The following is a 56,679-nucleotide window of genomic DNA, read 5'->3' as shown; positions in this document are numbered from 1 at the left end:
GGCTTGCGCCTCGAGTGCGCGGATCGCTCGCGTTGCCTCATGGCCGTTCATCACCGGCATCGACACGTCCATGAGGATTACGCCCGGATCCAGCCGCTTGTAGGATTCGACCGCCGCCGCGCCATTGGCGACGATGACGAATTCGATCCCCATGCCATGCAGGATCTGGGTGAAGACGATCTGGTTGACCTCGTTGTCCTCGGCGACCAGCACGGCCGGATGCGACTTGAGCACGGCGGACGCCGTTGTCGCCTGCGGTTCGCGCATGGTTATCTCGGGCAGTTCTGAGGCTGGCTCCACGTGCCTTGTCCCGCTGCCGCGCCTGATACGCCCTGCCCGCACCACATCGACGATCGCAGCACGCAGCATATAGGCGCGCGCCGGCTTCATCAGATGGGCCTGCACGTTGAGTTCGCGGAAGATGTGTTCGTCGCCGACCATGTCCATGGAGGTCAGGAAGATGATGGCGATATCGTCGAACCGCCGGTCCCCGCGGATCAAGCGCGCCACATCCATGCCGTTCATGCCGGGCATCTGGTAATCGATCACCAGAGCGTCGATGGCGATGCCCGTGCGCGCCGCCTCGTCCAGGATCGCCAGCGCATAACGGCCATTCTCGACGGCCACGCCGTCAAAGCCCCAATTCGCCAGTTGCTCGGTCAGGATACGCCGGTTGATGGCATTGTCGTCGATGACCAGGATGCGCGCGTCCTGAACGTTGAACGGCACCGGGTTCAGCCTCTGGCGGTCCTTGGCGATGACGAAAGGCAGATAGACGGTGAAAACCGATCCCCTGCCCACTTCGCTCTCCACCTCGATCCGCCCGCCGAACAGGTCCACCAGCCCCGCCGTGATCGCGAGACCAAGACCGGTTCCTTCATGACGGCGGGTCGAGGAGGCATCCACCTGGGAGAACTTGTCGAAGATCGCATCGCGCTTGGATGGCGGAATGCCGATGCCGGTATCCTCGATGCGGATCGCCGTCATCACATGGCCCGGCTCCGCCGGCTCGGACGAAAGCTCGATCAGCACATGGCCCTTTTCCGTGAATTTCACGGCATTGCCGACGAGATTGGTGACAATCTGACGGAAGCGCCCGGCATCGCCGACCACCATATGGCGCATGGTTGCGTCGCCACGCACGATGAGTTCGATGTCCTTTTCCGCGGCGGATGTCGATAAGAGCGTTGCGACATCCTCGATCGCTTCCACAGGATCGAAAGGCGCCTTGCGCAGGCTGAGCTGCCCGGCATCGATCTTGGAGAAGTCCAGGATATCGTTGATGATCGTCAGCAGCGCATTTCCTGACTTGACGATGATATCGACAAAGGTCTTCTGCCGGGTGTCCATCGCCGACTTGGACAGAAGCTCCGCCATGCCGAGCACACCGTTCATCGGCGTGCGGATTTCATGGCTCATATTGGCCAGGAATTCGGACTTGGCGCGGTCGGCGGTCTCGGCCCGCAGCAGCAGTTCCGTCAGCTCTTGTTCGCGCTGCTTGATCTCGGTGACATCGGTGCAGGCGATGGTCCAGCGCCCACGGCCGCTCACCGTCACTTCCATCTGCACCCAGGTCTTCCGGTCGGCCAGGAAGACAACCGAGAAGGGCTTGATGTCTTCCCCGTCGGCCGTCCAGGCCTGGAAAAACTCGTCCGGATTGTCGCCGAAATCGCCACGCGCGGCGCAGTGGTCGAAGCAGGCGCGCCATGGCTGTCCCTGCGCCACAAGGTGTGGCGGCAGATCGAGGATTTCTGGCAGCGCGTCATTGGCCAGCTTGATCTCTTCGCCCTCGATCACCAGCAGGCCCTGTGACATCACGCGCGTGGCGTCGCGCATCACCTGGCCAAGTTCGGCCAGCCGCGCCCGCGCCTCGCTGATCTCCTGCTCGCGCTGGCGCACGTCGGTGATGTCGGAATAGGTGATGAGCACGCGGCCATCGATGATCGCCTGGCAGGTGACCACCACCATCTTGCCGTCGGATGCCTTAAGCTCCTGGTGGGGTGTTTCTTCGACAACCCGCAATTCCTCAAGCCGCTGGCCCGCTTCGGCCGAAAAGTCCAGGTCGCTCCACCAGGTCCAGCCCTGCTCGTGCCGGATCTGCTCGAATTCCAGGAAACTGTGGCCCTCAAGGGTTTCGGTGACCGGCCATTCCCAGATCTCGGCGACTTTCGCATTGGCGAATTCGATCGTGCGGTCCTTGCCCAGGATCAGCACCCCAACCGGCATGCTGCGCAGGATACCATTGAGATAAGCCGAGAAGCGCTCCGCCTGTCCCTGCGCTTCGATCAATTGCTGCTCGCGGGTCTTCAGCGCGGACACGTCGGTGATCGAGCCGACCAGATATCGCCGCTGGTCCGTGGTTTCGATGCGCTCCACCCGCGTGATGACTGGCATCTGCCGGCCATCTTCGAAGGTAAGCACCTCGTGTTTTTCAACCGTTGCATTGTCCCGAAGCACGGCCTCGTTCTGCTCTCGCAGCTCCTCCCCCGTCTGAGGGAACATCTCGCTTTCCGTCTTGCCCAGGAATCGCTCGCGTGGACCGCCGAGGATCTGTTCATAGGCGGCGTTCATGAACACCAGACGGCCGGCGCTATCGCGCAGGAAGACCGGCACCTGCATCTGCTCAAGCGCAGACCGATAAAGGCTGGTTTCCAGCTCCCGCTGCCGGAGCGCCGTGATGTTGGAATAGGCGATCAGATACTTGCCGGTTTCCAGCCGCTTGCTGTGGACGGCGAAGACATCGCCATGGGGGCTTATCAACTCCCAGGCCGAGCGCGAATCATTTGCCCGCAACTGCTCCACGCGGCGCCGATAGAGCGCATCGACCGTATCGCATTCCAGATTTTGCGCACCAACCTGCAGGCCATATTCCAGGAACTGCCGATAGGTCCAGCCGGTGATGTCGAAGTCATGTTCGACCTTCCACACATCGTAGAATGCGTCATTGGCATATTCGATCACGAAGTCCGGATCGACGATCAGAATACCGACCGGCAGCGCCCGCAACAGGGTCTCCAGATGCAGGTGCAGGCCCTCGGCCTCCTGCCTGGCGGCGTCAAGTTCGGCCTCGCGCGCCATCTGCTGGGAGATGTCGTTGACCGATCCGACGATGTAGCGCTCGCCGTCGCTTGTCTCCACCCGCATCGTCCGGGAAACGATCGGCACGGCGGTGCCGTCTTCATGAAGAACGGTATCGAAGGCCTGAACCGACTCGCCCGTATCGAGAAGCTTCTGATTGTTGTCGTAATACTGCTCGCCAAGCTCGCCAAAGGTCTCGACCTCGACCTTCCCAAGCACATCCTCGGCCTTCAGGCCGCGCAGCGCCAAATAGCTGCGGTTCACGAAGATCGTCTGGTGGGATGCATCCCGCACATAGACGCCGCTGGGCGCATTTTCCAGGATCGTGCGGCACAGTTCTTCCGACAAACCATGCTGGTCGGACGAGGTTCGGGTGAAGCTGGACTGGCCACCGGATGCGCGCTGCACCTCGGTCTCGTCAAACATCCCGAAAACATAGACGGAGCCGTCATCGGTTTCGAATTTTTCCAGGCGCACGCGATAGCGCGCCGGGGAGAACGGATCGAAACACAAGGCGCTTTCTTCCTCTCCGAAGACCAGCGTGCGGCGCTCGCGCTCCTCGCAGGCCTCGTCCTCGGGGCGGTCCGAAAGGTCGGCAAAGGTCTGGCCGATGAAATCCTCGACCGTCAGGCCGAAGAAGCGCGCATAGGCGTCGTTGACCGCGACATAGCGCAGCTCGCTGTCCTTGACATAGGCCGGCACCTTGAGCGCACGGATCCTGGTGCAGGCAAGTGCCAGCAGGCCATTATCTTCCGTCGTCAATATGCACCTCCCGCCTGCGACTGTCGCATTATGGTAAACGAAGAATCACTAACACAGCTTTTACGCGTCGACTCTTAACGGCAACAGTATTCTGTTTTCAGAGACGAAGCCGCGCGGACTTTTCGCGGATGTTCTGGGAAAGTCAGCCTGTGGTCGCAAACAGCCACGCCATCGCGCCGCAAATTCTGTCAGAAATCGATGTCGAGGATAACACAGCGGATATACCATGAGCGACATCGGCAACGCAGGCACGACTGATCTCGAGACAATGCCATCCCCGACAGAACGCCGCCGTCGCGGGGGCGGACGCGGCGCCGAGCGCAGCCGCGCCAACAGCGGCTCCAACTACCGCAATCTCGTCAACCGGATGGCGAAAACCGAACTGCTCGACCCCGAGGCGCTCAACGATATCCACGAGGCATCGCTGACCATCCTTGAGGAAATAGGCATGGATATCATCCTGCCGGAGGCGCGCGCGATCATGCGCCGCGCCGGAGCCTCGGTGACGGAAGGGTCGGAGCGGGTGCGGTTCGACCGCGGACTGATCCTTGAGATGATTTCCTCCGCCCCGTCGCAATTCACCATGCATGCCCGCAATCCCGCCCGCAATGTCGAGATCGGCGGCAACAACCTCGTCTTTGCCCAGATCGCCAGCGCGCCTTTCGTGGCCGACCGCGAAGGTGGCCGCCGCGCCGGCAACCAGGAGGACTACCGCAAGCTGGTCAAGCTCGCGCAATCCTATGACGTGATCCACACCACAGGCGGCTATCCGGTCGAGCCGATCGATATCCACGCATCGGTGCGCCATCTCGATTGCCTCTCGGACATGGTCAAGCTCACCGACAAGGTGTTCCATGCCTATTCGCTCGGCCGGCAGCGCAACCTCGATGCGTTGGAAATCACCCGTATCGGCCGCGGTATTTCCATGGAGCAGATGGAACGTGAACCCTCACTCTTCACCATCATCAACTCGTCGTCGCCGCTCCGCCTCGATGGCCCGATGCTCCAGGGCATCATCGAAATGTCATCTCGCAACCAGGTGGTCGTCGTCACCCCCTTCACGCTGGCGGGAGCGATGGCACCGGTCACCATTGCCGGGGCGCTGGTCCAGCAGAATGCCGAAGCCTTGTGCGGCATTGCGTTCACCCAGATGGTCCGCAAGGGCGCCCCGGTGATGTATGGCGGCTTCACCTCCAATGTCGACATGAAGACCGGCGCGCCGGCCTTCGGCACGCCCGAATACATGAAGGCGGTGATCGCAGGCGGACAGCTGGCGCGCCGCTACGGCATCCCCTATCGCACCTCCAACACCAATGCCTCCAATACCCTGGATGCGCAGTCGGCCTATGAATCCGCCCTCTCCCTTTGGGCGCTGACCCAGGGCGGCGGCAACTTCATTATGCATGCTGCCGGCTGGACCGAGGGCGGCCTGACCGCCTCCTTCGAGAAATTCATCCTCGACGTCGACATGCTGCAGATGGTGGCGGAGTTCCTCAAACCCCTCGACGTCAGCAAGGATGCGCTGGCGCTCGACGCTGTGCGCGAGGTCGGCCCCGGCGGCCATTTCTTCGGCACGGCCCACACGCTGGCGCGCTATGAAACCGCCTTCTACTCGCCGATCCTTTCCGACTGGCGCAATTTCGAAACCTGGACCGATGCGGGTCGGCCGACCACCTATGATCACGCCAATCGCGTGTTCAAGGAAACCCTGGCGCGCTATGAGAAGCCGCCGCTCGATCCAGCGATCGAAGAAGAACTCGATGCCTTCGTCACCCGGCGCAAGGCCGAGGGCGGCGTGGCGACCGATTTCTGATCAACTCGCTTCCAGACCGGCCAGATAGACCTCGTAGGTCTGGTGCGGCCCGGCCTGGAAGCGCTCGCCGAGCACCTTCCAATCCTCGACACGGTCGAGGCGAAAGTCGCGGAACGCATCGCGGGTCTCGCACCACGCCGTCATCACCCAGATCGGGCCGAAATTGACCAGCGCCAGCGGCCAGACCACCCGCTGGCTGCGCTCGCCGGCGAGCGAGTGATAGGCGATCCAAACCTTGCGATTGGCCGACAGCGCCGCCCTGACATCGCCAAGGCATTCCGGCGGCATCGGCTGGGCGTGTCCGCGAAAGGCATGAATGGGGGCCGCCTTCAACCGGGCCGCATGCTCCGGCGGCAGGATGCCCATCATCTTGTCCCGCGCCTCGCGCGCCGCCTGCCCAAGTCGAGGATCGCCCAGCATTTCCACCGCCCGGATGCCGAAGGCCAGGGCCTCCAACTGCTCGAAGGTGAAGGTCAGCGGCGGCGCGTCGAAGGCTTCGCGCAGCAGATAGCCCACACCACGCTCGCCATCGATCGGCGCGCCGGAGGCCATCAGATGCTCCATGTCGCGATAGATGGTGCGCGGCGCCACCTCCATCTTCTCAGCGATCTCCGCTGCCGTCATCGCGCGGCCGGTCGAGCGCATGAGCTGGATGATACGAAACAATCGGTCGGCGGGGCGCATGCTCACTCCCTTAAGAAGGCAATGGCCACAAGGCTGGCAAGAGCAGCGTGATAGGTCAAGCCATCATCCAAGCCATCATCAAAGTCAGGAGATCGTCATGACCACCACCATCCTCGAAATCGCCATCTGCACCATCGCCGACGCCTCTGCTGCCGACAAGGCCCGCCACGCCGCCATGGAGGCCATCCGCGGCTATCCCGGCTTCATCAGCTGGCGCGCGCTGAGCGCCGCGGAGGACAGCAACACGATTGCCGACCTCGTGGAATGGTCCGACAAAGCGAGCGCCGATGCGGCGGCGGCCAAAGTGCAGTCGGACCCCGTTTTCGCGCCTTACATAGCAGCCATATCAGCTGTTACGCTGATGCAGCACTTCCACACCAAGGCGGAGATCTGAGCTGACATGGCCGAGGCCCTGAAACACCTGATCAGTCCGGCCACCGCCCGCGCCACCGCGGATGCCGTGGCCCAAGCCTGGCCGCCATTCGACCATGCCGGCTTTCTCGGCGATGTCCTTGCTCGGCTCGACGGCCTGGAACTGATGCAGCGCGGTCAATGCATCGCCGACGCCCTGCACCAGCGGCTACCCCGGGATTTTGCCGAAAGTGCGCCCATCCTCAAGGATTGCCTGCCAGGCAAGAATGATCGAGGGCTCAGCGGCTGGGCCCTTCTCTCCTTCAACCAATACATCGCCGCCCAGGGGCGCGGCCATTTGATCACAGCGCTCGATCTTCTGAAGGCCCTGACCCCACACTTCACCGCGGAATTCGGCATCCGGCCCTTCATTGCCGAAGAGCAAGACACGGCACTCGCGATCATCGGCGAATGGGTACAGGACCCGAACCACCATGTGCGCAGGCTGGCGAGTGAGGGCACCCGTCCCCGCCTGCCCTGGGCGATGCGCCTGCCGGCGCTGGTGCGCGACCCGCTGCCACTGCTGCCGATCCTCGAATCACTCATCGATGACGACGAGGACTATGTCCGCCGTTCCGTCGCCAACAGCCTGAACGACATTGCCAAGGATCACCCTGATCTCGTCGCCGATTTCGTCGAGCGTCACGCAGAAGGTGCCTCCAAGAACCGCCTATGGCTGCTGAAGCACGCCTCGCGGACGCTGGTGAAGAAGGGGCACGCGAAGGCGCTCGCCAATTTCGGCTTTGCCGCAATCGACGGCATTGGCGCCCACCTGACGGTCGCTGCAACCCATATCGACTTTCCCGGCATGCTGGATTTTCAGGTCGCCTTGAAAAACGAAACCGATGGGCGACAATCCCTCCTGATCGACTATGCCATCCACCATCGCAAGAAGGACGGCAGCCTGTCTCCGAAGGTGTTCAAGGGCAAGGCGATCACTCTTGGTCCAGGTGAAACGGTCCATGTTGTGAAACACCATGCGTTCCGGGCCATCACCACCCGCGTCTACTATCCCGGCGCCCACCGCCTCGAAGTCTTCGTCAATGGCCAGAGCGTGGCAGCTGCGGATTTTACCCTTGCGGCACCGACCGCAGGGCCTGAGGCACCATAGTCGATAGGCAAATCTGCAGGAGGGCGACTGAACCGTCGCCCGCTGGTATTGCTTGAGCAAAGGGCCGCTCTACTCGGCCCTCTTCCGGCCCGTGATCATGGCGCGAACCAGATTTTCGCGATGCTCCAGGCTGGCCAGGATGACGCCGGCGATGTGCAGCACGATCAGCCCCAGCGTGGCATACACCATAGCCTCATGCGCCTCTTCCACCCACTCGATGCCCCAATAGGCGTCAGTGGTCATCATATAGCCCGTCGTTACGATGCCGGAGATTGCCAGCAGCAGCGCCAGCACCATGGCGCCGCCCGCAGGGTTGTGGCCGACATAGCGCTTTGCCCGCAGGAAGGCCGTATCCACCAGGAAGCGAGTGACCGTGAGCGGCGAATAGATGAAATTGGCGAACCGCGCATGCTGGGAGCCGAAAAGGCCCCAGAGCACACGGGCGGCCACAAGCCCGCCGATCGCATAGCCCGAGAGGATGTGGGCCGTTTCCCATTCGTCGCCGGTCAGGAAGGAGAAAGCGAAGAATGCAACCAGGGACCAGTGAAATACCCGCACGAAGGGGTCCCAGACCTTGACCATGGCCGGCCGCGAAGCGCGGTCGGCCTGGGTGCCGGGCATTGTCTGCTCGGCCATGGACATCACTCGGCTCCGACCTGTTCACCGGTGGCCGGGTTGAAGATCGCCTCGACCTTCTTGCCGTCCTTGATGCCATAGACCTCGTAGCAGCCGTCTTCAACCTTGACCTGGCGGACCTCGAAGCCGAGTTCGGTCGCCTTGGCCTTCATGGCCTCTTCCGTCATCCACTTGTCCTTGGGAGCGTCACACTTGGTGCTCTCATCCTCGGCCTGGGCGAAGCCCGCGAAGGAGGCGAAGGAGGCGAAGGAGGCGAAGGTGATGAGCGAGAGGGCGATGAGCTTGTTCATGACAGGTTATCCTCGTTGGGACGGCAGAGCGGGATTGCCCTCGCCGTTGAAATGCACACTAGCCCCCTGCGGCTGAGCGATAGCTGACGAGGAATGTCAGCGAATTGTAAGTTTCGCGGTGCTAAACCCAAGGGATGAAACGCGCACGACACCCCAACCTCAACTCTATCTCCAGGCAAGCGGCCCCCCTGCTGCTGGCGCTTGGCCTTGCCGCAGCGATAATCCCGAAGGCATGGGCTGACGGAGACCACGACTGGGACGACGCTACCCGCGACAGCCTGCATCGCCGGGTCGAGCGCGGCGAAATCAAATCGCTGGCGGCGCTTCGCGCCATCGTGCAGGACAAGGTGCCGGGTTCCATCGTCAGCACCAAGCTCTCCACGGATGATGGCCGCATCACCTATGAATTCCGGGTCTTGCGTCCCGACAATCGCATGGTCGAAATTGAACTCGATGCGGCAAGCGGTGCCATCCTTGAGATGGAGAACGAAGAATGAGAATTCTGCTCGTGGAAGACGATCCGCTGATCGCCCGCGACGTGATCGCCAATCTCGAGCGCGCCGGTTTCGTCGTTGTGCATGAACGGGACGGAGAGGCCGGATGGTTTGCCGGCAGCGAGGAGGAGTTCGCCGCAGCCGTCCTCGATCTGGGCCTGCCGCGCATGGACGGTCTCTCGGTGCTACGCAAGTGGCGCACCGCCGGCAACACCTTGCCGGTCCTGATCCTGACCGCCCGTGGCAACTGGCAGGAACGCGTGGAAGGCATCGACGCGGGCGCGGACGACTATCTCACCAAGCCGTTCCAGATGGCGGAACTGCTGGCGCGCCTGCGGGCGATCATCCGTCGCAGTGCCGGCCAGGCAAACCCGGTCATCTCGATCGGGGACCTGACCATCGACGTCAGGACCAAGTCCGTCACCCAAGGCGGAAGACCGGTCGACCTGACGCCGCTCGAATATCGCTGCCTCGCCTTCCTCGCCCATAATCGCGAGCGCAATATCTCGCAGATGGAACTGACGGAGCAGCTTTACGCCCAGGATTTCGAGCGGGAGAGCAATTCGGTCGAAGTGCTGGTCGGTCGGCTGAGGCGCAAGCTCGGACGCGACGTCATCGTCACCCGCAGAGGATATGGCTACCGCCTGGCGGACGAAGCATGATGACGCGCTCGATCCGCGGTCGCTTCCTCCTGGTGTCGGTGACCAGTGTGCTGGTGGCGCTGCTCCTGGCGAGCCTGGTGCTGATCTCGCTGTTTACCCGCAGCCTGGAAGCCCGCATCGACCAGGAACTGACCAGCCACGTCAATAACCTCGCTGGCTCGCTTCGCTTTGCCGCCGATGGCACGCTGGAACTGCCGGACCGACCCATAGACCGCCGTTTCGAAGAGGCCTATGGCGGCCTCTATTGGCAGGTCGAAGACGATGGCAAAGCCCAAAGGCTGCGCTCCGCATCGCTCTGGGACTATGCCCTGCCTCTGCCGGGTGACGAGCAGGAAACCGGAGCGGTGCATCGCTATCGCCTTCCCGGTCCCGAAGGACATGATCTCATCGTCCAGGAGCGCAAGATCACCTTTGCCGCACCCGGCGGCGCCCGCGCCATCCGCATCGCCGCGGCCATGGACGCCTCCGTCGTCGACCAGGCCAGCCGCGGCTTCGCCATGGACCTGATCCCCTATATGTCGGCGCTGGCCGCCTTCCTGATTGCCGCATCCCTTGCGCAGCTGACCTTCGGCTTGAAGCCAATCGCGTCGGTCAGCCAGGCACTGGACCGCATTCGCGAGCGCAAGGCCGAGCGCATGACCGGCCCCTTTCCGGCGGAATTGCAGGGCGTGGTCAACGCTGTCAATCAGTTGCTCGACGCGCAGACGAAGCTGTTCGAGAAAGCCAGGAGCCGCGCGGCGGACCTGGCCCATGGTCTGAAGACCCCGCTGACTGTACTCTCCAACGATGCCGCGACCCTGCGCGAACGCGGAGAGACTGACATTGCCGACGAACTTGCCCATCTCGCCAGCGTGATGCAGGCCCATGTCAACCACGAACTGGCCCGCAGCCGCATCGTCGGCAATGCCGCCATGCGCCAATCCGATGCGGATCTCGGGGTATCGATCGCACGGCTGGTGCGGACGCTGAAACGTACCCCGCAGGGGGAAGCCCTGCATTGGGACATCGCCATACCCGAGGGCACCACCGTCGCGCTGGATCCGCAGGACCTCAGCGAACTCCTGGGCAACCTCATGGAAAACGCCTCGAAATGGAGCCGCACCACCGTGTCCGTTCGGGCGACCCAGGATGCGGGCACCACGAGGCTTGTCATCGAAGACGACGGCCCTGGTGTTGACCCCGCAGACCTCAAGACCATGCGCGAGCGCGGCAAACGGCTTGATCTGACCACCCAGGGCACAGGCATAGGCCTTGCCATCGTCTCCGACATCGCGGAGGTTTATGGGCTTGGCCTCACCATAGAAAATGTCGATACCGGAGGCCTGCGGGTATCGCTGACCTTCTGACCTTCTTCGCTGCGTTGCAAAACATTCCCTTGACTTTGACGGTGAAACGCCCCAAATGCGCCTCAGGCTTTCACCTTCCGGCCGCCGCGTGAGCGCGCCCCGCGACAAAAGACGAAACGCGAAGAAGGACAGAAGCGCCAACATATAGGGCCAATAACGGCCCGCGCGCTGGAAAGCTTTTTTCCAACTTACAAGTTCCCACTTCACGCGGGGTTCTTGACGCCAGAAGCAGGCAGGATCGCAAGGAGCGATCGTGTCCGTTATGCTTTTGGCGCCCCGAAAGGTATTAGAATTGACCGACTTCCATTCGCTTGGACTGTCCAAGCAGATCGTGGCTACGCTTTCCGCTCTTGGCTATGAACAGGCCACTCCCATTCAGGAAAACGGCATCCCGGTCGTCATGCAGGGCAAGGACCTCATTGGTCTCGCCCAGACCGGCACCGGCAAGACGGCCGCCTTCGGCCTGCCGCTGATCGAAATGCTGCTGGCCGACCCCAAGCGGCCCGACAATCGCACCACCCGTGCGCTCATTCTCGCTCCGACCCGCGAGCTGGTGAATCAGATCGGCGAGAACCTGCGCAACTACGTCAAGAAGACCCCGCTCAGGATCAACCAGGTCGTCGGCGGCGCTTCGATCAACAAGCAGCAGCTGCAGCTGGAAAAGGGCACCGACATCCTCGTTGCCACGCCGGGCCGCCTGCTCGACCTGATCGCCCGCAATGCGATCTCGCTGCGCGCCGTCACCTATCTGGTGCTCGACGAAGCCGACCAGATGCTGGATCTCGGCTTCATCCATGATCTGCGCAAGATCGCCAAGATGGTGCCGGCCAAGCGCCAGACGCTGCTGTTCTCGGCCACCATGCCGAAGAGCATTGCCGATCTCGCCGCCGGCTTCCTGAAGGATCCCGTGACGGTCGAAGTCTCGCCCCCGGGCAAGGCTGCCGACAAGGTTGAGCAATACGTGCATTTCGTCAACGGCCAGAACCACAAGACGGAAATGCTGAAGAAGATCCTCACCGAAAACCCGGATGGCCGCTCCATCGTCTTCCTGCGCACCAAGCATGGCGCGGAAAAGCTGATGAAGCATCTGGACATCGTCGGCTTCTCGGTCGCCTCCATCCACGGCAACAAGAGCCAGGGCCAGCGCGAGCGGGCCTTGAAGGGCTTCCGTGACGGTGAAGTGAAGACGCTGATCGCGACCGACGTCGCCGCCCGCGGCATCGATATCCCGGCCGTCAGCCATGTCTTCAACTATGACCTGCCAGAAGTTCCGGACGCCTATGTCCACCGCATTGGCCGTACCGCCCGTGCCGGCCGTGACGGCATCGCGATTGCCTTCTGCGCACCCGATGAAGCCCGCCTGCTGAGCGACATCGAGCGGCTGATGGGCATCGAAATCGCGGTAGCCAGCGGCGAAGCCCCGATGGACCGTGGCCGTCCGGCCCGCCCCGCCCGTCGTGGCGGCGGCGGTGGTGGCGGCAACAACCGCAACCATCAGGCCCAGGGCCGTGGCAAGCATGAGGGCGGCGAAGGCCGTGCCGCGCATGGCGAAGGTCGCCCGGCCGGCAAGCCCGGCCACCGCAAGGGTGGCAATGGCGGCGGTGCCGGTCGTCCCGGCGGCGCTCGCCCCGGCCAGGCCAAGTCAGACCAGGGCAAGCCCGGCCAGCCCCGCTCGGCCAATGCCGGCGGCTATCGCGGCCCTCGCCGCAGCGAAGGCTGATTGGTCAGGTCAGAGAATTGAAAATGGCGCGGCTTCGGTCGCGCCTTTTTTGTTGGGGTGGCAATGAGATGGTGCGACTGCGCTTGTTCCGGCGAGCGAGATGGGGCTCCGCACCCCCTCATCCGGCGCGACGCGCCACCTTCTCCCCGCTGGGGAGAAGAGTAGCAATCAGCCTCGGCACTTATTCGGACACAAAAGTCACAGGCCAATGGACCGTCGTACCGCGCGGCAAGACCAATCCATTTGCAATCACGCCAATCTTAGGCACGAAAGTTAGCCGCTCCTCTTCTCCCCAGCGGGGAGAAGGTGGCGCGTAGCGCCGGATGAGGGGGTCGCAGACTCCAGACGGCAGTCAGCGCGCGTATCCCCTACCCCGCAGCCTTCCGGTTCGTCAGATACACCCCCACCACGGCAATGACGGTGCCGATCAGCATCAGCAGCGTGATCGGCTCACCGAACAGCGCGGCGGCCTCAAGCGCTGCCAGCGGCGGCACCAAATAGATGAGCGAAGCCGCCTTGGACACTGCGCCGCGGCGGATCAGATAGAGCAGCAGCAAGACCGCACCCATGGAAATGCCGAGGACCGACCAGGCGAGCGTGGCGAAGAGCGGCAGGCCCCATTGCAGATGCATGTCTTCCAGCAGGAAGGCGAAAGGCAGCGTGATCAGCAAGGCGCCGACATATTGCAGCGTCGCGACTGCGCGGATGTCTCCATCAGGCAGATAGCGCTTCTGGTAGATCGTGCCATAGGTAACCGACACCATGCCTAGCACGTTGATCGCCACAGCAAAGGCCGGGATGGCGCCCGCATCGACCGTCAGCACCTTTGGCAGCACGGCAAGCGCGATGCCGACAAAGCCCAGAAGCAGACCGAGCCGTTGCAGGTTCGACAGACGCTCACCGATCAGGAAGGGCGCGGCGATTGCCGTCATCAGCGGCTGCAGGCCGGCAATGATCCCGGAAATGCCCGCCGGCACCCCATGGCCGACGGCCCACCAGATCATGCCGAGATAGATCCCGTGCAGGAAGACGCCTGACACGATCGCATGCAGCCAACCGGCCGAGGTCCGAGGCCAACTGACCCCGGTCGCCCGACAGAGCGCATAGAACAACACGCTTGCCGTGGCATATCGCAGCGCCAGGAAAGTGAGCGGCCCACCCAGGATGGCGGCATATTTGGCAGTCACCCAGCCTGTCGACCAGAGCAGGACAAAGATGGCAGGTGCAAGGCGATCAAGCGTCATGGAAACACCGTTGTCGGACAAGACTACCGGAATGACCATGCCGACCGGCGACAAACCCGGTAGGCCTGATGCAGGCCGAGGTCAAAGCAATTCGTTTGATGGCAGTCGTGAATTTCCTTGAGCATCGCCCATCGAGCTTCGCCTCATGGCGTTTGATTAAATTGTGAGCAATTTCGGTTTTAGCTTCTCGACACAGAACAATAATCGGTCAGGCGAGATGCTGCGATCTTAGGCAGGCTCCGTCCCATCCCTCAGAATCTGCCGCATACCTGGGCTTTTGATGCATTTTTGCCCGCAACCCCCGATCTCAAAAAACTTCATCGCGAACTGTGCATGGTTCTTGCATTGCGAGATTGCTTGTATTCAAATATCGAAAAAATGGGGACGGCACCGTTGGCATTTGATGAAATGATGGATCCGGACAGCAGTCCGAGAGCGCCCTACAAGAACTACCACGATTGGTACGCAAGCCAGGACCCAGCCCACCTCATCGCGAAGTCCCGAGACGCTGAGAATATCTTCCGCAAGACCGGCATCACCTTTGCCGTCTATGGCCATGAGGACTCCTCGGAAAAGCTGATTCCGTTCGACATCATCCCGCGCATCATATCGGGACGCGAATGGCGCCGGCTGGCGCAAGGCATCGAGCAGCGCGTCCTGGCGCTCAACGCCTTTCTCGACGACATCTACCATAAGCAGGAAATTATCCGCGCCGGCCGCATTCCGCGCGAACTGATCGAGAACAATGTCGCCTTCCTGCCCGAGATGATCGGCTTCCGGCCGCCGGGTGGCGTCTACACCCATATCGTCGGCACCGACATCGTGCGCACGGGCGAAGACCAGTTCTACGTGCTTGAAGACAATGCCCGCACGCCATCCGGTGTCAGCTACATGCTGGAAAACCGGGAAACCATGATGCAGATGTTCCCGGAGCTGTTCCAGCTCAACAAGGTGCAGCGCGTCGAGGACTATCCATATCTGCTGCGGCAATCGCTGGCGACGCTCGCCCCGCCCGGTTGCAAGGGCAAGCCGCGGGTGGCGGTGCTGACCCCCGGCATCTACAACTCCGCCTATTACGAACACTCCTTCCTCGCCGACATGATGGGCGTGGAACTGGTCGAGGGCTCCGACCTGCGCGTCATAGACGGCAAGGTCAAGATGCGCACCACACGCGGCTACGAGGCGATCGACGTGCTCTATCGCCGCGTGGACGATGATTTTCTCGATCCCCTCACCTTCCGCCCTGATTCGGCGCTGGGTATCCCCGGCATCATGGATGTCTACCGCGCCGGCAACATCACCATCGCCAATGCCCCTGGCACCGGCATATCCGACGACAAGGCCATCTATTCCTACATGCCGGAGATCGTCGAATTCTACACCGGCCAGAAGGCGCTGCTCGAGAACGTGCCGACCTGGCGCTGTTCCGAACCCGACAGCCTGAAATACGTGCTGGAGCATATCGACGAACTTGTGGTGAAGGAGGTGCATGGTTCGGGCGGCTACGGCATGCTGGTAGGCCCGACCGCCTCGAAGAAGGAACGCATAGCCTTTGCCGAGAAGCTGAAGGCTCGGCCGAACAACTATATCGCCCAGCCGACACTATCGCTATCGACAGTGCCGATCCTGGTGAACAAGGGCATCGCCCCGCGCCATGTCGACCTGCGTCCCTATGTGCTGGTGTCCGACAAGGTCCGCATCATCCCCGGCGGCTTGACCCGCGTGGCCCTGAAGCAGGGCTCGCTGGTGGTCAATTCCAGCCAGGGTGGCGGGACCAAGGATACCTGGGTGCTGGAGGATTGAGACCGATGCTGGGAAGAACTGCAAACGGCCTCTTCTGGATGTTCCGCTACATCGAGCGGGCCGAAAACATTGCCCGTCTCGTTGACGCGGGCCTTCGCATGTCGCTGACGCGCAGCGGCGCGACCGACGAGGACTGGGATGGCGTGCTGCGCAGCGCCGATGTGCGCGACACCTTCGGCGAAAAATATGCCAAGGTGACCGCCGCCGACGCCATTGACTACCTGATGCGCGACCTGAGCAACCCCTCGAGCGTGATGTCCTGCATTGATTCGGGCCGCAACAATGCCCGCATGGTGCGCACGGCGCTGACCCGGGAGACCTGGGAGGCCACCAACGAATGCTGGATCGAAATCAAGCAGGTCATGGCCAAGCGGCTGAAATCCGCCGACCTGCCTGAGGTGATCGACATCATCAAGCGTCGGGCCGGCCTCATCCGTGGCGCCTTCCACGGCTCGATGCTGCGCAACGAGATCTACAACTTCGCCCGCATCGGCACCTTCATCGAGCGTGCTGACAATACCAGCCGCATTCTCGACGTGAAATATTATGTGCTGCTGCCGGCGATCAGCCAGGTTGGCGGTTCGCTTGACAATATGCAGTGGGAATCGATCCTGCGCTCGGTCTCTGCCCATCGCTCCTATCGCTGGGTCTATGACGGCGAGTATCGTGCGGCCAATATTGCCGACTTTCTGATCCTGAATGGTCAGATGCCGCGCTCGCTGGCCTATAGCTACGAGAAGATCGTCAGCAATCTCGGCTATATCGCCAAAGGCTATGGCGAGCGCCACGCGGCCCACGACACGGCGGAATCGATCCGCGCGACTCTGGCGGGCATGAGCATAGACCGCATCATGGACCAGGGCCTGCACGAATTCCTCGACAATTTCATCTCCCGCAACAACCAGCTGGGGGTAGAGATCACCGAGGGCTACCGCTTCTACAAATGAGCTCACAAGGAGCGCCGCTGCCGGCGCTCCATTTGCCCCATGACGACGGCCGGACACGGCGACGGGAAGACCACGATGCGGCTGAAGATTACCCACACCACCGAATACACCTATGACGAGCCGGTGCACTATTCCCTGCAGCGGCTTAGGCTGACGCCTGTGGCCTGCAGCGGCCAGACCGTGCTGTCTTGGAATATCGCCGTCGATGGCGCGACCGTCGAAGCCGGCTTCAACGACCAATTCGGCAACCATACCCATCTGGTGTCTACCGAAGGCGACAGCCATACGGTCCACATCGTTGCCTCGGGTGAGATCGAGACCGTGGATCGCGCCGGGGTCTTCGGACCCCATACCGGCTTCGTGCCGCTCTGGCTCTATCTGCGCGATACGACACGCACCAAACCGGGCAAGCTCACCCGCGAACTGGCGCGCGCGCTGCCCGGCGATACCGATCTCGCCCGCATGCATGCGCTGATGGCGGCAATCCATACGTCGGTCGCCTATGTCCCGGGCTCGACCACGACAGAGACAACGGCGGAACAGGCGCTGGAAGCCAAGCGTGGCGTCTGCCAGGACCACGCCCATATCTTCATAGCCGCCGCCCGCATGCTGAAATTGCCGGCCCGCTATGTCTCGGGCTATCTGATGATGGAAGGCCTGAACGAGCAGACCGCGACCCATGCCTGGGCCGAGGTGCATCTCGGTGGCCTGGGCTGGGTCGGCTTTGACCCCGCCAACGACCTCTGCCCGGACCATCGCTATGTGCGACTGGCAACGGGCCTCAGCTACGCCGACGCCGCCCCGATCTCCGGCATGCGCATCGGGCTTGCCGGCGAGGACCTCGAAGTTACCGTCAAGGTCGAGCCGCAAGGGCAGAGCCAGTCGCAAAGCCAGTCGTGACGGGAACGGCGATCCTCTCCTGATTGAGGCAGCGCCCGACACCAAGCGGACAAGGGCGTTCTTGTCCCGCAAGCTCGGCTCAAACTTGTCACGGTTTATTCCCCCCGCGAAAGGGGACGCTGATGCTGTTTGGACAATCCTTGTTCCAGTCCGTGCTGGAGCGGCTGCAGGCCGAGGCAATCGATGAGGACGAAGATAGCGCCACCAAGGCCTATCGCGTGCGCGGCCTCGGCGCGAGCTTCATTGCCGAACCGGTGAACCCCGCCGCCGCTGACCTCGAACGCGGACAAGCCCTCTATCGCGAGATGATGGAGGACATGCCCCCGACAGAGCCGGAGGTTCCCCCGGCCCCGCCGGAACCGCCGGCCCATCTTCTACGGCTGACACCGGAAGAAATCGCCGCCGACCTCGACCTCAGGACGACCGATAGCGTGGCGGTGCTGGCGGAAAAACGCCGCGCCTTCGCCCGCCTCAATCACCCCGACGGCGTGGTCGCCGATTTCCGCGAGATGGCGACGGTGCGCATGAAGATCGCCAACCTCCTGGTCGACGAGGCGATCCGGCTCCAGACGGTGTGACGGCGACCGTCAGTCGTAGAGCCGACCGAGCAACTGCACCAGTTGATCGCGCGCCTGAGGCCCGCCCAGCCGCGCCACCACCCGGTCCTCGTGGCTCTTCCAGATCGGCTTCAACTCGTCCAAATAGGCAAGACCGGCCTTTGTGATGAACAGGCACTGCACCCGCCGGTCCGTCTCGGACTTGCGCCGCTCGGCAAGCTTGCGGCCCTCAAGCCCATCGATGATGGCGACGAAATTGGCCCGCTGAATGCCAAGCGCCTCGGCCACTTCGCTTTGCTTGAGGCCTGGGTTGCGCGACAGCACCATCAGCACTGCGAAGTCAGGCGGCCGGATGCCCTCAGCTGCAAAGGTTTCGATGAAATCCTGGTAGACATAGAGCTGCGCGCGCCGCAAGGCATAGCCAACCGCATCCGCCATCACCGAAAAATCGATCTCGGATCCGACGGTCTCGCATATCTCGTCCTTGAGCATTCGCCTTGCCAATCCATCTCTCCCACGCAAAGACCCTGTCGGGCGCCGCCACCTGGATTTTAATCAGAACTGAATAAGACCTATAGCAGGGCCTCCGTTAGGCAAGCCAACAATCAGCAGTTTCGACAACTTTTATGGTACAAAACAAATACGGCGGTGAAGAGTCGGAGGTCCATGACGCGCGACAGTCCCGGGAAAACCGCCCCGGTTGCGCCGACATCGAGCCATCGCCCGCCTGTAAACATGCACCGCGCCACGCAGCAACAAGAGCACCAACGCAAGGACCGCCAAACAGCCATTCGGCCTTTATCGCCCCACGTGGAAAATGATGCATTTTCCGCATTGATGCCCGCCCCGGTCTGCGCTATGAACCACCTCACCGGCGCCACAATGTTGCGTCGATTGAGAGCACCCGTAGCTCAGCTGGATAGAGTGTTGGATTCCGATTCCAAAGGTCGCAGGTTCGAATCCTGCCGGGTGCGCCAATTAATGTAACGCTTGGCAACAGCGTACACCGGCTTGGCAACAACGTGCACTGAGCATGGCATCAGCGTACACCGAGTTCAAAATAACCCAATCAAATCAATAACCGTACTCCGATAAGGCATTTTGTGGCCAGTCGTCGGGTGGTTCGCATTGATCTGCTGCAGCCGCTGCGTGGCTCGAGAGAAGTGCATCGAAAACGAGAGCGGCAGCTCCACTGTGGCGCGGCGCGACCTTCTGGACACTCGTGCACGACCTTCTGGACAGAAAATTTTGCGGACTGTGGCGACGCGCTGCCTTTGGCACAGGCGTGCATGAGCTTTGGCAGATAGTTTTGCAGCGGAAGCTTGGGTCGGCATGCAACGGCTTCTAGGCAGAGATGTTCCGCCTTCCCAAAGCGACCTCAAACAACAGACATCGGTCCGATCGAGAACAGTCCCTCGATGTTCTAACGGCAGCTTTGCGCCAATAGGAGACATGGACTACTTCGAGGGTGCAGGCTGGAAGGGGCCGTGTGCGGACTGTCCTATGATGGAGTGCCGAACGACGAAAGGGGACGTCCAACATGGGGCGCTGCTGTCCGAGTTCGGCCCGAAGGCGACATCGCACTCGTCCTCTCGTCCGAACGGGACTTAGACGGTGGATGACTTATGCAAATGCAAATGTGACCCTCCAGGATTGATATGCGGGGTATGACACAGTCGAAGTATTCGTATTCGAAGACGGATCCCAAATGTCTGGCTCCTTAATCGGTTGAGAACGCTCCGCGCAAGGCAACCACAGGATTATTTGGTTGCTTTGCGACCATCAGGATCATCAGCATGACTATTCCGACCGCGATTACGAATCTTATTGACCGGGAGCTATACGCGAACGTTCAATGGAAAAAACTTCCGTCCGGCCTAGCCAAACCGTTAACGGACGAGATGAAGGCGGAACTAAATAGCCGCAAGACAAACGCCGCGCGGGTAGCCGCAGAACTGCAGGCAGAAAGGGCCCAACGGCCTGAGGCTGGTGAAGTCACCCAGGCCAATAGTTGGACGCTCACAAACGTTGCCCAGCTGCAGGACGACCAGATCCCCGGAAGGATCAGCTATATCACTGATCTCATTCAGAGCGGAGAAGCGGAGAAGTACAGCTTCTTTTCGGGCAATGGCGACGAGCAGACGACATCGATCCACCAATACCTCTATTGGCTGCAGCTTCGCTCCAAAGAGATCGAAAGCGACGGCACCTACACACCGGACATGTTCAAATAATCGATGCGATCGGCAACCAACGGATTCGCGCCTGATGGCAGGTTTTCGGGGCAAGCATAAACCCGAATTCGTCCTTGTATCAGCGCGAAGCTGCCCTTATCCCTTTGGCCCGTGATGACCGCAATGGGCCGGTTGCGGTCGATGCCGGATCCGGGACTGTTTGGTTGAGACCGGGAGCCTACCACAGCTCCACTTCGGTGCCGCCACCTGACAAACCAACCCGTCTGAACGTCAGGGGCCGCGTCATCGCTGGCCCCCAAGTTCGTTCTACTGCGGCATCACCCGGTTCATAGCCCTGACTGCCGTGACCATGGCCGCCAACCGCTCCAGCATCTCGTCCACCCCTGATAGCGCGCCGATGGCACCGTTTCGGCGCCCCTCGGCCATATCTACGGCCGCCATGTCGATCCGGTCCATCACTTCCATGGCATCGGTCTGCATGACCTTGAATATGCCGGTGAATGCCTGGTTCTTGCTTTCGCTCATGTGTTTGGTCTCCTGTTGTTAATGACCACACCATCGCTCCGGTGGGCGCGGAAGCCGAGCAATCCGAGTGCTTCTTCTCAGCACCGGCGAATTGGTTTCGCTCGAACGCGGCGCGCCTGGCCGATCTCAGCAACGCCATTGCTGGCCGTTAGAAACGGCTACGCACCGCCCGATATGATGACCTCGCGCACGGCCTTGCCCTTGCCGCCGCTGATGGAATAGCTGCAATCCACCTCGGTGATGGCAAAGCGCTTGAACGTGTCGTAGACGCCCTGGACCGCATTGAGCGACAGGATGAACCGGCCCTGGATCCCGGCCAAAACATCGGCCATCTCGGCGAACTGCTCGCGGCTGAACACGTCCTTGCCGTAGTCGGTCTCGTTGCCCCAATAGGGCGGATCCAGATAAAACAGCATGCCCTTGCGATCGTAGCGCTCGATGAAGGAGCGCCAGGAAAGCTGCTCGATGACGACACCCGCCAGCCGCTCATGGATGTCTTCAAGCTGCGGCGCGATCCGATAGAGATTGAAGCGGGCGCCGCCGCTCTTGTCGACGCCGAAGTTGCGACCGCTGACCTTGCCGCCAAAGGCGAGCTTTTGCATGTAGATAAAGCGGGCGGCTCTTTCGAGATCGGTGAGCGTATTCGGATCGGTCTTGAGCAGACGGTCATATTCCCTTCGGCTGGTGACCTGGAAGCGCAGGACATCCATCAGCTGCGGATAGTGCCGCTGGAGGATGCGGAAGAGATTGGCGACATCGCCACTGATGTCGTTGATCGCTTCCATACGCGGCTGGAACGGCCGGCGCAGGAACACGCCGCCCATACCGACGAAGGCCTCGGCATAGCCGTCATGGGGCGTGGCGTTGATCATGGGAATGATCGTTTTGGCCAGCACGCGCTTTCCGCCGATGTAGGGAGCGGCGGGGTTAACCGGAGAGACCGGTTGAAGATTATCCATTCAAAAGTTCCGACGAATCAGTCAGACCGCTAGCACCTCGCAAGAGGGCGGGTGTGACAGTTATCGCAAGTTGCTGTCGGACGGGTCCGGACGCCAATCTCAGGCCCGTTTTCGGGGGATTTCCCCCGGCACCTGGCGCTATTGTTGCGGTTTGCGGACCTCCATCATGATGCGGCCGCTGGCCAGGTGATTGCCGCAAACACAGCGTCGGCCTCGGCCTTGGTTGTCGCCACACTGATCGCCTCCTTGGCGCCCAGCCTTACGGCTTCGATCGCGGCGCCGACGAGATGCCATTGCCGTTCGGCTGCCAGCACGGCGGTGGCCACGCCGCTCATATCCTCGGCCGTGATGCCGACCTCGGCGGCAAGCAGCGGATAGTCCTGCGGATCGGGCGACGGGTCGGCGAGATAAAGGCGAGCTTCGGAGGCCTTGGCCTGATAGGTCATCGCCTGGCCAGCACCCGGCGTGATGTATTTCAGGCGTTCGGTTTCTGCCGTCGCGTCGATATCCCGCTTCAGGTCTGCTTTGAAGATCGCAACATATTGCAAACGGGCAGCGCTCATGTCCGCGCCGATGCTAGCGAGTGCGGCGGCGTGTTGTTCGCCCACCTCGATTTCAAAACCACCTTGTTCGAGAGGGATGGCAAAGGCTGCGTCTTCTGGCAAAAGTGCAGCTACAACGGATGCGTCTGCGGCGGATGCGACGGTGAGTTTCGACATGATTAAGATGCTCCCAATCTGAGACCGGCGAAGAAATAATAGTCGTTAAACGTCAAGTCGCCGCTCGTGGTTTGGATGAGACGGGTGTCCACCTGATCCCCTTGCACAAGGTTGACAGTACGGGACACACAGGAGTGGCTGATTGCCCCGGTCGACGCAACAGAGCCGCCCGATGAGCCAATGTTGACTCCGTTGACAGTTATCCGTTGTGCGTGACCAGAAGTAGACCCGCTTACGGATTGAGCGCACCCGGCCGACAAGGACCATAACCCGGCGTCTTTTGCGCCGATCGTCAGCACGCCAGATGCGAAGGTGCTGTCGACTAGCTTGTTGACCAAGTCGCCGTAGTTCACGATCCGGGTGTAGATGCCGGTGCCGGTCAATTGGCTGGATGCGCCGCGATTGGCGACAAACTGCGACCGTTGCAGATTGATGACCGCCGATCGCGACAGGCTGAGCATCTGCACCCAATCATTGACGGGGTCGTAGGCAAACTCGACGATGCCGAGCAGGTCTCCGGGCCGGGGCTTACTGCCGTCGCTGGCACGGATCGGCTTGGCACCAAGACCATTGACGTTGAGCGTCACGTCTTCAGAGGTGTTCGGCGTGGCGATCCGCAACCGCACCGGCGCCCCGGCCAGTGTGGCCCAGGATGTGGGCACAGGCGCGAGCGTTGCCGTCAGTGCATTGGCCGTGCCGCCCGCGACCGCATAGCTCCATTTACCGCTCTGGGCATCGAGCGCGATCTTCTCGACATAGGCACCGCCGATCCGCTCGAACACGCGTCCATCGGGAAGACTGATGCCGTGTCCATCGGGTGGGGTGAGAAAGGACCAGGCCGAGCCGGTCCATTCGGCGAGCTTGCCCACATTGGCGGCCCAGGCGCCGGTTGCGCCAGCCGGCACGAGATAGGTATCGCCGATCGCGGGCGCGCCCGGAGGTGCGGTTACTGTCGTCGAGATAGCCGGCAGCCAGGGCGTGCGCATCATCTGAGCCACCGGGATCTTGCGCGCCATTACCCAGTCACGGCTGGCGAACAGAACGGAGGGATCGACCAGCAGTGTCACATTGGCGGTTTCGCCAACGATGATCTGGAACTCGTAGCGGATGTCTTCGAGTTGACCTTCCAACGCCGTCGGCTTGTATTGGCTAACGGGCCGCGCCACCGCGATCATCGTCCCGGCGCTGTCGAACACGCCGAATTCGCGCATCCACCATCCGCCAGCCGTGGTTGGGATGATCGCCGTCACCAGCACGGCCGAGGGATTGTCGGGATCGACGACCACGCTTTCGACCGGGGTCCGCCAAACCTCCCGCACCAGGGCGGTGGAGGCGGCGGTGGGATTGGTGTCGGCACCATTGCCGTCACCGATGGCAAAATGAGTGATGACGACGGCGGGACCACCGGCAGCACTTGCCGCGAGCTTGTTGCGGCCTGCCGTCGTGACGAGCGAAAAATAAGCTTGAGCCATGGTCAGGAAACCTGCGCGTTGATCCGCACGCCGCGCAGATGCCGCGTGGCCGTGCCGATGTAGGAGATGACGGGGAAGGTCTCGTCGCCGAGCTGCGGTGCGTTGATGCGAACCTTGCGGCCGCGCCGAACTGCAACGCCGGCATGAACAGTTGCATCGCCTTTCACGCCGTACTGCACCGCGATGTCCTGGCTCCAGCGCTTGGTGGCGGCAATCACGCGGGCGGCGGCGCGCTGGTTGGCGAGATCAAGCGGCGCGCGGCCTTGAATGATGGTGTCGTTGAGGAACAGCACGACCTTATGGGTGTCGTGATGGGCCTTGGGTGTCTCCTCCCACCACTGCGTCCAGCGCACCGAGATGTTGAGCGCTGCCAAGGCGCGGCGGGTGCCGGCGATCAGGCCGCTCATGGCGTGGATCTCGGGCGCGGCCGCGATCATCGCCCGCAACAGATCCTCGCGCATGTCGGCCGACACGAAGTCGGACAGGCCCGCCTCGATCACCATGATCGGCAGCAGCTCGGCCGGCGCGGTCATTGGGTCTTGAATGACCAGCGCCGAGGGCCGGAAGGTGGAAAGGGTCTCGGACAGTGCCGCGACAAAATCCCGGTCGCGCTGGTCGTTGACCCCTGGCGGCACCAGAGTGAGAGGGATCAAGGGCTCAGTCATCGGCCACCACCACGATGTTGACGGTCAGTGTGCCCAAGGTGGCGAACTGGTGGCGTTCGAGATCGGTGAAGACAAAGCCAGCAAGCGCGGCATCCACCACGCGCGGCAGAGCCTTCACCGCCGTGGTGATGACGGAGGGCGCAACCTTCGCCCCGAGTTCCTGTGTCCAGGGAAAGAAGGCGAGCGTCGCCGTCTCCTCGAACAGGGCCTGCTGCCCGGCCGCCGCCTCGCGCACCCTGACCGTTAGAACCATGTCGAAGCTAACGGGTTCGGGATCATGGATCGTGACGTGATCGCCCATTGGCCGGAGCGTCTCCGGATCGAGATAATCAAGGATATCAGCCTTCAGCTCGGCCGACGGCAGACCCGTCTTCATCAGCGGGTAAATGTCGATGTAGCCCGGCTCCGGCCGGATCACCTCGACATCGACAATCTCAGGGTTGACCGCCTTCACATGCTCCCGATAGCCGTTCTTCGGTCCAGCCTTGGCGATGGTGAACAGCGCATTGGCGGCACGAAGGCGGAAGCGCTCGGGGTCCTCGATGTCAGTTCCACCGGACACCACAGACGTATTGGCGGCCGACGTGACGAAAGCGACGGGATCGAGAATGTCGGAAACCGCGCCGATGCTCAGACCGTTCCAGGTCGCACCCGCCGCCTCGGCCGTTGCGGTTACGGAAGCGGCCAGCATGCCGGAGGGAATGACGAGATCGGTATCCGTGGCAAAAGTCACCACGTTCCCGGCGCCCACCCGCGTCCCCCTCGGGATCACGGTATCGATCAGCCGCACCGCCGACAGCCGAAACTCCAGCGTCGTGACGGCCGGTTGCGCCAGCAACTTGAAGGTCGAGACATTGGCCGCGCGGTTCTCCAGATGCGGCCCTTCGGCAAACACGACGGTATTCTGCAGCACGCCGTTTTGAGCTGCCTCGTTCAGGAGCGAAAGCGCATAGGCCGCGACCTCGATAAGGAACATCTCGGTTTGCGCCGGATAGAGCGTGCGGCCCGACACGGCTTCAAACTTCGCCTTGAACTGCGCCTTCAGCACGGAAGGATCGCGCTCGAAGAACTCTGGCGCGCCGGCCGCGCGAAGCTGCTCGATGGTGCGCTTGACGGGATCAGCCATTGTAGACGATCTCCGTCACCTGGATATCATCCAACACCGACTGCACCGGCTTCCAGAACACCCGCGTCCGGAAGTGCGAGAAGGCAATGGTCACCACCTCGACCTGTTCGACCGTCACGCGCGGTTCCCACAGCGTGATGGCGTCCCAGATCTCCCGCGTCAGGTACGGAATGCCAATCGAGGGATGTTTGTCGATCGCACCGAGCACGTCGCAGCCCTTCTCGGGCTCGGTCGGAACCGAGCCCTTCGGCGTCAGCACGATATTGGTGATGGATTGGCTGAGATCATCGATCGCCGTCACCACGTCGCCATAGGTATCGGCGGCCACACCCGTTTCCGGGTCGGCGCGGCCGACCTTCAGCGACCAATGGCCATGGGTGATTTTGTCCTTGTCGATCATGCCGACAAGGTAGCGGCCAGCACAAACGAAAATGACCGGACGTCGGGTCCGGTCATGGCGTGAGATCAGCACGGTCTGCTATCGATAGGTGTAGGGATAGCGGGAATCAGGATGAGGAGCAAGCGGTGGCGCAGCAGCAGGATCTTTTGGCATTATTATTATACCCGAATGAAACTCTGTCGAACGAGTACAAGAGCTGGCTCGACTTAAGCGCAAAAAAAGGCAAGGCCACACTCGCAAAAGCAGCAATTGCTCTAGCAAACCATGGCGGGGGAACGATCGTTCTGGGGATGCGAGGGGAAGGTGAAGAAAAATTACAATCGCTTCCACGCCCCAACGACATTCCTCGCTACACAACCGACGCCGTAAACGCTTCCATCAATTTCTATGCCGATCCAAAAATGCACTATGATTTAGGTTTTGAAATCCATCCAGAAAGCGGAGTGGAACATGCATTCATCAAGGTGCCACCCTCTACCGTGCCGGTGATGAGTACGCGATTGGAGGAAAGAGTACTCGAACAGCATCGCTGCTACGTCCGTAAGGCGGGTCCCCGAAGTGAACAGCCAACAACTGCTGAGGAATGGCGCACGCTACTGAGCCGTTGCGTCCAGGCAAATCGCGAAAGCTTGCTAGATTCAATTCGCGTCATTTTGCAGGGCCAGACAGAAAGGCCCGATATTGCAAATAAGGACTTGGAAGAATTCGCGAAAAATTCATTTGAACGCTGGCAAACACTGCTAGCTGACTTGCCGGCAAACGATGGGCGCCGGTTGCCGCATGGCCACTATGAGTTGGCATTCCAAATTGTAGATGTGGCAAAAAGTACTCTGAGGGAAATGAGAGGACGCCTTCAAGAGGCTGACAGGATTCAGCTAACCGGCTGGGGTCCCTTTGTTGATATTGGTCGTCCTCCGGTTGGTCCTGTTCCAGTAGCCGGCGCTATCGAAGCGTGGATTGGATACGAGAGAGACGGACATTCCATCTCATCTCATCATGCCGACTACTGGCGCGTCGATCCCGTAGGACTTCTGTACGAAATCAGAGGGCACGAAGAAGACTTCACCCCCAAAGCTGAGCCTGGAACCGTCTTTGATGGCACGATGCCGATTTGGCGAGTGGGGGAAACTTTTCTTTATGTCGGCAGGGTCGCAAGAACATACGAAGGGGATCCAGAGATAGTGGTCCGGGGCAACTACACAGGACTAAAGGGGCGGAAACTAGAGTCCATTTTTGGCAGACGATACGCCGTACGTCGCGGCACGTGTCGTAGTGAAACAATGCAGCTAGCGGCTAAGGTAAAGGCCTCCGAAATCGAGAACAATCTAGCAGAAGTTTTGGCGGAGTTCCTTTATCCACTTTTCGAACAGTTTGATTTCAGCACCGTTCCCGTTGATGTAATTCGGAGGGAGTTAGGTGACTTGATGAGAAAGTCATAAAGATCACTATACAGGGATAGCTGTGTTTGCGGCGCCCTCGACCACACCCCCATGCTTGTGGTCATGCCCGACATTCTTGCCATTGTGCAGCAGCCGGCCGCTCTTCAGGTCGATATCCCCACCCGCCTCGATCGCTACGCTCCCCGGCGTCTTTATGGCAATGGCGCCCGAGCCAGTGTTGAGGTGAATGAACCCACCGGGAAACTGAACAGCAATATCCTCATTCGTCTGATGCGGCGGCGCGTCCTTTTCATTGTAGCGTGAGCCGAGCAGACAGCCGGCCTCGCCCTTGGCATCCATCGCGCACCAGACTTCATCCTCCAGGCCCGGCATCGAGAAGAATTTTACGCCGTTGGATGATGGCCCTGTGACGTCGATCCAGTGGGTGACGACATCGTCCTCGTCCTCGAACCGCACCTTGATCTTCATCTTCTTGGGATCGCGATCGATGACAATGCCGCGCCGGTTTGTGGCGTTCTGGCGGAACTCGTTACTGCTTCGCTTTGACAAGATCAGCTCCCGTTGTGTAGCCGCCGCGCGATAGGGAATGGGTGGAGCGATCCACCAGCAGCTTGCCGGAATACTTCCCGAAATCCACCATATCGACGGTGATGCCGGCGACCAGGCGCACAGTGCCGACCATGGAAATCGAGCCCGAGGTGGATTTGCGGTTCTTGTAGTGCAGCCGGCTTTTGGCCAGCGCCTTTGCCTGGGCGGCATTCTCGACCCGCTCACCCGAGATCCGCAAGGTATCGCCGGTCTTCACGTCAGGGTCTTCCTCTTCCGCCTCGATCATGTCCTTGCTGTTCTCGTACAGAGCCGTCACCTTGGCTTTGGAATAGGTATCGGAGGTCTGCTGTTTGAGGCGGTAGGTCAGAAGTTCCGTGCCGAGCTGCTGATGCGAGACCGTTAGCGCCGCCGCCCTGCCATCCACCGACTTGAACGAGGTGAACACCGCACGGGTGCCCCGAACGCTAAAATAATGCCCGGTGTCCTCAGCAAGCCGCGTCAGGAATTCGAGATCCCGTTCCTTGCGCTGGGTTACACGTTCAAAGGTCTGGTTCTCGATATCGCCCTCGACCGACAGGCCGGCCTCGGTCGCCACTTTCGTCACGATCGGGCGAAGGCTCTGTTTCTCGAATGCGCGGGTCTTTTCGGTGCGCAGCGGCTTGGAGATCGGCGCGGCCAGGCCCCGGATGGTCATGGTGTCACCGCCCCGATCGCCTGATGCATCGGGTTCGTCCAGTTCGAAGATGCCGCAGGGCAGCTCCCCGCCGAGACCGTCAAAGATGGTCAGTTCCATCGTGTCGCCGGGTTCGGGCTTCCATTCGCCTTTCCAGCGCCCGTCCTTGTCCTGGACGGTCACATCGATCTCATCGGCTTTGCCATGGGCCTGGTCGGTATAAGTCACCGACGTGGTCATCGGATCAAGCTCCGAGGAAATATCGACGTCCTGATAGATCAGCCGGAAATAGGGTTTTGCCACCATCAACTCGCTCCATAGCTGGGATTGGTGCGCTTCCAGGGCGGCAGGAGATCGGTGTTGTTTGCCTGCTCCTGGATAACGGGGATTTTGAGCGTGAGGCCGCGCGGCAGCACGAGCGGCGGAACCGAGAGATCATCCAGGATCAGGTTACGGTTGGCCTCCAGCAGCACGGTCTGTTTGTGTTGGTCGCCATAGTAGCGGTAAGCGAGCAGGTCCCAGCGATCGCCAGCCATCGTCACGTGCTCGAAATATTCGCCCGTCAACACCACGCTCATCGGCGCACCTGGGGATTGTTGGACGAGCTGCTGGAGAGTGCCGGCGCACGGGACTTGGCAATCGAGGTGATCAGCGAGAACAGGCCGCCCGGAAGCGGATCTTCCAGCAGGCCGATGGTCGCTTCCACTCGGACGGCTTCGCCGCTCCTGTTGGTCTTGATGATCGCGCCGGAAAGCGTCTCGACCACATAGCGCTTGCCCCTGAAGGCTCCATTGCCGAGCACAAGCGGCATGGGCGTCTTCAGATCGAAGGCGAGTTCCAGCTTTGCCAGCTCAGTGGCCGGCGAGCAGAACTCCTCGGAGAAGAAGAAGGAGATATTCCTTACATCAAGCTCCTGGCCGATCTCCTGCAGCGCCGGCTTGCCGCGCGTGGTGGCGTGCTGCACGAACGTGTTGGCATAGCTGAAGTCATGGGCGACCGGGCCAGTCAGCGGATCAATTCCTAACGGGATACTGCCGAGCAGATAGATCATCAGAACTCCTTTCGTCCCTGGCGCCGCATCTCCTCGGTCAGGATCTCGGCAAGCTCCCGCCCGCTTTCGCGGAGGGCCTGCTGGATCGCGGCCTTGATGTCAGCAGGACTGCCGCCAGCGCTTGCCGGGATAGTGATGGTCGGATTGAAGTTGAGGGAAACACCGCCACCGCCACCCGAGGGTCCCGATCCGGCCGAAGTTGCGCCGGCGATCTGGGCGCGGGCCGCATCGGCGGAGGTGCTTGCCGCCGCCACCTGCGGCGCGCCGATCGACGCGGCGGCAAGGGTGGCGGCCGAGGCCGCGCGCATGGCTTTCACCATCGGCCCCGACCGGATCGAGCTGGCAATGGTCTCGCCGAACTTAAGGCGATGGATATCCGAGAGCGGACCGACCTTGGCGGGCGATGACGGCAGGTGATCGCGCACCTGCTGCGTCATGCGCTGGATTTCTTGGATGACGACCGCCGCCCTGGCGCGCATGCCGGCCGCCATGGTTTCCATCAAGGCCGCGCCCTGGTCATAGAACGAAACCGAAGCCAGGAAGGCCTGCGCCTGGCGCACCGCATCCGAGACCGATGGCATGATCTTCTGGGCGGCGGCATCGAGCGCGGTCAGCTTTGCCAGCGCCTCGTCCACCTCGGCCTTTATGACAACAGGATCGGGCATGGCAGGTGCTGCCGGCGCGCTTTCCTCATTCCCGAAAGAGAAGATGGATTTGACCTTGTCCCAAGCCGCACCGGCGCGCGCTGCCGCATCGTCGATAAAGCCGCCAATGGTGTCGGATATGCCAGCCCATGCCGCCTTGATGGCCTCGATCGGCGACCAGTCAAACAGGGTTTTAAGCCGGTTCCAGACGGCTTCAACAGCCGCGAAGACTTTGGCGACAGCCTCGGCCGCCGCCCCCTCGATAGCGCCCCAGTTCTGGATGATGATGACGGCCGGATGCCAGGCGAACATGGTCTTGACCTGTTCCCATGCGGCCGTGACCAAGGCCGAAATAGCCGAGACGGCATTCCCAACCGCAGACTTGACACCTTCCCAGGCTTGGCTGGTGCTGGTCTTGACCGTGTTCCAGGCGTCGCTGGCGGCCGTGGCAATGCCGTTCCAGAGGTCGATGAAGAATGCCTTGATGGGCGCCCAGTTCATGTAGATCGCGGCCGCCCCAAGCGCGATGGCACCGATGATCAGCACGATCGGATTGGCCATCAGCGCCGCCGTGAGCATGGTCAATCCCGTGGCAATCTGAACGATGCCGGCTGCCGTGGAGATCAGCGCCGGGGCAAAGGCGATCCCGGCCAGCACGGCGGCGAGGTATTCCCAGCCACCAACATAGTCAGCCGCGATCGACAGGTAACCGCCGAGCTTCTGCAGGATGGACCAGACACCCCAGGCGAAGTTCCAGGCATTCTCCAGGACGAAGATGATGCGCGAGGCAATCCCCTGCGCCCATTCATCCAGCGAGCCATCCGCCTTCATCTGGTTGACGAAGTCGAGAACCGTCTGCAGCCTGCCCTTCATCCAGTCGAACAGGCCGGCATTCATGATCGATAGCGCAAACTGGCTCCAAGCATCCGAGAGATTGGAGATCATCCCGGTCCAGGTGCGCGCCATCTTGTCGGATGCGCCGGCATTGCGCCGGCCGATTTCCTCGATCAGGTACTGGATCGCCTCCCGGCCGAGCTTGCCCTTGGAGGCCATTTCCTGAAGCTCAGCGGCGTTCTTCTTGTATTTCTGCGAGAGGATGTCCCAGACGGGAACGCCGCGCTCCAGAAGCTGAAGCGCCTCTTCGCCCTGAAGCTTCTGCTTCGTCCAGGCCTGCCCCAGGGCCAGGGTCAGGCCATCAAGCTGCTCGACACCCTTGCCGGAGGCAGCCATGGTATCGACAAGCGCCTGGAGCGTGCCATTGGTGGGATCAAGCCCGAATGTCTTGAGGTTGCGATAGCTTTCGACGACCTGATCAAGCTCCAGCGGCGTCTTCACCGCAAACTCGGTGATCCAGTCCATCGCCGCCTTGCCCTTGGCGCTGGAGCCTTCAAGCGTTTCGAGCTGGATATTGTAGCTTTCGAAGGCGGTGGCCGTGCCGAGCAGTTGATGGGCAGCAAGCGTGGCACCGCCCACGGCCGCCGCCGCGACACCGGCCGCAAGCGCCAGCCCGCGAAACACCTTTCCGGCGCCATCGCCGATCTGGCTGAGGCCGACTTTGCCGAGCGCAATCGTCTTGCGGTGCAGATCAGCAGTCGCGCGGGCCGCCGCCTGGGCACCGGACACGACGGCATTAAACGCCGTTCGCGCTCCCGTGGACACCCTGGCATAGGCCGCCGCCATCTTCTCGGCCGCACGCGCAGCCATGCTGTTGGATTGTTCGGAAGCCTTGGCGCCAGCCTTCACCGAGGCCGCCGCCTTCTTCTCGGCCGCCATGATCTTGTTCATGACCTTGGTGGCCCGATCGACCCCCTCGAATATCATCATGAACTTCATGCGCGCAGCTCCGGCTCGGTGGTGGAGCGGAGGTTACGCGCGCGTGTAGAGGGGGAAGAGCGGACCTGAGGTCCGGCTTAGCTGGGCTTGTGCGGCTTGCCGAAAAATGGTCGGGCCAGGCGATTGCATAGGGCCAAAATTCAATCTTTAATGAGTTTCTCGAAGATCAAAAGTTGAGACGACGACATGGCCGACACGTTTCTGGATTTTCTCGCTGATGAAACAATCCGGCAGGGACTGACCTGGCTGGGTGGCGGGCAGATGGTGGTCGCTGGCGGAGCTTGGACAGTGGTCAAACATGTTTGACCCGGCAATAAATCCCCTGAAAAGCCTGCCTCCGGTCCAGGCGCTCCCGCTGGAAATGACATTCTTGCGGATCGTTACGGCATGGCCTCCGAAGGCAATATCAGCGGCAACACGATCGACATCAAGAAGTGAGCGCTGGAGAGAAAGGTCGTGACAAAGCCGGGGCATCTTATCCTTGTGCTGGCCGTGATCGGCTGGGTCGGGACTGTTTCAGATGCCGTTGCATTCGGCGATAGCATAAGCGCGGATCGCTGTTCGGTGGCGGCCGGGGAAAATCTTTCCAACAAGGATATCCAGATCGTGTGCGGCATACCGCCTGAACTCGTTGAAAAACTCATCAAGGATAAAACCCTAAGCCTCAAAGAGCGCACCCAGGAACAAAAGGAGCTTCTGGCGCTGCTTCGCGGAAAGCTGAGCCTGAATGAGCAGCAGGTGGCGCAGGCGCTGGAGACAGTAGGCAAAGAGGCACCAGCACCGGAGAGGATTGGCGAAAAACTTATTGAAATTGCTGGCCAATACAAACGGTTGCAGGAGGACCTCAAAACCCGCCCTGATGATGACCCCACCATCGCGGCCAAGAAGGAACAGGCGCGCGAGGCGATCAAGAATGCCGATCTGGATGCCGCCGATCGGCTGCTAGACGAGATTATTACCGCCGAGGATGCGGCGCTGACCCGCCGGGCCTTACAGGCGGCTGAGACGATAGCGCAAAAGGCCGATGTCGCGCTGCTTCGCCTCAAGTATTCCGAGGCGGCCGATCTGTTTGCCCGCGCCGCAAAGCGTGTTCCAGATGGACATGCGGAAGTGCAAACTGGCTACTGGAAAAGACAGGCCTTTGTTCTTTATCAGCAAGGAGACGAACACGGCGACAATGGCGCCTTGGCGGAGGCAATACGTCTACGGAGGAAGATCCTTGATCGTCTTGATCGCCGCGCGCAAGGTGATGACTGGGCCGCGACGCAGAACAATCTCGGCAATGCGCTTCATACTCTCGGGGAGCGCGAGAGCGGCACGGCGCGGCTGGAGGATGCAGTAGAGGCCTATCGCGTGGTGCTGGAGGAATGGACCCGCGAGCGCGTGCCGCTCGACTGGGCCGCGGCCAAAATGAAGCTCGGCAATGCGCTTTCGACGCTCGGTCAGCGCGAGGGCGGCACAGCGCGGCTGGAAGAAGCGGTTGAGGCCTATCGCGTGGCGCTGGAGGAGCGGACCCGCGAGCGCGTGCCGCTCGACTGGGCCGCGACGCAGAACAATCTCGGCATCGCGCTTCAGACGCTCGGGGAGCGCGAGGGCGGCACGGCGCGGCTGGAGGAGGCGGTCGAGGCCTATCGCGCGGCGCTGGAGGAGCGGACCCGCGAGCGCTTCCCGCTCGACTGGGCCGCGACGCAGAACAATCTCGGCATTGCGCTTCAGACGCTCGGGGAGCGCGAGCGCGGCACAGCGCGGCTGGAGGAAGCGGTAGAAGCCTATCGCGCGGCGCTGGAGGAGCGGACCCGCAAGCGCTTCCCGCTCGACTGGGCCACGACGCAGAACAATCTCGGCAATGCGCTTCAGACGCTGGGGGCGCGCGAGCGCGGCACGGCGCGGCTGGAGGAGGCGGTCGAGGCCTATCGCGTGGCGCTGAAGGAGCGGACCCGCGAGCGCGTGCCGCTCGACTGGGCCGCGACGCAGAACAATCTCGGCAAAGCGCTTGAGACGCTCGGGGCACGCGAGAGCGGCACAGCGCGGCTGGAAGAAGCGGTTGAGGCCTATCGCGCGGGGCTGGAGGAAGGAACCCGCGAGCGTATGCCGCTCCAATGGGCCGCGGCCCAATTGAATCTCGGCAATGTGCTTCAGACGCTCGGGGAGCGCGAGAGCGGCACGGCGCGGTTGGAGCAGGCGGTCGAGGCCTATCGCGCCGTGTCGGAGGAATACACCCGCGAGCGCGTGCCGCTCTATTGGGCAATGACGCTGGGCAATCAGGGTGAAGCGCTCGGGATCCTCGCCGAGCGCCGACAAAATCTTGATTTGGCTGAACAGGCGCTGGACCAGATCGAACAGGCACGCGCCACCTTCGAAGCTGCCGGGCATACGCCCTATGCCGCCTATTATTCGAAACAGGCCGAACTGGCGCGGGCGCGGATCGAACGCCTGAAAGGCGGTGGCTGAGGGCAGTCCTCAACCGCTTAATTGCATCCCATGATATCTTTACATGGAAGATCTACGGTGACCGATACGAGGAAGATTTACTGGAGGGGCTGGACGCGCTGGAGGATTGAGTTAAGTCGCGTGCGTCGTCTGGCAGATAAGAGCAAAAGGTCATCGGCAGGCTTAGGCTCATTGGGCGACCTACACTTTGCCTGCGCCCCTTATCGCCTCCGCCTTCGCCTCCTCTAGGGCAATCGCCTCATCATACCAAAACCCGAACTCGCCCTCATCCATGGCATCGAGCGTGGCGGCATCCCAGCCGCGCTCGACCATGAAGAGGTGTTGTACTGGCGCCGACAGCCTCAATGGGCTGTCTTGCCGTTTCCCTCGTCACCGCCTTCAGTCTCAGTGCTACTGTCCTTGCCGAACACCTCACCGATCAGCTGCATGACATCGCCGGCCGGGACGAGTTCGGCCAGGTCTGTGATGGTGAGCTTTTCGCCTTCGAACATCACGGCCTCGGCCACGAATGCCGCCTGGGCTTTGGCGGTGTCGCCCTTGGCAATGCGCTGGGCGCGCATCCACAGGCCGTGATTGATCCAGTTTGGCACCGCGCAGGTCACACCGCTTTCGTCGAGGGTGACGCTGCGGGTGCCGGTATTGGCGTCCTTGTGGGCCTTCAGTTTGGCGCGGACGCCGGAAACTTCGGTCATGTCAGATGCTCCGTTGCGTTAGAAACTGGGGAAGATGCCAGCGCGCTTAACGCGGCCAGACGTCTTTGCCGTTGATCCGGTAGATGTTGTTCCAGGCGTCGAACTCGATGATCGGCACATCGCCGCCATAGACCGACTGCTTGAAGGAGGAGATGGAGATGTCGTGCTCCTGGGCGAGGTTTTCGCCAAGCTTGGCGGTCCGGCCACCCGTCTTCATCATCGAAAACCCGATATGGGTGACCAGGGTATGGGAGAGCGTGGAGCTTCGGCCTTCGCCGTCGAACACATCGACATAGGAATGAAGCTGCAGCTTGTTGATCTTCGTGGGGTTCAGGATCGAACGGCTGACTTCCTCGTCAAGCCATTCGAAGCTGATCTTGCCCTGGATCGACTGCACCGGCCGGCCGGGAAGCGTGAGCACCCCGATCATGCCGAGCGTCTGGTGTTCGATCTCGGCATGACCAATTTCCCCGAGATCGAGTTCGGCCACCCGGCCGCAGACATCCACCTCGTTGATGTAGCAGTCGGAGTCGGTGATCTGGCCAATCTTGCGTGCCATGGTTGGGCCTCCTTATGCCGCGAGCTGCAGGGCGTTGCTGATGAAAGCGGTATCGACGTAGCTGTCGATGGTGATGCGCTCCATGACCGACATGGGATGGCAGCGGAGCTTGTAATAGAAGCGGCCATCGGCGATCTGCTCGGCCGTGTTCTTCACACGATCGAAGCGGAAGTCGCCGCCATAGATGGCATTGCCGGTCTTGGAGCGGAGATAAGCGTTTACGCCTTCCTCGGCCGCCTCGACATTGGCCGGCGAACCCAGCCGATCGACATAGTTCATCGTGAAGAAGATGATGGCCTCGTGGATCATGTCCAGGATGCGCCGGGCATGGATGAAGTTCTCGACATGGGCAGAGGTCGGGAAGGCCGCGGAGCGATTGCCGAAAGCGCGATAGCCCGTCGCAAAGGACCGCATGCAGGTGACGATGCCGGCTTCGTTGAGGAAGTTGGTGTCGTTCTGGTAGTCCGAAGGATAGAAGTTGATCGGCACTTCGGTTCCAACGACGCCTTTGATCTCCCGGTTGGACGGGCTGTTGTGCCAGCCCTCTGTCAGATCGGTGGCAATAATCAGGCCGGCAAGCCTTGATGACAGCGGATCAAGCCGCGTCTCGGCTGCACCCGTCGTGTCCTCGATCTCGACATGGGGATAGGTCAGCACCACGCGGGCGCTTGAGGTGTTGGCGGTACCGGCCACGCCGCGCGCTTCCACAGCCTGCTGCTTGGTGAGACCGAGCGGGAGATCGCAGATGGCAATGGCGTTCAGGCGGGTGGCGACCACATCCATTTCCGTGCGCACCGTAGCCGTGGGCGAAAACCCCGGCGCCAGGAACAGCTTTGGAAAATAGCCGAAGCGGGAATAGCACTCATAGGCGCCCTTCAGCCCCGTGGCGACGCCGCCGGTGGAGATCACACCATTGATGTCGGTGGCCGTGACCTTGGAGGGGTCGGGTGCCGTGCCTTCCTTGTGGACGTCGGGATCAAAGACGTTGTTGACGATGATCGTGCCGCCGCCGCCCTGGTCGAAGATGGCATCGAGCGCGGCCGGGATCGTATAGCCCGCCTTGTGCTGGCCAAAGGCGGCGGCGCCCTCGGCCGGGGTGCGGATGATCACGCGATTATTGATGAAGGGCGCACGGGCCGGCGCGGTCGCATGCACGTCCTGGATGGGTGCGGTCCCGCAGAGATAGGTGACGGCCGACTTGACGTCGCGCACGACGGTTACGCCGTCCTTGTGTTCGATGACCTCGGGGCCGTGATGGAACGTTGCTGACATGGATCAGGCTCCTTCAGATACGACCGGCTCGGCGGCACCAGTCTCGGGCACCAGCAGCTTGCGTTCGATCAGATTTGCGATGATGGGATGTTCCTCCGGCAGGTCGCTGTAGGAGCGGCCGGGAAACAGGGTGCGGGTCTTTTCAACCGTTACGTCGAAGGACGTCACCGGGCCGTCGTAACGGTATGACTTCTTGTCGTTGGACTGCTTTGCCATGGCCTTGCCTTTCTTCAGGGGGAGATCATCGGCCGCATCAGGGCCGAGGGTTTGGGCATGTCGCGGGCGACGGCGGGGATCGGCATGGCGATGGTGATGGTCCAGCGCCAGACCCCGTCGCGCTCGTCATCAAGGGCATCGCGGGTGATCTCGGCCGGGCCGGCGCCAGCGAAGGTCGCGCCCTGGACGGCCAGCCTCACATCTTCAAGATGGCCATAGGCGCCGCCCTCGCCACGGAGCGAGCGGCAGAGCAGCACCAGGGCAAACGACATACGCCGCGCCTGGCTCTTGTTGGCCGGCCCCTTGGCGGACTGATATTGCGAGCCGGCATAATGGATCAGCAGCGCCGCCGGCAGCATTGCGAAGTCGTACTTCGCGGGATCATCCGGGAAGGCCTCGACCTTGCACTGGCCGCTAACGCTGACCTTCAAGTGCGTCAGAAGAGCATCTTCGACCTGTTCGATGACGAGTGGCGGGCGCGGATTGCGGAACACATCGACCATGATCACCAGCCCCGCAGCATGCGGCCGAGCGGTGACGGTGGGATGATCGCCTCAACCGACGTGCCGCCGGCCTCGCCATTGGCGGGCTCGCCTTCAATCGGCAGCTCGAACTTGCCGGTGGCCACCGCCTTGAAGCTGGAGATGGCGTCTTCGTAGCGCTTCAGCACCTCGGCCGAGACCTGGCTCTTGCCGCCCGATCGCGAGCGCAGGCGGTAGCGCGCGACATCTGAGATCAAGCCCTTGATCAGATCGTCTGTTGTCTCGGGCGTCAGGGTCTCGATGACGGGATAGCGGGCACGGGCATAACCAACCAGCAGCGTTTCGGCGAAGGCAATGGCTTCTTCGATCTTCGGCAGATCCAGCACACGACCATCGGCATCATTGAGATTGCCGATGCCGGCGATCTGCATCAGCTCATCAAGGCCAACTGATATCTTGAAGTCGTCAGTGCTGACAAAGCGCGTCATGGGGATGATCCAGCGTTGGGGAGTTGGCGGGACGGCGGTTGGAGATGCCGCCGCCCCGCCGCAAAGCGGCCCGGCTTGGGAGTTTTAGGGACGGGCCTACTTGGTCTGGGATTTCTGGCCGGCCTTGGGAGGCGGATCGGTAGGCGGCGGGGCGGTGGCCGCCTTTAACGCCACCTCCAGCGCCGCGATCGTCTCGGCGTCGGCCTTGGCGGCCGCCTCCAGGTCCGCGATCCTGGCATTCGCGGCATCAAGATCGGAGAGCGCCTGGTTCAACCGGTCCTCGGCCATGGTCTCGAAGTGATCGAGCGCCGTTGCCCAGTTGGCCTCGCGATCGGCGACGGCCACACGAACGGCCGCCTCGACTTCACCGGCCAGGAGCTCAGTCTCCGCGAAGCGAACGGGATTGATGACGCCCGAGGCGGCAAGCTGGAGCGCGACGGCTGCGGTGACGCTCACGGTCTTGCCTTCAGGCTCGCGCTTGCCGTCGATCTTGGCGGGACCGGTCAAGGTTACGGAGATCTTCTGGTCTTCCATGACGATCTCCCCGTTAAAGCGGCTAGCCGGCATTCTGGAACAGGAAGCCGCCTTCGGCTCCCGTCAGGATGGCGCGCCGCTCGGTCTTGGTCGGGTAAATCCAGCTGTCGTTCGACCGCTCGAAGTAGGGCTGCTCGACCTGCGGATAGCCGCGAAGCTCGTAGGTGTAGGCAAAGCTCGGCACCTGGAAATTGTCGCCGGTCTCGGGGACATAAGCGAGGATCGCATCGTCACCCCAGACGTCATTGGCGAGTGCGGCATCATCAGACGTTTCCGGCAGGAAGACGGCCGCCCCGATTACCACCCGCTTGATGTCGAAGTATGCGGCGATCATGTCGGTGGTGATCGAATCACGGCCGGTATACTTGAACTGCTCCTTGATCTTGGGATGGTTCTTCAGCGCATTGCCGGCATTGGGTCCCAGCGTCAGCGTGTTGGGATAGCGGCCGATCGAACGGCGGATGATCTCCTTCGCCGCATCAAAATCCGCCTTGGGATCACTGTTCGGATCAGTCCAGCGATCGGCACCCGTGAGCGCCAGCTTATGGTTGGCGTCGTAATTCCCCGCGTTGCGGGCGATGCCGGCCGCCTCGATCTCGTGGCCGAGATCGATGACATCGAGCACCATATTGACGGCGCCGGCCGCGAGATCGATGCCCGGCACGCTTTCGGCCTCTTCCTGGTGTTCGACCGGAACGACGCCCTCCAGCGCATCCTGCACCAGGGAGACCGGATCGGAGGCGTAACCGTACTGGATGCGCTTCTTGTCGGCGCCAGGCGCGCGGCGGGTGTTCATCGTCCGGAAGGCTTCCTTCCCGAACTTGATGACGCGCATCGAGCGGTTCGGGATGGTCACCTTGGGAAACAGCACCGTCGAGATGAAGGTGGAGTTGCGATAGCCGCGCGCATGGGTCGACAGGATCGGATCGATGACGGCGGCGGTACGGTTATTGAGAGCCTTGGGCATGGCAGGCGTTTCCTTCAGCGGACGAGGATATCGACGAACTCGCCATCGGCGGCGGCTGTCAGAGCGGTGGCGAAGACATTGGCGGGCGTAGCGCCTGCGACCTTGACCCCGCCTGCGGCGGCGCTGATCAGCTTGGCACCCTTGGTGACGACGCCACGGGCACGGACGCGGGCCACGCCCACCACCATGACGGCGGTGGGATCGCCGATGACGGTGCAAGGATGCTTGGCGACACCCTTGACCGGCGCGTCATCCGCCGTGACCTTGGCATCGTCGAAGCCGACGAGGTCGAGCGCCTCCCAGGTCGTGGTCGGGATCGCGGTCAGCGTCAGCACGTCGGTAAAATACTGCATGGCAGGGTTCTCCTTCAGGAAACGGCGCGCACGGCGGCGAGGTAGTCGGTGCCCGGATGGGCGCGCTGGTAATCGAGCGCCTTGTGATGGCGATCGAGCTGCTCGCGATCGACGGCATAGCCATCGGCCGCAAACGACGCGGCCTCGCTTTGGCCGCCCTCGGGCAGATCGAGCGCACCGAAGGAGACGACCTTGGGCTGTTCCTTCAACAGATCGCGGATCGCCTGGGCGACCGGCACGGCAGCCGCATCAGCGGCAAAGGAAACGGAAGTTTCGGCCGGAATGGCGTCCAGGATCGAAACCACCTTGTCCCTGGACGCGGCGATGATCCTGCCCTCGGTCACCAGGGCTTCGGCGAAGGTGACATTGTCGGCATGGGCAAGCTCACGCTCGCGGGCTTTGAGCCGCTCCTCACGGGCGGCAACATCGGCTTCGCGCGCGGCGAAGGCCGGATCGGGTTTGGTCAAGTCAGGCTCCTTCGTTTGGGGGGAAGAGAAAGCGGGCTTCGTCACTGCGGCCGGTTCGATCTCGGTCTCGCCGAGCCATTCCAGGCGGTAGGCCGGGAGCGCCTTGTCGGCCTCATCAAGGCCGAAGCGTTCGATGAAGAATTCCCGGAGCATGCGCAGGATGCTGGCCGTCTCCTCGAAACCGCGCTCGCCGAAGGCAGCGGAGAAGACGACCGCTTCCGTCTCCGGTCCGGAGAACTGGACGTTCTTCAGGCCCGTCACCGCCGGTGCGGCACCACCGAGGAAGCCGATATGTTTCGGATACCACGTGCCGGGCACGGGATTGGCAGCCGCATCAGGCCGATGGAAGGACAGCGACACCTTCTTGTAGTGCTTCGCCTCGACCGCTTCGGCAAAGGCCGGCGCGATTTCTCCGATCACGGCGAACAGCCGATCCGCCGAGGCATCCCATTCAAAGCTCTGCGCCCAGGCATAAGCAGGCGCATCGGTTGAGGGATGGCCGACAACAACGGGTGCCGGCGCGGTCTCGGGATCATAAGCATCGGCCACCGCCGCAAGATCGGCCGCCGAATAGGTGATCGGCTCCCCCTGCATCGGCGTGAACGTGCCGGTGCGGAACACTTCGATACGGGCGGTCTTGCCGGGATTGGACGTTGCAGCCTTGGTCATGCGGTCCTCAGTTCGGTAACTGAGGCGACCATGCGGGAGGTGCGAAAACAAAAAGACCGGACGTGGTGTCCGGTCAGTGTTGAGGTCCGCTGGAAGGCAACATGCGTCACGCGGAGGAGAGTTTCAAGCCCCGGTCGCGATTGCAATGGACGCTCGGCGACTGGATAGGCCCTCAGTCGAATTCTAACGGGGGTCTAACGGGGGGCGACGGCAAAGCGGGTATGGTGGGAAGGGTCAGGGTGCGAGAAGCGCGGTGGACGGTTTCGGAGATTTCGTTCGTTTAATCATCGCAACCATGTCAACGGTTGCCTTCAATTACTCTTGGATCAACTACAGTCTTGGAGGATTGGGGGTCGAACGCGACCGTTCGATGTGGGGGGTCGAACGCCGTAAGTCGACACTCAAACATCCGAGGCAGTCGTCTCGGTCAGGCCTGAGGCGGACATACGCGGCTCGTCAGTGAAGCGTCCCGGGACATGTCGGTTGAGATGAGTCCGCTTGATTTGCAATCGGGGCCATCTTCCACCCGCCACCAGATTAGGAGTCAGCCCTTATTACTATCTCTGTCCAGTACACGCTTCATTTACCATAACCGCAGTAGTTAACGGCGTTAGCCGCATATCTGTTTCTCGTTTTCGGCACTGATCCTGGACTCATGCGGAGATCGGTCACCGGTATGATTTGCAAGCCTTCCCGCCCCTCCTATTGCTCGATCTCACGAGCAAACTCGCGCGTAGCAATCCTTCTCATGGCATTGTTAGCCAGCACCGCTGCCGGGGGAAGCGCCTGGGCACAGTCCACTTGGGTCGGAAGCAATCCTGACCAGGACTTTTCGAACGGTGACAACTGGGACACCTCTCCGGTCCCACCAGGCGCGGGAGACCAGGCGATTATCACCACGGGTGTACCCGAGGTCGTCAACAACTATACGGTCGACACCCTGACAGTGAATGGCGGAAACCTAACGGTCACCGCCACGGGTGAGTTGACGGCTTTGGGCGGCGGTACCTTGAGCAATTCGGGCTCAATAATAGTGCAGGCCGGCGGCGTCCTCAACAGTGACATTAACCAATCAAGCGGTACCATCACCATCAGCGGTGACATGAACGGCGCTTTGACCCTCATAAATGGAACTTTGACCGTCAATGCCGGAGGAATTCTCAGTCAACTTACTGCGGGTGGTGGCACCGTAACTAACGCGGGAACGATCAATGTTGCCACGAACAACGGTTTGACCATCACCAATACAGGGACCGTCACGTCCCTGACTCAAACCGCCGGGACGTTTAACAACAATGCCGGCGGCACCATCTCTGGCACGACGACGATTTCAGGCGGTACCGTAACCAACGCCGGAACAGTTGGAGCCGTGACCAACAGCGCTGGCGCCACCTTCACCAATAGCGCCACCGCAGGCGCGGTCTCAAACAGCGGTACTGTCAACAATACCGGCACCATCGCATCGCTCAACCAGACCGCCGGCACCTTCAACAACAATGCCGGCGGCACCATCTCCGGCACGACGACGATTTCAGGCGGTACCGTAACCAACGCCGGAACAGTTGGAGCCGTGACCAACAGCACTGGTGCAACCTTCACCAACAGCGCCACCGCAGGCGCCGTCACAAACAGCGGTACCGTCAACAATAACGGCACCATCGCATCGCTCAACCAGACCGCCGGGACGTTTAACAACAACGCTGGCGGCACCATCTCTGGCACGACGACGATTTCCGGCGGTACCGTGACCAACGCCGGAACAGTTGGAGCCGTGACCAACAGCGCTGGCGCTACCTTCACCAATAGCGCCACCGCAGGCGCGGTCTCAAACAGCGGTACTGTCAACAATACCGGCACCATCGCATCGCTCAACCAGACCGCCGGGACCTTCAACAACAACGCTGGCGGCACCATCTCTGGCACGACGACGATTTCCGGCGGTACCGTAAACAACGACGGAACAGTTGGAGCCGTGACCAACAGCGCTGGCGCGACCTTCACCAACAGCGCCACCGCAGGCGCCGTCACAAACAGCGGTACCGTCAACAATACCGGCACAATCGCATCACTCAGCCAATCCGCCGGCACCTTCAATAACAATGCCGGCGGGACCGTCACCGACATCGTGTCGGTCTCGGGAGGTACACTAAATAACGCTGGAACCATAACCAATACTGGAAACGTTTCGTCGCTCAACCAGACCGCTGGGACCTTCAACAACAACGCTGGCGGCACCATCTCCGGCACGACGACGATTTCCGGCGGTACCGTGACCAACGCCGGAACAGTTGGAACAGTGACCAACAGCACTGGTGCAACCTTCACCAACAGCGCCACCGCAGGCGCCGTCACAAACAGCGGTACCGTCAACAATACCGGCACAATCGCATCACTCAGCCAATCCGCCGGGACCTTCAACAACAACGCTGGCGGCACCATCTCTGGCACGACGACGATTTCCGGCGGTACCGTAAACAACGACGGAACAGTTGGAGCCGTGACCAACAGCGCTGGCGCGACCTTCACCAACAGCGCCACCGCAGGCGCCGTCACAAACAGCGGTACCGTCAACAATACCGGCACAATCGCATCACTCAGCCAATCCGCCGGCACCTTCAATAACAATGCCGGCGGGACCGTCACCGACATCGTGTCGGTCTCGGGAGGTACACTAAATAACGCTGGAACCATAACCAATACTGGAAGCGTTTCGTCGCTCAACCAGACCGCTGGGACCTTCAACAACAACGCTGGCGGCACCATCTCCGGCATGACGACGATTTCAGGCGGTACCGTAACCAACGCCGGAACAGTTGGAGCCGTGACCAACAACACTGGTGCAACCTTCACCAACAGCGCCACCGCAGGCGCCGTCACAAACAGCGGTACCGTCAACAATACCGGCACCATCGCATCGCTCAACCAGACCGCCGGGACGTTTAACAACAACGCTGGCGGCACCATCTCTGGCACGACGACGATTTCCGGCGGTACCGTGACCAACGCCGGAACAGTTGGAGCCGTGACCAACAGCGCTGGCGCCACCTTCACCAATAGCGCCACCGCAGGCGCGGTCTCAAACAGCGGTACTGTCAACAATACCGGCACCATCGCATCGCTCAACCAGACCGCCGGGACCTTCAACAACAACGCTGGCGGATCCATCACAGGCGCTGTGACGGTGAACGCCGGTAGATTCGTCAATAACGGTTCTCTGCTGGGTACCATCCAGGTCGCAAGCGGCAGCGTCCTTAAGGGAACAGGCAGTTTCGGCTCGATCAACATTGCCTCTGGCGGCACGATCGCACCTGGCAATTCTATTGGCACCATGCGCTCGACAGGTAACCTCGTCTTTGCCACTGGCTCTTTCTATGAAGTGGAAGTCGATGCATCGGGCAATTCCGACAGGATTGATGTGAACGGTACCACCACGATCAATGGCGGAACGGTCACTGTGATTGCGGATTCGGGCAGCTATGCAAGTTCGACCGACTACCGTATCCTGACCTCGGCAGGCGGTATCTCCGGTCAATTCAGCTCCGTGACGTCAAACCTTGCATTTCTAGCTCCGAACCTGGTCTACGGCACCAATGCGATTACCTTGAACCTCAAGCGAAACGCAGTGAGCTTCAGCAGTGTCGGCATAACCCGGAACCAGAGGAATGTCGGTGCGGCCATGGATCGCCAAGCACGGGGAGCGGTCTATGACGGTCTGTTATCTCTGAGCGCGACTGGCGCAAGAGCAGCCTTCGACGCCCTGTCCGGCGACATCTATCCGTCGGTGGCGAGCGTCACCATCCAGCAGGGCGATCGTGTCCGCGATACGCTGAACGAGCGCATGGCCGCAGATGACGACAACCCTTTCTGGTCGGAGGCTTATGGCAGCTGGGGCCGCAATACCCTTGCCGGAAGCGGCGCATCGCCCGTCCGCTTCGGCAACGGAGGCTTACATGTTGGTGCCGATGCGGAGGCCTTCGACAACCTGCGATTTGGTGCGGCCGCCAGCTATGGCCATTCCAACATTTGGACAAACAATCACACTGCCGAGGCCATGGCAAACACCTATGAGGCCGCGCTTTATGCGGCTTTTGATCTCGGGGGGCTCGGTCTGCGCTCTGGCGTGTCTTACGCGCACCATGATGTCGATGTGGAGAGAACGGTACGCTTCGGTGGATTCTCAGATCAACTCGCCGGCCGATTTGCTGCTGCAACGGCACAGATCTTCACGGAGATCGGATACGAAATCGGCGTCGGCGACATAACGCTCGAACCCATAGCCAATCTGGCCTGGATTGACTATCGAAGCGATTCTGTGGTCGAAAACGGCGGTGCCGCACGACTTGCTGTCTCGGCTATGCATCAGCAGACGGGGGTCTCCCTCCTGGGCCTTCGCTTCGGCACAGAGAGCTCGGTCGATGAAATCCCCGTTCGATTGAGCGGCATGCTGGGTTGGCGCCACCATTTCGGCGACACGGCGCCCGTCGCTGGCATGAGCTTCGCCGGCGGCACACCTTTTGACATCAGCGGAGTGCCGGTTGCACGAGACTCAGGTGTCGTGCAGATTGCGGCCGGTTTTGCACTGACGCCGACAGCGTCGCTAGACTTCCTGTGGCGTGGCTCATACGCCGTCAAGCAAGTCAGCAACCAAGCCTCGCTACGTCTGGGAATCACTTTCTGATCCGCGTGACGTCCCTACGTATCGCAAAAGATGGTCACTTCCTGCGTGAATGACTTGCCTGATCCACGGGATCAGACAAGTCATTCCGCCGAAAACAAACCATAAGAACTAGCCCACCGGCGCCTTCCGCGCATACAGGGACAGGAACCGCATCAAACGGATCTTAACCACCTCAAGGAGTTCCGTCGCGTTTCGACCCGGCGTGGAACCACTCCTCCGCAATCGCTACCACCTCCGCCTCATCCTCGGCCGACATCCCCAGCACCGGCCGCGCCTCGATCGATTTTTTGATGTAACCCTTCAGCTCGCCGCCAAAATGCAGCATGGCCGCCTGGACGGCTGCCGTGCCGATCCGCACGTCGTCGTTGGTGGCGGCAACGTTAAACGAGCTGCGAAACGCCCCTGAGGCCCGCAGGATCGGGCCTGGCTGGTAACCGGCCGCCTCACGCTTGGCCAGGGTCACCGGCCGCAGACCAGCCCATTTCGTGCCATCGGGCGCTTCCTCATTGTCGAAGCGCTCGCCCAGCGCTGTCATGAGATGCTCGCCAACGTTCTTGAAGAAGCCCTGGCGGTTCTCCATACGGTCGATCAGCTCGCCAAGCTTCGCCCGCATATCCTTGTCGTGGATCCTGGCCTTGTAGCTGATGCCGGTCATTGGATTTCCCTTGGGTGTGGTGCTATATTTCTGGTGTCGGAGGGCGCGACCGAGCAATGGTCCAGCGAGCCCTTCGCGCAAAAGGCCGGATTGCTCCCGGCCTTTTACTTTTTCGGTCTGGCGAAGACGAGCTTGCCCACGCGTCGCTTGTCGATCTGCTCAAAATCCGCCTTGCCCTTTTTGTCGGTCGGGCCAAACGCGGTCACCGCCTCCCACAGCCGTTCGCCGATCTCGAACACGATCTGGATTGCGGTCTCGGGATCAACGCGCACATAGCGGCGATCGACGACCAGGTCGTCGCTTGCAACCTTTCTGGCAACGCCGACCCAGATCTCATCCGGCTCCATGAGGGTCTCCGCCATCATCGCCAGCAGCCTGTGACGACCGCGCTTAAACAGCTTGAACTCGCCCTCACGGTTGCGGAACAACTGGTCAGAGATCGGGATTCTCGTGCCGGTCACATCCTCGAACAGGACAGCCTCGCCGATATCGGCGCCGAAGGGATCGAGGAAGGCCCGCACATACGCCTCCGGCTCCAGCCCGTCCTGGAGCAACTCAGCCTTGAATGGCTTCGACGCCTTCACCAGATCGGCCAGCGGCTCCGCCTTGTCGATCGCCACCGCCATGCGCGGATCAGTGAGCAGCTCCTGGCCTTCATCCATCAGTGTCGAAGGTGTCAGCCCCCGTTCCCAGAGATCGCCAGGGATGTAATCCCAGCCATAGCCCACCCCCTGCGGCTTCTCGATCAGCTTTCCGGTCAGGGGATCGAGAGCCGGCTCCATCAATTCACCCGCCCATTCCTCAGGCTTAAGGTCGCGGCGCTTCAGGTCGCGCTCCGACAGGGTGCGAACACCGCAGGAGCAGAGGAAATCATTCGGCGGGAAATGATGGGTCCAGAAACCGCTGTCATGACGATACACCTTGCGATGCCATGCAAGGTGGCGCGGTCGCGGATTTTTCGGAGTGCGGGTCTCGCCGTGGAGATATTGCCAGTATGGCCGGAGCTTCAGAACGTCGGGATCGCGCATCTGCTTAAGCCGGCCGGCCATGTAGCTCGTGCGCATATTGGTCTCGAAGATCACGCGGGTTCGCCAGCCGCGCTCCCCTTTGTACTGCCAGCCATATTGCGCGACGATCCGGTCAAAGTCGGCCCGGAAGGTTTCGAGCGTGGTGCCCTTTTCCATGGCGGACGCTATCGCCGTCTGGAAATCGGAGAGCATCGCCGTGTCGGTAATGCCGGCAATGACGAAGGCGCGATCGTGAACGCCGCGCAGGGCATCGGTCCAGGCCTTTGTCGGCTTTGCCCGCTTCTGCCGGAAGAACTCGATCTGTTCCTTGAACGGCTGGTTGAAGACATCGGGGTCGGCAAACTCGTCCGCCTCCCCGCCATCCAGGAACACAGCCTCGCGACCCTGAAGCGCGGATAGTTCCAGCCCGTCGCCAAGCAGCTTGGCAAAAGCGGTCGGCGACCATTTGGCCGCGAGCGCCAACACGGCTTTCGCCGCCGCGTTAAAATCTGACGCATCGAGTGCCGCCTTAACGGCATTCAAACGCCTGTCGAAGTGCTTTTGGGCCAGCGCCTCGATCCGATCGGTGAGCGCCAGGACCGGATCGGGATCATCAGCGAACTCTAACGGCTGGTCTTTTTTTTTACGTCGATCGAGCCGAATAGCGCAGCAAATGCCGGGTTCTCCTCGGCGGCCTTGCGCAGGTCGCGGCCGGGCTTGCCGCCTTCCATGAAGGCAAAGCGCGCCTCGACCAGGGCGTCCACGGCCTTTTCCGAGAGATGGTCGGTGAGGTCGAAGCCGGTGATGTATTCGCGGGCGAAATCGTCGTCATCGATCTGGCCTGCTGTGCTCAGGATGTCGATCAGCGCCGCATTGGTCGCGGTTGCGGCATCCGCCTTTGCCTTGCGGGTTTCGGCCTTGGATTTCTCATTGGTCGGCCGCAGGCGCCAGACCGAGGGAATGCCCGCACCTGGGAAGTTATAGTCGACGACCCAGGTGATCAGCTGCTCGCGGAACGTATCCGACGACAGATCACCGTCGCTGTCGACCAGCAGGTCGAGCATATCGGCATGGGTCTCGGATGCGGCCCTGGAGCCGGCATTGCCAATATCGGTGGTCAGCGTCTCGCCGGTGACACAGATCGAGATCTGCTTGTCCCAATAGGATAGCCAATCCTGATACGACACTGATCCGGAGCGGGCAGCTTCCAGGAATTTGACGCCGGTCCCGACGGGCACCGCAATCGCAGCACTTGTCCTGACGCTGGCGAGATTGTTCAGAAGCTTGCGCTGTTCGTCCGACAGCATGCCATAGGGCGTTTCGGCAATCACGGTCGGCCCGGCGAACTTGTCGAGGAAGTGCAGCCAGAAGGCTACGCCCTCGCGCTTGAACAGCACAGCCCAGAACAGTTGGTATCCGAGGCCCAGACCATAGGGATTGTTGCCGACCACGCCACGACGATGGACGATGAACTTGCGATCGGGCAGCTCGATGCCGTCGCGCATGTTTGTCCAGGTCAACAGGCGCGGTTTCCAGTCCGGGCCGAATACGAAGCGCCGCTGGTCATGGCTGACGATGCGTTCCGGCTTGATACGGTTGCCGTCACGTGCCCAGACGATCTCGGAGACGGCAAAGCCCTTGAGCGTGGCGCCGCTGACGAGGTCTTCGGTGATGCGGTCGAAGGGCAAGGCGTTAAACACCTCGCGGACATAGTCGGCCGCCGCCACATCAAGCGGCTTGTCCGAGGCAGGCTCCACTTCCCATTCCCGCGCAACCAGGTGCTTGGCGCGCTTGTCGAGCATGGCAGAAGCATGGGTGTCCCGCCGGATCTCGTCATAGATCGCCAGACCCTTGCCGCCGCCGCGCTGGATCAGCGTATCGTCGGCATGCTGCAGCGCCCCCGAATAGAACGGGATGGTGATATCGTTGGCCGCGTTGGCAACAAGACCCTTCGCCTCGGCCGGCAGGTTCTTCCTGATATCCTCAACCGTGGCAAAGCTCGCGGGCTTCTGTTTGCTAGGTTTCTTGCGGCGGCTCACAGGCGGTAGTCTCCTAGTCTGTCTGATCCCGATGCCGTCGAGGTCATGACCCCGGCCGATGCGCTCGCGCCGCCCCCACCCGCATAGAACAGGGTGTTTTGCCAGAGCATGTCGAGGCAGTCAGGACCGTCGTCATGATCGGCGTCAGGCCATTGCTGCAACTGGTCGATCAGGGTCGTATGTAGAGCGTTAAACCGGATCAGCCCGGCTGTCACGGGCGGCTGAAGCCGCTCGATGCGCAGATCCTTGTCGGCATGGGGCGTGATCGGCACGGCCGAGATGCCGACGCCCTGGATGGCGGCGGTGCTCATCAACGTGGTGCGCAGGAACTCCTGAAACTGCACCGCCTCGACGAACCACAGCATGCAGCCGTAACGGCGCTGCATGGCGATGACGTCTGATACGATGATGTCAGGCAGACGCTTGCGAATGGAGGCTTCGACCAGATCCATCTTGCCGGTCAGCCGGTCAAAGCCGCCGATCAGGATGGCCGAGGGGTCGCGGCCCTTTGCGGCCTTGCCGAGCGAGGGATCAACGGCGCCAAAATAGATCAGGCCGGGATTGCTAACGCTCCAATAGATCAGCTTGCCGAAGGGATTGCCCTCGCTGATCGGCTTGTTCTGATACTCGGTCTGGAATGCATCGTGGCTGGCGGCCCGCTCCAGCATCAGCCAGACCAGCGGCTGGACGCTCGGCCAGTTCACGACCGCGCCGGCATCCATGTCCGCCTTGTTGCGATCATAGAACGCGCGCGCCTGGTCTTCGCCCTCGTTGTTGAAGACCTCCTCGAAAGCCTCCCATAGGTCCATGCGATCAGGCCATTTGACGATCGCCTGGAATTCCGTGACCTGCCAAACCGGCGACTTTGCCGCGCGCACCAGGACGGCATCATGGTGCAGCACCGTGCCGACCCAGATCACTTCCATCGAGCCATCGGGCGGGCCGACCTTCAGCGCCGCGCGGTTGATCCAGTTCTCCAGCTTCTTGCGCTGTTCGGGCGATCGAACCGCCTCGTCGTTCTCAAGATCGTCGAAGAACATCAGGTCGGGACGATAAGGACCATGACGGCGGCCGCGCACCTTCTGCCCGGCGCCAAGACCTTCAATGCGGATATTGGTGCGCGTCACCATCTCGCCTTCGCGCCAAACGCGGCCCTGGCCGCAGACATCGGGGAAGTCATAAGCCAGACGCGGGTTCGTGGTCAGTTCGGCCTTGATCGCCTCGATCAGGAGGGCTGCCTGGGCATAGACGTCGCAGACCTCAAGCACATAGCGCTTCAGTCCCCTGACGATGCAATAGAGGGCAAAGCCGAGGGAAAGATGCGTCGATTTGGACGAGCCGCGCGGCGCGATGAACAGGTCCTTGACGCCCTTTGGCGATGCCAGGATCTCGGGGCAGCGGGCGAAGATATGCTTATGGAAGAGGCTATGCTCGCCGCGCACATAATGCGGCAGGTAAGTTTCCATGAAGAACTGAAACCCGTCATCGGCATGCGCCACAAGAGCGAGCCGCTCGGCCTTAGCTTTGGGATCGGCCGGGAACGCCGAAACCGAAAGCTCGATCCAGCGCGAGAAATCGCTCGCCATGTCGGCAAGCGATTCCCGGAATTCCTTGGCGCTGACGGAAGCCTTGAGCTGCGGCCGCTTGCTCATGAGGTATAAAGCCCGGCCAGCCGTTCGCCGAAGGGTTCGATGATCTCCAGGATGACGGCGGCATGCTGGGGAAAGTGCTGGCGCACGAAGTCCAGCAGATGGCGCATCACGTCCTGGGCAACGCCAAGCTCCGATATCTTCGGTGCGAGCTTGCCGGCCGAAGCGGTCATCTTGGTCATGGCATCGGCGAGCGCCACCAGGTGCTTCACCTTCTGGTCCATGGTCAGCTCGCCGTTCTTGATCTCCTCAAGCAGCGCCTGGGCCATGATCATGAAGTCTTCGACGACGGACGACACGACGGTCTCGATGCCTTCGCCGGCGATGATCGAGGCCGAGCGGGCCATGTCCCAATCATCGCCAGCGGCCTTGGCGGCCTTCTTCCAGCGCCCGAACGTTGCCTGGGAGATGTTGAGCGCCATCGAGATCGTCGCACCCGTCATCCGGCGATAGACATAATCAGAGCGGGCCTTGCGGCGGATATCCTGTTCACTTGCCATTGGCGCCAGGGCCTTTCCCGATACCGAAGATATCCTTGATGAGCTGGGGCGGATTGGCAGAGGCCTGCTTCAGCCAGAGGATCAGGTTGCGCCCGGTGATCCCATAGGCCGCCGCCACCGCATAGCCCCAGGAGCCGGGATTGTCCGACACGCCAATGAGGCTCAGCGTCAGTTCCGTGGCGACGGTCGCGACGAAGACGCCCGCGATGATCGAGCCGACCGCCGTAAAGATGTCATGTGATCGCCAATCGAGCGCGACAGAAATCACGGCCGCGACGCCAGAAGAAATCAGCGTCGCGACCTTCAGGCCAAAGATGGTTTCCGGGCCGGTCATCGGCGCCCCCTGATAGCTGCGGCAATGGCGCTGATGCCGTTACCGACCGCCTGGATGCCAAAGAAGGAAAGGAGAATGGCCCCCTGCCATTCATCGAAGGGAGCCGGGAATTTGGGGATGCGCCAGCCGAACGAGAAGCAGGTGTCGAGCGTGACGAACAGGAGATGAATGGTGAAGCAGGCCGCGATCACGAAGGTGATCACGCGCATTTCCCAGAAGCCGGCCGAGGCCAGCCGGATTTCCCGAGCGGATCGCGCCGCATCGAGCTGCCGGTTGATGTCGGCGATGGCGGCATCAGCCACAAGGCGACCCTGATCGGTGTCCGCCTGCAGCTTCAGTTCATAGGCACGGGTCAGGGCCGAGGCGAGATCGCCGCTCAACCAACGAAACAGGGCAGCGATCATGCATGACCCTTGATGCGGTTGACCGACCAGCGGCCCGACAGGAACATATAGCCGGCGCCGGCACCCAGAAGCAGAACGAGGGCAGCGATGCCAAATCCCCAGGGATTGTTGACGCCGAGCAGCGCCGACATTCCGGCCGTGCCGACCGTACCACCGAGAAGGCTCATGACGGTGGAGCTTTCGGCCGGCTTCACGTCGTCGGCGATTGCCGCCTCCGGCAGTGCATCGGCGGCATCGACGGCTCCTCGCGCGGCCTCGATCGCGTCGAGGAATGCCTTGTGATAGGTGGCGATCAGCTTGGCCTTATTGCTGCCATTGACGATCGCGCGGGCGCCGACCGGATCATCGGTGTTGTGGCTGAAGAAGTCGCCGAGCTTCTTGCCCGTAAACAGTCCCTCGGCCATGCCGACAATGGCGATGCGCGCTCCGATCACTGGATCAAGCGTCTTGGCAGGGTTTTTCACCAGATCGACGCCGAGCCGCTGGCCGAGCTTGAGGTAGTTCGCCTTGTGGGTGATCTGGATCTGCCCACGGCCAAACCAGCCCTCCCGCCAATAGGGTGTCTTAACGCTTGAGAGCTTGCCGGCTTTCCAGGCCTTTTCCAGATTGGCAATGGCCGCCTTATCCGTGGAGGCGAAGGTTTCCCGCACCGGCAATATGCGACCGCCCGTCTCATGAAACACCTGGGCGAGGATATTTGCGAGCCACCTGTGGTCGGTGAGCTTGAAATACTCCCAGGCGTCGAGGATCGCGTTAACGCCGTCGATCTGGCCCTGGGTCAGACGGCCGCCAAACGGCGCGCGGCGGATATAGGCGAAGAAGGTGGTGGGGTTTTTGATCGGTGACATGACGCCTCGCGAGCGATTGGAAGACTGCGAGACAGTTACGCGTATGCGCAAACAAAAAGACCGGACGTCAGGTCCGGTCTGGGGCAATGTCGAAGAGATCGGGCTGGTTGCTGGGCGGCTTGTTGGCCATCCGCCTCACATGGCGCTGACTGACGCCGAGCAGCAAGGCGATTTCCCGTCGTTCCTTGCCGGCCTCCTGAAGCTTCAGGACATCGGCGCGGATGGAACGAACGGCACGGCCATGCGGAACATAGATGGCGTTCCCAGACAGGAACTCACATAGCGCGCTTCCGTCCTCCTTGCCAAGGGTCTGGATGACGTGATGATCGTCCCCAGGCCGCTTCGGAAACTTGATCTCTGCCCCGCCATAGGTTTGGATCAGCTTCAACGCCACGCCGATGCCCAGCGTCTCGGCGACGTCTCGCAATGACTTAGGCAGGTCGCTGATGGCAACAAGCGACGGGCTCATGATGCCACCCTGGCTTTCCCACGCGCTTCCATCGCCTTCAGGGCATCGATCACCTTGCTGGCCTTGCCGTAGTCGAGCGTGTCTGGATCGACCGCGATCTTGGTATCGTCTAGGAAGAGGATGCCACGGCAAAAATTGCGAAGCGCCTGGCGCGATCCGTCGTCAATCACGCCGAGCGTGGAGCACGATTTCCACAGCGCGTGGATCATGCGGATATAGGGCTTCGTGGACGGCGGCAGGGTCTTGCCGCCCGTTTTGACGCGGAAGCCGAGCCGCTTCAGCTCGTCGAGGACGGCGATCCGCTGGCGGTCGGACATGGCACGAAGCGAGCTGATGCCCGTGACGCGCACATAGAGAGCCCTGATGCTGTCCTCGTCCATGGCGAGTTGCTGGCGGGCGATGTTGATGATGGCGACGGTGTTCATCCGATGGCCTCCGCCCGCGTGGGGGGTGGTGGCACAGGCGCCCGGCATTCGGGCGAACGGCATGATGCCTTCGGAACATCTATTGTCTTGGCTTTTGCATACCGAAAGCCAAGAACCAGAAAAACAAGCCTCCCAGCAGTCCCGGCGCGGCGAGAAAAGTTGCATGACCCATCTCCAATACCGACCCGTCGGCGAGCAATCTCAAAAGCGCAAGAGGCAACACTGAAATGAGGGCACCGGCTATGCCGCAAACGAAAGGAGTTAGGGGAATGTGTTTCTTCAAAAAAAGAAAAGCCGGTACGCCAAACAATAGGGTTGCGATGTAGCCGTAGCTGGCAAAAGCCAACCATAGAGCCAGCGCCAGAGCCACCCCACCTGTGCTTCCAAACAAAAATGGAAATGCCAGGATGAGAGCAGCGCATGCGGGTGCAATAATAAAGGCAAGAATTGTCCTTGTCACAGATGGGGCCATCTTCATTTCCGTAATGTGCTGACAAAAACAGACTAATCACGTCTACACTTCGAGCGGTTAACGATGAATTCTGCAAGCTCAAGCCATAGTTCATGCCGCACCGTCCATATCCGCCTTCGGCAGAACCAGCGCGACAAAATGTGCCGGCGTGAACATCCGGGTTCGATGAGGGTGTGGGGGCGGTCGTCTCAAGCGCTGCCGCGTAGGCCTGAGTAAATGACGGAGCGAGAGGCTGTAGGGTCATGGCACCTCAGCCCCTCACCTGCATTACATTCGGCGCGTCTATTTCCGCCGGCTCAATGATGAAATCCTCGCCGGCCGACCGGATGGTGACGCCCGACACCAGTCGCGCCTTATCCGGATCAGCGAGCATGGCTTCCTTGTTCACCTCCTCCTTGACGCGGAAGAAGGCAGTGAAGCCGAGCTTCTTGCAGGCCTCGATCACGGTCTCGACGCCTCGGATGGTGACGCTCGGCGGCCGCGCTTTCCACCTGATCTGGCCGGTTCCGAAGTCATGGAATTTCACCTTGCCGTCATTGGTGAGCGCAAGGCGGTTGGCCTCGCACCAGACCTGAAGGCCGCGCTGGTGTTCGGCGAGTTCCGCCATGGCATCGGCGGTATCGCGCTCCAGCTTTTCGCCGGCCAGGCGCACGGCCTCGTCGGCGAGCGCCTTGTGCCGGGCGATCTCGCGGTTAAGCGTGCCGATCCGGCCGATGGCAAACACGGCATCTTCACGTGACTGCGGCACACGGGAGATGGCTTTGGTCTTGTTCTTCTTTGCGGGCTTCATGGCAGGTCCTTTCAAGCAATGTCAGGCGCAGCAGGCGAACCGGCCGACGGAAAATTCAGGTGAATGACGTTGGTGAGTGCGGGCGCCACCTGTTCGGCCGGCGCCTCGGCAGCCGGCTCGGCCGGATACAATCTGGCTTCCATGTCGACGGCCTCTTCCCGGCAGCACGACAGCAACCGGGCTACGGTCGCGACGGTATCGGCCGGCATCGGCTGATTGTTCTCAGCGAAGAACTGATGGTGGCGCATGATAAGCGAAAGGAGGGCTGAGACCTTAAGCATGGCGCACCTCCCGTCCGCCGATCTCGATCACCGGCATCGACATCAATCGGCCGTCGAGGGCGACATGCGGCCGGCCGGTCAAATACTGGATGCGTTCCTCCATGTTCCGCGCCTCCATTTCGAAGGCCCGGAGCGTTAGGATCAGGCCAGCCGGATCGTCATGGCTAATACCAACGTGCACGGATCATGACCGATGCGCCCAATCGCGCGTTCCGATGGACATGATCTTCCACGGCTGATCGACGAGCCTGTTCCAAGCGCGGCAGCATTGATCGACGATGTCGTCGTAGTCCTTGAAGACGCGGTTCG

Annotated in this window: 56 protein-coding genes, 1 tRNA gene and 1 pseudogene (1 of these 58 only partly in view); 16 read left to right on the top strand and 42 right to left on the bottom strand. The window is 61.4% G+C overall.

Annotated elements, in window-relative coordinates:
• Positions 1-3,840: the 5' portion of a PAS domain-containing protein gene (locus B9A97_RS18485; protein ID WP_084366907.1), read on the bottom strand. 183 nt of this gene lie to the left of the window's left edge; 3,840 of the gene's 4,023 nt are visible here — the first part of the coding sequence; it begins with the start codon at positions 3,838-3,840; its stop codon lies beyond the left edge, outside the window.
• Positions 3,841-4,066: 226 nt separating this feature from the next.
• Between B9A97_RS18485 and B9A97_RS18480 the strand changes: the two genes are divergently transcribed.
• Complete coding sequence (locus B9A97_RS18480; RefSeq protein ID WP_084366905.1) at positions 4,067-5,653, top strand: trimethylamine methyltransferase family protein; 1,587 nt, start codon at positions 4,067-4,069, stop codon at positions 5,651-5,653.
• Here the strand turns inward: B9A97_RS18480 and B9A97_RS18475 are convergent, their stop codons facing one another.
• Positions 5,654-6,337, bottom strand: a complete 684-nt coding sequence (locus tag B9A97_RS18475; RefSeq protein WP_084366903.1) for a helix-turn-helix transcriptional regulator — start codon at positions 6,335-6,337, stop codon at positions 5,654-5,656.
• Between the two features lie 97 nt (positions 6,338-6,434).
• On the opposite strand from B9A97_RS18475, the gene B9A97_RS18470 reads away from it, so the two are divergent.
• Together B9A97_RS18470 and B9A97_RS18465 are read left to right on the top strand one after the other, a co-directional pair.
• On the top strand, positions 6,435-6,731 hold the full coding sequence (locus tag B9A97_RS18470) for a hypothetical protein (protein WP_084366901.1): 297 nt from the start codon (positions 6,435-6,437) through the stop codon (positions 6,729-6,731).
• 6 nt (positions 6,732-6,737) lie between these two features.
• Complete coding sequence (locus B9A97_RS18465; RefSeq protein WP_084366899.1) at positions 6,738-7,859, top strand: DNA alkylation repair protein; 1,122 nt, start codon at positions 6,738-6,740, stop codon at positions 7,857-7,859.
• Between the two features lie 69 nt (positions 7,860-7,928).
• On the opposite strand, the gene B9A97_RS18460 is transcribed toward B9A97_RS18465, so the two are convergent.
• A complete protein-coding gene (locus B9A97_RS18460) occupies positions 7,929-8,495 on the bottom strand; it encodes a cytochrome b/b6 domain-containing protein (RefSeq protein ID WP_244564288.1) in 567 nt (188 codons plus the stop codon).
• A gap of 5 nt (positions 8,496-8,500) precedes the next feature.
• Positions 8,501-8,785: a PepSY domain-containing protein gene (locus tag B9A97_RS18455; RefSeq protein WP_084366895.1), complete on the bottom strand. Its 285-nt coding sequence runs from the start codon at positions 8,783-8,785 to the stop codon at positions 8,501-8,503.
• A gap of 134 nt (positions 8,786-8,919) precedes the next feature.
• Here B9A97_RS18455 and B9A97_RS18450 point away from each other — a divergent pair, with 134 nt between their 5' ends.
• From B9A97_RS18450 to B9A97_RS18435, 4 genes are all read left to right on the top strand, one after another.
• Positions 8,920-9,282: a PepSY domain-containing protein gene (locus tag B9A97_RS18450; protein ID WP_084366893.1), complete on the top strand. Its 363-nt coding sequence runs from the start codon at positions 8,920-8,922 to the stop codon at positions 9,280-9,282.
• Complete coding sequence (locus B9A97_RS18445; RefSeq protein WP_084366891.1) at positions 9,279-9,941, top strand: response regulator transcription factor; 663 nt, start codon at positions 9,279-9,281, stop codon at positions 9,939-9,941. The genes B9A97_RS18450 and B9A97_RS18445 overlap by 4 nt, the downstream gene beginning before the upstream one ends.
• A complete protein-coding gene (locus B9A97_RS18440; RefSeq protein ID WP_244564283.1) occupies positions 9,938-11,287 on the top strand; it encodes a sensor histidine kinase in 1,350 nt (449 codons plus the stop codon). Before B9A97_RS18445 ends, B9A97_RS18440 begins: the two co-directional genes overlap by 4 nt.
• Before the next feature lie 262 nt (positions 11,288-11,549).
• On the top strand, positions 11,550-13,007 hold the full coding sequence (locus B9A97_RS18435; RefSeq protein ID WP_143530590.1) for a DEAD/DEAH box helicase: 1,458 nt from the start codon (positions 11,550-11,552) through the stop codon (positions 13,005-13,007).
• A gap of 368 nt (positions 13,008-13,375) precedes the next feature.
• Here the strand turns inward: B9A97_RS18435 and B9A97_RS18430 are convergent, their stop codons facing one another.
• Positions 13,376-14,251: a DMT family transporter gene (locus tag B9A97_RS18430; protein WP_084367047.1), complete on the bottom strand. Its 876-nt coding sequence runs from the start codon at positions 14,249-14,251 to the stop codon at positions 13,376-13,378.
• A 393-nt stretch (positions 14,252-14,644) separates the two neighbouring features.
• Between B9A97_RS18430 and B9A97_RS18425 the strand changes: the two genes are divergently transcribed.
• The 4 genes from B9A97_RS18425 to B9A97_RS18410 all read left to right on the top strand — a co-directional run bounded on the left by B9A97_RS18425 (position 14,645) and on the right by B9A97_RS18410 (position 18,479).
• Positions 14,645-16,054 (top strand): circularly permuted type 2 ATP-grasp protein, encoded by a 1,410-nt coding sequence (locus tag B9A97_RS18425; RefSeq protein ID WP_084367045.1) that lies wholly within the window; start codon positions 14,645-14,647, stop codon positions 16,052-16,054.
• Positions 16,055-16,059: 5 nt separating this feature from the next.
• Positions 16,060-17,001, top strand: coding sequence for an alpha-E domain-containing protein (locus B9A97_RS18420; RefSeq protein ID WP_084366887.1), 942 nt, complete (start codon positions 16,060-16,062; stop codon positions 16,999-17,001).
• Between the two features lie 75 nt (positions 17,002-17,076).
• Positions 17,077-17,901 (top strand): transglutaminase family protein, encoded by an 825-nt coding sequence (locus tag B9A97_RS18415; protein ID WP_084367043.1) that lies wholly within the window; start codon positions 17,077-17,079, stop codon positions 17,899-17,901.
• Positions 17,902-18,023: 122 nt separating this feature from the next.
• The gene (locus tag B9A97_RS18410) at positions 18,024-18,479 is read left to right on the top strand and encodes a hypothetical protein (RefSeq protein ID WP_084366885.1); all 456 of its coding nucleotides are present in this window, start codon (positions 18,024-18,026) and stop codon (positions 18,477-18,479) included.
• 9 nt (positions 18,480-18,488) lie between these two features.
• On the opposite strand, the gene B9A97_RS18405 is transcribed toward B9A97_RS18410, so the two are convergent.
• The gene (locus B9A97_RS18405) at positions 18,489-18,962 is read right to left on the bottom strand and encodes a MarR family winged helix-turn-helix transcriptional regulator (protein ID WP_244564282.1); all 474 of its coding nucleotides are present in this window, start codon (positions 18,960-18,962) and stop codon (positions 18,489-18,491) included.
• Positions 18,963-19,358: 396 nt separating this feature from the next.
• Between B9A97_RS18405 and B9A97_RS18400 the strand changes: the two genes are divergently transcribed.
• Positions 19,359-19,435 (top strand) — tRNA-Arg (locus B9A97_RS18400).
• Positions 19,436-20,254: 819 nt separating this feature from the next.
• Positions 20,255-20,692, top strand: coding sequence for a hypothetical protein (locus B9A97_RS18395; RefSeq protein WP_084366883.1), 438 nt, complete (start codon positions 20,255-20,257; stop codon positions 20,690-20,692).
• A 267-nt stretch (positions 20,693-20,959) separates the two neighbouring features.
• Here B9A97_RS18395 and B9A97_RS18390 read toward each other — a convergent pair whose 3' ends face one another.
• The 7 genes from B9A97_RS18390 to B9A97_RS18360 all read right to left on the bottom strand — a co-directional run bounded on the left by B9A97_RS18390 (position 20,960) and on the right by B9A97_RS18360 (position 26,591).
• Complete coding sequence (locus B9A97_RS18390; RefSeq protein ID WP_084366882.1) at positions 20,960-21,178, bottom strand: hypothetical protein; 219 nt, start codon at positions 21,176-21,178, stop codon at positions 20,960-20,962.
• A 158-nt stretch (positions 21,179-21,336) separates the two neighbouring features.
• Positions 21,337-22,137 (bottom strand): DNA adenine methylase, encoded by an 801-nt coding sequence (locus B9A97_RS18385; RefSeq protein WP_084366880.1) that lies wholly within the window; start codon positions 22,135-22,137, stop codon positions 21,337-21,339.
• A 164-nt stretch (positions 22,138-22,301) separates the two neighbouring features.
• The gene (locus B9A97_RS18380; RefSeq protein WP_084366878.1) at positions 22,302-22,856 is read right to left on the bottom strand and encodes a hypothetical protein; all 555 of its coding nucleotides are present in this window, start codon (positions 22,854-22,856) and stop codon (positions 22,302-22,304) included.
• Positions 22,857-22,858: 2 nt separating this feature from the next.
• Positions 22,859-24,328 (bottom strand): phage tail-collar fiber domain-containing protein, encoded by a 1,470-nt coding sequence (locus B9A97_RS18375; protein ID WP_084366876.1) that lies wholly within the window; start codon positions 24,326-24,328, stop codon positions 22,859-22,861.
• Positions 24,329-24,330: 2 nt separating this feature from the next.
• A complete protein-coding gene (locus B9A97_RS18370) occupies positions 24,331-24,993 on the bottom strand; it encodes a phage tail protein I (RefSeq protein WP_084366874.1) in 663 nt (220 codons plus the stop codon).
• A complete protein-coding gene (locus B9A97_RS18365; RefSeq protein WP_084366872.1) occupies positions 24,986-26,119 on the bottom strand; it encodes a baseplate J/gp47 family protein in 1,134 nt (377 codons plus the stop codon). Before B9A97_RS18365 ends, B9A97_RS18370 begins: the two co-directional genes overlap by 8 nt.
• Entirely contained in the window at positions 26,112-26,591 is a 480-nt protein-coding gene (locus tag B9A97_RS18360; RefSeq protein WP_244564281.1) for a GPW/gp25 family protein, read from the bottom strand. The genes B9A97_RS18365 and B9A97_RS18360 overlap by 8 nt, the downstream gene beginning before the upstream one ends.
• A gap of 53 nt (positions 26,592-26,644) precedes the next feature.
• On the opposite strand from B9A97_RS18360, the gene B9A97_RS18355 reads away from it, so the two are divergent.
• The gene (locus tag B9A97_RS18355) at positions 26,645-27,958 is read left to right on the top strand and encodes an AlbA family DNA-binding domain-containing protein (RefSeq protein ID WP_179145333.1); all 1,314 of its coding nucleotides are present in this window, start codon (positions 26,645-26,647) and stop codon (positions 27,956-27,958) included.
• Between the two features lie 6 nt (positions 27,959-27,964).
• On the opposite strand, the gene B9A97_RS18350 is transcribed toward B9A97_RS18355, so the two are convergent.
• Genes B9A97_RS18350 through B9A97_RS18330 form a run of 5 tightly spaced genes read right to left on the bottom strand, consistent with a single transcriptional unit; the run spans position 27,965 to position 32,669 of the window.
• Positions 27,965-28,468 (bottom strand): hypothetical protein, encoded by a 504-nt coding sequence (locus tag B9A97_RS18350; protein WP_179145332.1) that lies wholly within the window; start codon positions 28,466-28,468, stop codon positions 27,965-27,967.
• A complete protein-coding gene (locus B9A97_RS18345) occupies positions 28,449-29,447 on the bottom strand; it encodes a phage late control D family protein (protein ID WP_084366868.1) in 999 nt (332 codons plus the stop codon). Before B9A97_RS18345 ends, B9A97_RS18350 begins: the two co-directional genes overlap by 20 nt.
• A complete protein-coding gene (locus B9A97_RS18340) occupies positions 29,447-29,719 on the bottom strand; it encodes a tail protein X (protein WP_084366866.1) in 273 nt (90 codons plus the stop codon). The genes B9A97_RS18345 and B9A97_RS18340 overlap by 1 nt, the downstream gene beginning before the upstream one ends.
• Entirely contained in the window at positions 29,716-30,192 is a 477-nt protein-coding gene (locus B9A97_RS18335; protein WP_084366864.1) for a phage tail protein, read from the bottom strand. The genes B9A97_RS18340 and B9A97_RS18335 overlap by 4 nt, the downstream gene beginning before the upstream one ends.
• Positions 30,192-32,669, bottom strand: a complete 2,478-nt coding sequence (locus B9A97_RS18330) for a tape measure protein (RefSeq protein ID WP_084366862.1) — start codon at positions 32,667-32,669, stop codon at positions 30,192-30,194. The genes B9A97_RS18335 and B9A97_RS18330 overlap by 1 nt, the downstream gene beginning before the upstream one ends.
• 456 nt (positions 32,670-33,125) lie before the next feature.
• On the opposite strand from B9A97_RS18330, the gene B9A97_RS18325 reads away from it, so the two are divergent.
• Complete coding sequence (locus tag B9A97_RS18325; protein ID WP_084366860.1) at positions 33,126-35,120, top strand: tetratricopeptide repeat protein; 1,995 nt, start codon at positions 33,126-33,128, stop codon at positions 35,118-35,120.
• A 341-nt stretch (positions 35,121-35,461) separates the two neighbouring features.
• Here B9A97_RS18325 and B9A97_RS18320 read toward each other — a convergent pair whose 3' ends face one another.
• The 10 genes from B9A97_RS18320 to B9A97_RS18275 form a co-directional block, all read right to left on the bottom strand.
• On the bottom strand, positions 35,462-35,812 hold the full coding sequence (locus tag B9A97_RS18320) for a hypothetical protein (protein ID WP_084366858.1): 351 nt from the start codon (positions 35,810-35,812) through the stop codon (positions 35,462-35,464).
• A gap of 46 nt (positions 35,813-35,858) precedes the next feature.
• Positions 35,859-36,371 (bottom strand): phage major tail tube protein, encoded by a 513-nt coding sequence (locus tag B9A97_RS18315; RefSeq protein WP_084366856.1) that lies wholly within the window; start codon positions 36,369-36,371, stop codon positions 35,859-35,861.
• 12 nt (positions 36,372-36,383) lie between these two features.
• The gene (locus B9A97_RS18310) at positions 36,384-37,643 is read right to left on the bottom strand and encodes a phage tail sheath family protein (protein WP_084366854.1); all 1,260 of its coding nucleotides are present in this window, start codon (positions 37,641-37,643) and stop codon (positions 36,384-36,386) included.
• A 3-nt stretch (positions 37,644-37,646) separates the two neighbouring features.
• Positions 37,647-37,859: a hypothetical protein gene (locus B9A97_RS18305; protein WP_084366852.1), complete on the bottom strand. Its 213-nt coding sequence runs from the start codon at positions 37,857-37,859 to the stop codon at positions 37,647-37,649.
• Between the two features lie 14 nt (positions 37,860-37,873).
• Positions 37,874-38,362: a Gp37 family protein gene (locus B9A97_RS18300; RefSeq protein WP_084366850.1), complete on the bottom strand. Its 489-nt coding sequence runs from the start codon at positions 38,360-38,362 to the stop codon at positions 37,874-37,876.
• A gap of 2 nt (positions 38,363-38,364) precedes the next feature.
• On the bottom strand, positions 38,365-38,829 hold the full coding sequence (locus B9A97_RS18295) for a phage protein Gp36 family protein (RefSeq protein ID WP_084366848.1): 465 nt from the start codon (positions 38,827-38,829) through the stop codon (positions 38,365-38,367).
• A gap of 96 nt (positions 38,830-38,925) precedes the next feature.
• A complete protein-coding gene (locus tag B9A97_RS29820) occupies positions 38,926-39,363 on the bottom strand; it encodes a hypothetical protein (RefSeq protein ID WP_084366846.1) in 438 nt (145 codons plus the stop codon).
• 22 nt (positions 39,364-39,385) lie between these two features.
• Positions 39,386-40,330, bottom strand: a complete 945-nt coding sequence (locus B9A97_RS18285) for a major capsid protein (RefSeq protein WP_084366844.1) — start codon at positions 40,328-40,330, stop codon at positions 39,386-39,388.
• A gap of 14 nt (positions 40,331-40,344) precedes the next feature.
• The gene (locus B9A97_RS18280; RefSeq protein WP_084366842.1) at positions 40,345-40,683 is read right to left on the bottom strand and encodes a capsid cement protein; all 339 of its coding nucleotides are present in this window, start codon (positions 40,681-40,683) and stop codon (positions 40,345-40,347) included.
• 14 nt (positions 40,684-40,697) lie between these two features.
• Positions 40,698-41,819, bottom strand: a complete 1,122-nt coding sequence (locus tag B9A97_RS18275; protein WP_084366840.1) for a hypothetical protein — start codon at positions 41,817-41,819, stop codon at positions 40,698-40,700.
• 748 nt (positions 41,820-42,567) lie between these two features.
• Between B9A97_RS18275 and B9A97_RS18265 the strand changes: the two genes are divergently transcribed.
• The gene (locus B9A97_RS18265; RefSeq protein WP_179145331.1) at positions 42,568-46,497 is read left to right on the top strand and encodes an autotransporter domain-containing protein; all 3,930 of its coding nucleotides are present in this window, start codon (positions 42,568-42,570) and stop codon (positions 46,495-46,497) included.
• A 172-nt stretch (positions 46,498-46,669) separates the two neighbouring features.
• On the opposite strand, the gene B9A97_RS18260 is transcribed toward B9A97_RS18265, so the two are convergent.
• The 14 genes and pseudogenes from B9A97_RS18260 to B9A97_RS29485 form a co-directional block, all read right to left on the bottom strand.
• Positions 46,670-47,152: a phage virion morphogenesis protein gene (locus tag B9A97_RS18260; protein WP_084366835.1), complete on the bottom strand. Its 483-nt coding sequence runs from the start codon at positions 47,150-47,152 to the stop codon at positions 46,670-46,672.
• Positions 47,153-47,256: 104 nt separating this feature from the next.
• Positions 47,257-48,702 carry a PBECR2 nuclease fold domain-containing protein gene (locus tag B9A97_RS18255; RefSeq protein WP_084366833.1) on the bottom strand — a complete coding sequence of 482 codons (1,446 nt, stop codon included), beginning with the start codon at positions 48,700-48,702 and terminating at the stop codon, positions 47,257-47,259.
• Positions 48,703-48,782: 80 nt separating this feature from the next.
• Positions 48,783-50,198 carry a phage portal protein family protein gene (locus B9A97_RS18250; RefSeq protein ID WP_084366831.1) on the bottom strand — a complete coding sequence of 472 codons (1,416 nt, stop codon included), beginning with the start codon at positions 50,196-50,198 and terminating at the stop codon, positions 48,783-48,785.
• Positions 50,195-51,850 (bottom strand): phage terminase large subunit, encoded by a 1,656-nt coding sequence (gene terL / locus B9A97_RS18245; protein WP_084366829.1) that lies wholly within the window; start codon positions 51,848-51,850, stop codon positions 50,195-50,197. The genes B9A97_RS18250 and terL overlap by 4 nt, the downstream gene beginning before the upstream one ends.
• Positions 51,847-52,347, bottom strand: a complete 501-nt coding sequence (locus B9A97_RS18240; protein ID WP_084366827.1) for a DUF1804 family protein — start codon at positions 52,345-52,347, stop codon at positions 51,847-51,849. Before B9A97_RS18240 ends, terL begins: the two co-directional genes overlap by 4 nt.
• Positions 52,337-52,681, bottom strand: a complete 345-nt coding sequence (locus B9A97_RS18235) for a hypothetical protein (RefSeq protein ID WP_084366825.1) — start codon at positions 52,679-52,681, stop codon at positions 52,337-52,339. Before B9A97_RS18235 ends, B9A97_RS18240 begins: the two co-directional genes overlap by 11 nt.
• Complete coding sequence (locus B9A97_RS18230) at positions 52,678-53,085, bottom strand: hypothetical protein (protein WP_084366823.1); 408 nt, start codon at positions 53,083-53,085, stop codon at positions 52,678-52,680. The genes B9A97_RS18235 and B9A97_RS18230 overlap by 4 nt, the downstream gene beginning before the upstream one ends.
• On the bottom strand, positions 53,082-53,933 hold the full coding sequence (locus B9A97_RS18225; RefSeq protein WP_084366821.1) for a glycoside hydrolase family 19 protein: 852 nt from the start codon (positions 53,931-53,933) through the stop codon (positions 53,082-53,084). The genes B9A97_RS18230 and B9A97_RS18225 overlap by 4 nt, the downstream gene beginning before the upstream one ends.
• 67 nt (positions 53,934-54,000) lie before the next feature.
• Complete coding sequence (locus B9A97_RS18220; RefSeq protein WP_084366819.1) at positions 54,001-54,402, bottom strand: helix-turn-helix domain-containing protein; 402 nt, start codon at positions 54,400-54,402, stop codon at positions 54,001-54,003.
• Positions 54,399-54,827 carry a regulatory protein GemA gene (locus B9A97_RS18215; protein ID WP_084366817.1) on the bottom strand — a complete coding sequence of 143 codons (429 nt, stop codon included), beginning with the start codon at positions 54,825-54,827 and terminating at the stop codon, positions 54,399-54,401. The genes B9A97_RS18220 and B9A97_RS18215 overlap by 4 nt, the downstream gene beginning before the upstream one ends.
• A 79-nt stretch (positions 54,828-54,906) precedes the next feature.
• Positions 54,907-55,299: a hypothetical protein gene (locus tag B9A97_RS18210; protein WP_084366815.1), complete on the bottom strand. Its 393-nt coding sequence runs from the start codon at positions 55,297-55,299 to the stop codon at positions 54,907-54,909.
• Between the two features lie 250 nt (positions 55,300-55,549).
• Positions 55,550-56,089 (bottom strand): host-nuclease inhibitor Gam family protein, encoded by a 540-nt coding sequence (locus B9A97_RS18205; RefSeq protein ID WP_084366813.1) that lies wholly within the window; start codon positions 56,087-56,089, stop codon positions 55,550-55,552.
• Between the two features lie 11 nt (positions 56,090-56,100).
• Positions 56,101-56,370: a hypothetical protein gene (locus tag B9A97_RS18200; protein WP_084366811.1), complete on the bottom strand. Its 270-nt coding sequence runs from the start codon at positions 56,368-56,370 to the stop codon at positions 56,101-56,103.
• Between the two features lie 184 nt (positions 56,371-56,554).
• Positions 56,555-56,679, bottom strand: a pseudogene (locus B9A97_RS29485) (IS630 family transposase); the annotation flags it as partial.

The sequence above is a fragment of the Rhizobium sp. RU36D genome (assembly GCF_900176345.1).
GTDB lineage: Bacteria > Pseudomonadota > Alphaproteobacteria > Rhizobiales > Rhizobiaceae > Allorhizobium.
This window is presented reverse-complemented; position numbering and strand designations above follow the sequence as displayed.

Coding starts and splice junctions, on each gene's coding strand:
- B9A97_RS18480 (WP_084366905.1), top strand. CDS start 4,067: ATGAGCGACATCGGCAACGCAGGCACGACTGATCTCGAGACAATGCCA.
- B9A97_RS18475 (WP_084366903.1), bottom strand. CDS start 6,337: ATGCGCCCCGCCGACCGATTGTTTCGTATCATCCAGCTCATGCGCTCG.
- B9A97_RS18470 (WP_084366901.1), top strand. CDS start 6,435: ATGACCACCACCATCCTCGAAATCGCCATCTGCACCATCGCCGACGCC.
- B9A97_RS18465 (WP_084366899.1), top strand. CDS start 6,738: ATGGCCGAGGCCCTGAAACACCTGATCAGTCCGGCCACCGCCCGCGCC.
- B9A97_RS18460 (WP_244564288.1), bottom strand. CDS start 8,495: ATGGCCGAGCAGACAATGCCCGGCACCCAGGCCGACCGCGCTTCGCGG.
- B9A97_RS18455 (WP_084366895.1), bottom strand. CDS start 8,785: ATGAACAAGCTCATCGCCCTCTCGCTCATCACCTTCGCCTCCTTCGCC.
- B9A97_RS18450 (WP_084366893.1), top strand. CDS start 8,920: ATGAAACGCGCACGACACCCCAACCTCAACTCTATCTCCAGGCAAGCG.
- B9A97_RS18445 (WP_084366891.1), top strand. CDS start 9,279: ATGAGAATTCTGCTCGTGGAAGACGATCCGCTGATCGCCCGCGACGTG.
- B9A97_RS18440 (WP_244564283.1), top strand. CDS start 9,938: ATGATGACGCGCTCGATCCGCGGTCGCTTCCTCCTGGTGTCGGTGACC.
- B9A97_RS18435 (WP_143530590.1), top strand. CDS start 11,550: ATGCTTTTGGCGCCCCGAAAGGTATTAGAATTGACCGACTTCCATTCG.
- B9A97_RS18430 (WP_084367047.1), bottom strand. CDS start 14,251: ATGACGCTTGATCGCCTTGCACCTGCCATCTTTGTCCTGCTCTGGTCG.
- B9A97_RS18420 (WP_084366887.1), top strand. CDS start 16,060: ATGCTGGGAAGAACTGCAAACGGCCTCTTCTGGATGTTCCGCTACATC.
- B9A97_RS18415 (WP_084367043.1), top strand. CDS start 17,077: ATGCGGCTGAAGATTACCCACACCACCGAATACACCTATGACGAGCCG.
- B9A97_RS18410 (WP_084366885.1), top strand. CDS start 18,024: ATGCTGTTTGGACAATCCTTGTTCCAGTCCGTGCTGGAGCGGCTGCAG.
- B9A97_RS18395 (WP_084366883.1), top strand. CDS start 20,255: ATGACTATTCCGACCGCGATTACGAATCTTATTGACCGGGAGCTATAC.
- B9A97_RS18390 (WP_084366882.1), bottom strand. CDS start 21,178: ATGAGCGAAAGCAAGAACCAGGCATTCACCGGCATATTCAAGGTCATG.
- B9A97_RS18385 (WP_084366880.1), bottom strand. CDS start 22,137: ATGGATAATCTTCAACCGGTCTCTCCGGTTAACCCCGCCGCTCCCTAC.
- B9A97_RS18380 (WP_084366878.1), bottom strand. CDS start 22,856: ATGTCGAAACTCACCGTCGCATCCGCCGCAGACGCATCCGTTGTAGCT.
- B9A97_RS18375 (WP_084366876.1), bottom strand. CDS start 24,328: ATGGCTCAAGCTTATTTTTCGCTCGTCACGACGGCAGGCCGCAACAAG.
- B9A97_RS18370 (WP_084366874.1), bottom strand. CDS start 24,993: ATGACTGAGCCCTTGATCCCTCTCACTCTGGTGCCGCCAGGGGTCAAC.
- B9A97_RS18365 (WP_084366872.1), bottom strand. CDS start 26,119: ATGGCTGATCCCGTCAAGCGCACCATCGAGCAGCTTCGCGCGGCCGGC.
- B9A97_RS18345 (WP_084366868.1), bottom strand. CDS start 29,447: ATGGTGGCAAAACCCTATTTCCGGCTGATCTATCAGGACGTCGATATT.
- B9A97_RS18340 (WP_084366866.1), bottom strand. CDS start 29,719: ATGAGCGTGGTGTTGACGGGCGAATATTTCGAGCACGTGACGATGGCT.
- B9A97_RS18335 (WP_084366864.1), bottom strand. CDS start 30,192: ATGATCTATCTGCTCGGCAGTATCCCGTTAGGAATTGATCCGCTGACT.
- B9A97_RS18330 (WP_084366862.1), bottom strand. CDS start 32,669: ATGAAGTTCATGATGATATTCGAGGGGGTCGATCGGGCCACCAAGGTC.
- B9A97_RS18320 (WP_084366858.1), bottom strand. CDS start 35,812: ATGACCGAAGTTTCCGGCGTCCGCGCCAAACTGAAGGCCCACAAGGAC.
- B9A97_RS18315 (WP_084366856.1), bottom strand. CDS start 36,371: ATGGCACGCAAGATTGGCCAGATCACCGACTCCGACTGCTACATCAAC.
- B9A97_RS18310 (WP_084366854.1), bottom strand. CDS start 37,643: ATGTCAGCAACGTTCCATCACGGCCCCGAGGTCATCGAACACAAGGAC.
- B9A97_RS18305 (WP_084366852.1), bottom strand. CDS start 37,859: ATGGCAAAGCAGTCCAACGACAAGAAGTCATACCGTTACGACGGCCCG.
- B9A97_RS18300 (WP_084366850.1), bottom strand. CDS start 38,362: ATGGTCGATGTGTTCCGCAATCCGCGCCCGCCACTCGTCATCGAACAG.
- B9A97_RS18295 (WP_084366848.1), bottom strand. CDS start 38,829: ATGACGCGCTTTGTCAGCACTGACGACTTCAAGATATCAGTTGGCCTT.
- B9A97_RS29820 (WP_084366846.1), bottom strand. CDS start 39,363: ATGGAAGACCAGAAGATCTCCGTAACCTTGACCGGTCCCGCCAAGATC.
- B9A97_RS18285 (WP_084366844.1), bottom strand. CDS start 40,330: ATGCCCAAGGCTCTCAATAACCGTACCGCCGCCGTCATCGATCCGATC.
- B9A97_RS18280 (WP_084366842.1), bottom strand. CDS start 40,683: ATGCAGTATTTTACCGACGTGCTGACGCTGACCGCGATCCCGACCACG.
- B9A97_RS18275 (WP_084366840.1), bottom strand. CDS start 41,819: ATGACCAAGGCTGCAACGTCCAATCCCGGCAAGACCGCCCGTATCGAA.
- B9A97_RS18265 (WP_179145331.1), top strand. CDS start 42,568: ATGGCATTGTTAGCCAGCACCGCTGCCGGGGGAAGCGCCTGGGCACAG.
- B9A97_RS18260 (WP_084366835.1), bottom strand. CDS start 47,152: ATGACCGGCATCAGCTACAAGGCCAGGATCCACGACAAGGATATGCGG.
- terL (WP_084366829.1), bottom strand. CDS start 51,850: ATGAGCAAGCGGCCGCAGCTCAAGGCTTCCGTCAGCGCCAAGGAATTC.
- B9A97_RS18240 (WP_084366827.1), bottom strand. CDS start 52,347: ATGGCAAGTGAACAGGATATCCGCCGCAAGGCCCGCTCTGATTATGTC.
- B9A97_RS18235 (WP_084366825.1), bottom strand. CDS start 52,681: ATGACCGGCCCGGAAACCATCTTTGGCCTGAAGGTCGCGACGCTGATT.
- B9A97_RS18230 (WP_084366823.1), bottom strand. CDS start 53,085: ATGATCGCTGCCCTGTTTCGTTGGTTGAGCGGCGATCTCGCCTCGGCC.
- B9A97_RS18225 (WP_084366821.1), bottom strand. CDS start 53,933: ATGTCACCGATCAAAAACCCCACCACCTTCTTCGCCTATATCCGCCGC.
- B9A97_RS18220 (WP_084366819.1), bottom strand. CDS start 54,402: ATGAGCCCGTCGCTTGTTGCCATCAGCGACCTGCCTAAGTCATTGCGA.
- B9A97_RS18215 (WP_084366817.1), bottom strand. CDS start 54,827: ATGAACACCGTCGCCATCATCAACATCGCCCGCCAGCAACTCGCCATG.
- B9A97_RS18210 (WP_084366815.1), bottom strand. CDS start 55,299: ATGGCCCCATCTGTGACAAGGACAATTCTTGCCTTTATTATTGCACCC.
- B9A97_RS18205 (WP_084366813.1), bottom strand. CDS start 56,089: ATGAAGCCCGCAAAGAAGAACAAGACCAAAGCCATCTCCCGTGTGCCG.
- B9A97_RS18200 (WP_084366811.1), bottom strand. CDS start 56,370: ATGCTTAAGGTCTCAGCCCTCCTTTCGCTTATCATGCGCCACCATCAG.